The following is a 44,401-nucleotide window of genomic DNA, read 5'->3' as shown; positions in this document are numbered from 1 at the left end:
GTTCCAGTGAGTATCATGGCTTTAAGCGCCGTTGCATTCCAGCTGGTGCCATCACTGAATTCGATGGCATCGAGCACATACGAAGTTGCAGCATCTCGATAAAAGTAGTTGGCTACTGTGATCTTTTCACCGGTGTTTTTTAGCGTGAGAAATAGATTGCCGGTATCGCGTGTGATTGTGATGTCCGTAGGATTGATTCCTGGCATAAACCGCAATACATCAGGAGATGCACTGCTGGCTTCATAGTTGTTGATACTGGTGTTTCCATCACCGACCGAAAAAAGATAAGTATCGCTGCCATCATCGCCCGTTAAATAATTTACCCCCGCGCCTCCTCGCAACGTATCGTTACCGGTGCCACCAAAGAGAGTGTCGTTGCCATTACCCCCCTCTAATATGTCATTTCCACCAGTACCATTTAACGTGTCGTTGCCATCATTGCCGTTTAGCGTATCGTTTCCACCAGCACCGGATATGGTGTCATCACCGCTTAAGCCGTCAATATTGTCATCCGACTCAAAGCCGATAATATTGTCGTTACCTGCAGTAGTTTGCATAACCATTTGTCTGAGCGTTGCCATATCCCAAATGGTGCCATCACTGAACTCAGTGGCATCCAGTGCATAGATAGCGGAGGAGCCACTTTCATAAAAGTTATTGGCAACGGTTATTACCTCACCGGTACTCTGCACAGTAAGATATAAGTTGTGAGAATCCCGCTTTGCAATTACATCGCTTGGATGAATACCATCCATGAAGCGCAGCACATCATAACTTGTGCCCGTATCGCTATTGTTAATGGAAGTAACGCCATCCCCTGCTGCAAAAAGATAGGTGTCGTTGCCGTTGTCGCCTCTTAAATGGTCATTTTCACCTTTGCCGCCTCGTAAAATATCATCACCATCGCCACCCATCAGCAAATCACGGCCATCTCCGCCATACAGCATGTCATTCCCGCTACTACTGTACGACGTATCATTACCCGCACTACCATTGAGAATATCGTTGCCGGTGTAGCCATTCAATGCAGTATTTCCAGATACACTAAAAACAATCTCATCGGCCGTGCCTCGCTCAATAACGCTGACGCCGAGATCTTGCAGAATCGCAGCAGCTTGTGTGTCGGCAACGCCTTCATCTATCCAGTTTCGCAACATATTCAGGCCGGTCCAGCCGTTTTCTTGCAGTAAATGTCCGGCGTATTTGTTTAATTCGATTAAGTCAGCTAGAGCAGTTGCAGGATCGGTAACTTTCAGATCATCCAATAATGAATTCAATGCAGAGAAATTCATGAAAACTTGCGATGCTGCATCTGCATTCAGTGTTATTTCATTCAGATAATGTGCAAGGCGTGTTTGTAAAACCAGGCTGCCATAAACAGACTCTTTTAGCGTTTCATAGCTCTGTTGCATGAATTCTATTTGCTGGGTTGATAGCGAGACGAATACCCTTTTTGAATTGGCAACATTCGGTACGGTACTCACCATATTCTGAAAACCATTGCCCAGCGTTATCCGGTCTGTACCGACTGTTACCAGCGGTGAACCGTTAAAGCGCTCGAGAACACTGATTAGCCCGGTTATTTCCTGTTGTTGCTGTTGCAACATTTCATAGGATGCGCGTTTCTCAGGCGCCAGGGCATTCAGAATACTCATGTCTGAAGTATTCCAATAACCCATGTGCTGGTCATAATGCGACCATGATTCACTGGGCAATAGGTATAATAAAAAATACCCTTTCCCAGTTGCCTGCTCAACACTGGCTCTCATCGTCGAAGCCTGCGTCCAGGCGGCCAGCAGATCGTCTAATTGTGCTCTTTGGTTTGTATAACTGGACTGGTTTACAAAGTTTGTCAAAGCAATGGCTACCGCAGACGATGAACTTGCAGCTTCGCGCAAGTCGCGCACAAATCCGGCGCCTTGGGTATCCGGTAGACTGAGCGCTTGCTCCGTAAGCGGTAGGGTGTCGGTAAATTCGCGGAAGAACGGATTATTGGCCAGATCGAGATTGCCGGTTTGTCCTGTGCCGTCGACCGTCAAATGTGCCGCTGTTGCGGTCTGTACGTTACCATTGCCGAGATTGACGTTCTGGTTGGTGGCATTCAGTTTGATACTGATAATTCCCAACTGTGGCAATGAAAACAATTCGTTGGAAGTAGATATGCCATTCTGATTCAAATCACGCCACACCCGCACATGCGCAAATTCGCTATCATTTTGGTCAAACAGCTGGTCCGCATTGGAATCCAGATCCGATAATGCATCAAAACCATTGCTTGCGCGGCTACCATTAGATTTGATGGTATCAACGCCAAACAGCTCACGGCCCGAGTCGATCGTGCCATTGTTGTTACGATCCAGCACTAAAAAGCCGTCATCGCTTTTCACCCAACCCGTACCTGTTCTAATCCCATCGCTGTCGTGATCAAACAAAATGGCCGGATTGTTGATACCGATGGTTTCAATACCGTCATTATCCAAATCCAGCACTAATGGATCTGTGCGTGGCGGTGTCCAATTTTTGAATTGCAGGAAGAAACTATTGACAATGTTCGATATTTCAGCAAGTTCGCCGATATTTTGCAGCAACAAATCGCCAAGGCGACTGATTGCCCAGGCATAGTCACCCTTTATGTCCTGGAAAAAGAGCGCCATATCGAAACTTGAAATATTCATATACAAATCTTCGAAAAGCTTCTCTCCGGCCAATCCACCGAAATAACCGCCTGCAAGCCCAGCAGCTCCGGTAACTAACATACCGGCTCCGATGCCGACATTCAGGCCGGGTACAAGTAAAAGCCCAGCCGCAAGTGAAGCGCCATACCCAACCGCAATGCCGCCCGCCAAGCCACCAGCATGGGCTGCCAAAATGGCGCCGGCCTCAGTTGGCTTGCCGCTGTTATATGCTTGCTGTGCCTGCGCGATAGCGAGTGCCGTTCCCAGAATGTCTCCGAACCATCCTGCTTTATTCAGTAAACCTTCGTACTTAACATACTGCGTCATATCGCTATAGCTCAAACGCATGCTTTCCAATGATGCCAAGCGAGTTATCTCAGTTCCTGCCGGAATATCCTTGGCCGGCAACCCCAATGTTTTTCCCAAATAACTACTGGTATCAACATGCAATTTGCCGGCTGTATCCTTGCCGATTCGCATATCGGCCAAATCTGCCTTGGATGTCGAACCAATCAATTTGATGAGTTCGGCTTTTGCCGTGCTTTCGCCACTCAATAGCTTGTCCGCGTGGTACCGACTTTGCCAGTCTTTAAGATCGACGCCATTGATTTTCTGTCCGGATAGCGAAGCTTTGTTCAATAACGCTGGAATCTCGGTCTCTGCAGCCACACTACCGATTGGCGCAGAAGGCATAATCAAACGAAAATCTCCGGTATGACCATCGACCAATCGCGCTGATGCAGTGTCCCAGAAGCTGGTGTTGTTGATGCGTGTGCCGTTTGCATCAGTTCCTGAATATAAAGTATCAAAACTCAATCCTTCGCGATTGGCGGCATCATTGAGAGCTGTTCTAAAACTACTACTTCGCAAAAATTCGCCTACCTGCGTATCAGCAATTGTTTTAACGGAAGAACCATTAGCTAGCGATTCTGCGATATCTTTGGCTTTAAATTCCTTTCCGCTATTAGAATTGGCGTCTGTTCCTACACTTCCACTCCATAGCACTAACGTTGAATTTCCTAAGTTAGCATCAACAGAGTTTGTTAATGTTCGCAGCTCATTAACTGACATTGGGTTACCCGCAGTTTCACGGGTAGCAACTTCATTCAGCGCATCAGTTGCATTCATTTGTCAAAATTCCTATATATTGGGGACAAAAGTGACAACCAAGCTTGTGACATTTTTTCGTGAAGCTGCAAAGCCATAAGCATCCAGAGCTTCAGCAATCAGATTGTGCAATCGTAATTTGTCTTGTTTCACACGAGGGGGCGCATAAATTTCTAAAACTTGCCACTTGATGTCGTAACCCTTGTCGCGCCCTAATGAAATTATTTTTTGATGAGCCGAAAAATTGACACTTTCACCCGCGATATCAAGATTAAAGTCATAGGTAGAGTCTTCAGGCCCTCCCCATCCCACTTCCTTAAGAACAATATCTCGCTCCCGATCAATAGTTTGCCACTCATGGTTTTCTAATCTTTCATTCACAAACCCCATTACAAATACTCCTATAAGTAATTATTTATAAATAAAATTTATCCTTTCTCTTTCACTTCACAGCAACAAGGTGGAATTTCCTGTGGTGGCATCGACAGAGTTTGCCAGTGCCCGCTGCTCGCTGACCGACATCGGGTTGGCCGCAGTTTCTCGGACAGCAATTTCATTCAGTGCATCGGATGCATTCATTCCTTAAAACTCCTATACATTGGGGGCAAAAGTAACTGTCAAATTTTTGACATTTTTTCGCGAAGTTGCAAAACCGAATACATCAAGAGCTTCTGTAATCAGGCTGTGTAATCTTAATTTGTCTTGCTTCACATGAGATGGCGCATAAATTGCTAAAACTTGCCATTCGATGTCGCATCCCTGTTCACGTCCTAATGAAATTACTCTTCTATGTGCTGAAAAATTAACATTTTCGCCTGCGATATTTAAATTAAAATCAAATGGTTCTTGTGGCATTCCTCCTGTACCCTTGAGGACAATACCTCGCTCCCGATCAATAGTTTGCCACTCGTGGTTTTCTAATCTTTCGTTCACAAATCCCATCGCAAGTGCTCCTGTAAGTGTGTTTTTATAAATAAAACCTATTTCTGGTAAATCTACCGTGAAATACCGTGCTATCTCAGAATTTGGATTTTTTGCCTGGTATTTAATATGTTCGAGATGTGCTAGGAAGGTGATATTCTAGTTGCTTTAATAGCCGTGACAATTGTACTTTAGTATTAGTACGTTAGTACTAGATGCGCGATAACCGATCACTGCTGTAGCCAAGATTTAAGAGCGCATGGGTGGGGTAATCATGTGAAAACTATAGGCAATTTTTATCGATTTCAGAAAGAAATATAACGAGCACGAATTGCATTCTCAATCAAGTTTTGGCTTGTATCGAGCTACATAACAGACTAAACTTGGTTCTAATATTCAGCGTGTCAATTGAATTTTGGCAATATTATTTCTACTTTAAAATCTCCCGCATGGAAGCGAAATTACACAATAAACGCCCCAAGCATCTGAATTTGTTCAAGATCAGGCAGCCTTTGCCGGCTGTGGTTTCAATTCTGCATCGCATCAGTGGTGTGTTGCTGTTTTTTCCGGGTATTCCTTTATTGTTGTGCAGTTTACAAATGCTGCTGCAATCACAACACAGCTTCGAAGTGCTGCAAGACTATCTGCGCCATCCAATGATTAAACTGATGTTGTTGCTCCCGCTATGGTTCTTCTTGCATCACTTGTGCGCAGGCATCCGCCATCTGTTGCTGGATTTGCATGTCGGCGTTGCGCTGACGCAAGCGCGTGCCAGCAGTAAGCTGGTATTCACTGCTGGGTTCATGTTAACCGCGCTGGTAGGGTTGATACTATGGTAAAGCAACCCGGACGCGTGGTAACGGGCGCGCACTATGGCTTGAGGGATTGGCTAGCGCAGCGGGTGACAGCCGTGCTGATGACGCTGTACCTCACCGTGCTGGTGGGTGTTTTATGTAGTGCTACGCCGCAGGATTACGCGGCATGGAAGGAAATATTCAACCATCAGTGGATGCGCATAGCGACTTTTGTATTTTTCATGTGCATGCTTTGGCATGCATGGATCGGGATGCGTAATGTATTGATGGATTACGTGCATGCCACGGCGTTACGCCTGGCCATGCAAATTGCGGTGATTACTGCCTTGCTGTTTTATTGGGTGTGGGCTGCTGGAATACTGTGGAGTTGATGTGGCATTAACCAAAAGAAAATTCGATGTGGTCATTGTCGGTGCGGGTGGTGCGGGGATGCGCGCAGCGTTGCAATTATCCGAGGCGGGATTGAAAGTGGCGGTACTGTCCAAGGTATTCCCCACGCGTTCCCATACCGTCTCAGCACAAGGAGGAATCGCCGCAGCATTGGGCAATGTGACCGAAGATAATTGGCACTGGCACATGTATGACACGGTAAAAGGTTCAGATTACCTGGGTGACCAGGATGCCATCGAATTCATGTGTCGCCATGCCAACGAAGTGGTGTATGAGTTGGAGCATTTCGGCATGCCGTTTGATCGCCTGGACAACGGCAAAATTTATCAACGCCCGTTTGGCGGACAATCTCAGAATTTTGGTGGCGCGCAGGCAACACGTTCTTGTGCGGCGGCCGACCGTACCGGTCATGCGCTATTGCACACATTGTATCAGCGCAACGTCAGTGCTAATACGCAGTTTTTTGTTGAGTGGATGGCGTTGGATCTGATTCGCGATGAGCAGGGCGATGTTTTGGGTGTCACTGCATTGGAAATGGAGACCGGTGAGGTTTCTATCCTACAGGCACGGGCCACGCTATTTGCTACCGGTGGCGGCGGGCGGATTTTTCAGGCCAGCACCAATGCGCTAATCAATACCGGCGATGGTTTAGGGATTGCTGCGCGTGCGGGGATTCCGCTGGAAGATATGGAATTCTGGCAATTTCATCCGACCGGTGTGTATGGGGTGGGCGTGTTGATCAGTGAAGCCGTGCGTGGCGAGGGCGGTTATTTGCTGAACAAAGACGGCGAGCGTTTCATGGAGCGTTATGCACCCAACGCCAAAGATCTGGCCAGCCGTGACGTGGTTTCACGTGCGATGACGACTGAGATTAAAGACGGGCGTGGTTGCGGCGAGGAGAGTGATCATTTGATGCTGAAATTGGATCATCTGGGCGCTGAAATCATCAAAACCCGCTTGCCGGGCATTCGTGAACTGGCGATTAAATTTGCGCATGTCGATCCTATTAGTGGACCAATTCCAGTAGTACCAACCGCACATTACATGATGGGCGGTATTCCCACCAATTACTTCGGTCAAGTGGTGGCGCCGTATAAAACCGGACCGGAAGAAATTGTGTCCGGTTTTTATGCAGTAGGGGAGTGCGCTTGTGTGTCCGTACATGGTGCCAATCGCTTGGGCACCAACTCATTGCTCGATCTGGTGGTGTTTGGGCGCGCCGCAGCCATTCAGATCATCGAGGATTTGAGAACCCATCCGCATCATAAACCATTGCCGGAAAGCTCGGCTGATAAGACATTGGCGCGTTTGACTCGCCTGGAAAACCAGAAGGATGGTGAAAATGTCGCGCAGGTGAATGCCGCTTTGGCCAAAACCATGCAGACCTACTGTGGCGTTTTTCGTTTTGAAGACATGCTGCAGAAAGGCGTAGAAAAAATTCTTGAAGTGGGCGAACGAGTTGGCCAGACAGAGATTAACGATAAAAGCAAAGTATTCAATACCGCACGGATTGAAGCGCTGGAATTGGATAACTTGAAAGAGGTCGCGACTGCCACCATGATTTCCGCTGAAGCTAGGCGTGAAAGCCGCGGTGCGCATGCGCGCAACGATTATCCCGAACGCGATGATGTCAAATGGTTAAGGCATACCTTATATTTTAGTGAAAACAACCGGTTGGATTACAAGCCGGTACGGTTAAAACCGCTCACAGTGGAATCTTTTCCACCCAAAGCTAGAACCTACTAGGATCAACGGCTTGTTGTCAGTTTGAACCTGGTCGGATTCTATGGATTATTTAATTCTTGAATCTAAAATCTGAAACTATGAAAACGTATAAACATACCACCCTATTGGTCCTGCTTATCTACTGCGCTTTGTATTCGGTGTTGGCTGCTGCGGAAACACGCTATGTATCCGATCAATTGGAAACCACTTTGCGTAGAGGTCCGACCAACAGTCATGCTGTGCTCAGAATGTTGAAAAGCGGCACTGCCTTGGAAGTGTTGGAAAGTGATGCGGAAAGTGGACATACACGGGTCAAGACACAGGGTGGTATCGAAGGCTGGGTGTTGAGCCGCTATCTGAGTACCGAGCCAACCGCAAGGATGCAATTGGAAAAAATGATCAAGGAATTCAACCATGTCGATAATGCCGATAATTCTGTACTAGCACAGTTAAAAACCATAAAAAGTGAATATAACAATGCTCATCGGCGTGTTGCACAACTTGAAAGTGAAAATAAGCAACTCGAAGAACAACTGGCTTCGATCAAGCATACCGCAGCGAATGTATTATCCATCGACAAGGAAAATAAGAAATTTCGCCAGAAACTTGCCGCATCTGAAGAGCATTTGAATTCACTACAAATTGAAAACAGTGAATTGCACAACAGTAAAAATAAAGATTGGTTCTTTGCGGGTGCAATTGTTTTAGGAGTTGGATTATTGTTAGGTTTGATTTTTCCAAGATTGGTGCAGAGAAAAACTTCCCGTTATGGCAGTTTTTAAACTTTAGGTAAATTCATTTTTCCGTTACTTTGAGTGAAAAGCTTGTTGATAGTCATTCGACTGAATAATGCAGTTAATGCCCCCACGGCTTGCGACGAAGTTCTTTTGCACAAATCCAAGCCAGAACATTATTAAGTAGCTACATAGAATTACTAAGTAAACCCTTAGACCATATTAAATAAATCCTTAGGTCATACTAAGTATTTCGCCCATTTATTAGTTAAGTTTATTACCTTACAATGTAAGAATCAGGGTGGGCTACATTCGTGCCAAAGGAGAATCCTTTTGTGGATTTTCGTGAATGCTAATAGCCTATCGGATTTAAAAAGCAATCAATAATACACCACTACAATTAAGCATCCATTTTACTTGGAGTAACAATATGGCTGATCCTGTTTTTAATTATGTTGCTACCAACCCATTTGGTCTAAATGGCGTAGGCTTACGGGCCGCTCCTGATTTAGTTGATATAGATGGCGATGGTGATTTAGATGCTTTCGTGGGTAATTTGAATGGCGATACGTCATTTTTTAAGAATACAGGGACAACCAGTAATCCAATCTTTGTCGCTGCGGTTACCAATCCGTTCGGCTTAAACAACATGGGGGGAGATAATCCTACTTTTGTTGATATTGATGGTGATAGCGATCTGGATGCTTTGGTAGGCAGAGGCGATGGCGTTACATTATTTTATAAAAATACTGGCACAGCGGCGAGTCCGGCTTTTGCTGCCGCTATTATCAGCCCGTTTGGTTTGAGCGGTGTTGGGTTTGGTGCTGATCCCACGTTTGTCGATATCGACGGCGATGGCGATTTGGATGCCTTTGTGGGTGATTATTATGGCAATACCCAATTTTTTAAGAATACCGGAACAGTTAACAATCCAATCTTTGCTGCTGCCGTTACCAACCCGTTTGGATTGAGTGATGCGGGCGGATATGCCAGTCCTACTTTTGCCGATATCGACGGCGATGGCGACTTGGATGTTTTCGTAGGTAATGGTCATTATACCGGCAGTAGCGGAACATGGTTCTTTAGAAATGTTGGAACAATCAATAATCCGACATTTTACCGCGATAACAATAATCCATTCGGTTTGAGTAATGTAGGAGGCAGCTACACGAATCCTACTTTTGCCGATATCGATGACGATAGCGATTTAGACGTATTTGTCGGTAATAATAGTGGCAGCACGCTGTTTTTCCAAAACACCGGCATAGGCACCAATTCGCATTTCTCCTGGGATGATGCGTTCGGTTTGAATAATGCAGTTGAGTATACCGACTTTACGTTTGTCGATATCGACGGTGATGGTGATTTGGATGCTTTTGCAGGTAACAGTTACTATTATTATGATGCGGGCGGTGATACGCTATTTTTTGAAAATACCGGAACAATCAATAACCCGGTGTTTGCCGCTGCTAGTACTAATCCGTTCGGTTTGGATAATGTGGGGAGTTTTTCCAGCCCTACCTTTGTCGATATCGATGGCGATGGCGATATGGACGCCTTTGTGGGCGATGAAGCCGGTAATATGCACTTTTTTGAGAATACTGGAATAACCAGCAATCCGATGTTTGCCGCTGCCGTTACTAACCCGTTTGGCTTAAGTGACGCGGGCAATTTTGCCAGTCCCACGTTTGCAGATATCGACGCTGATGGCGACCAGGATGCTTTTGTAAATAATATGTTTTTTCAGAACACGGGAACAGCGAGTAGTCCGGTGTTTGCCGCACCTCAAGCCAATCCATTTGGCTTAACGGGTTCTGATTTTACCTTTGTAGATTTCGACCGTGATGGCGATTTGGATGCCTTTGCTAATAATACTCAGTTTTTTAGGAACACCGGGAGCGCCAGTAATCCGGCGTTTTCTTACGCAGGCAGCAGTCCGGCCGGTTTACCGGGAGGTATTTATCGTGGCAGTATTACCAGCCAAACCTTCGTGGATATCGATGGCGATGGCGATTTGGATGCCTACGTGAATGGCACTTATTCGTATAGTAGTGTCTCGGCCTGGGGAGGATTCCTCGCTAACAACAATGCACCCAACGTTGCGAATCTTACGGTTCCTGAAACGTATACCAAAAACACGCCACTCAATCTAGCTAACATTGTCATTAGCGACCCGGACAGTGCGAATGTGACTGCGACGTTGAAGTTATCAAATGTGGCGGCAGGCAGTTTAAGCACGGGAACATCAGGTGCGGTGACATCCACTTTTAACGCCAGTACCGGAACATGGACAGCCAGCGGTGCGTTGGCGGACGTGAATGCGTTGTTAGCGGGTGTGATTTTTACACCTGTCACCAACTTCAGTGGTGCTTTCACGATCAATACCAGCATTTCGGATGGTGTGGCGTCACCGCTACTTGGTAGTAAAAATTTCACAGTGGATGCTGCGGGTGTATTGTTAACGAGCACATCAGGAAACGATATTCTGACCGGTACATCATCCATCAATGATACCGTCACGTATGCTTCTGCTACTGGCCCGGTAACTGTTTCATTAAATATCACCACACAACAAAACACGATCGGTGCGGGATTGGATACCATCACCAAGGTTGAAAATTTGATCGGCAGTGCTTTTGGCGATAGTTTGACAGGCGATGCAACCGATAACGTTCTCGATGGCAAAGCAGGTAACGATACCCTGATCGGCTGGTCTGGAGCGGATACCATGATCGGTGGATTGGGTAACGACACTTATTTTGTGGAGAATGCAGGCGACATCGTTACAGAGAAACTCAACCAAGGCACTGATACCGTCAGTAGCCGGCTGGCTTACACGTTGCCCGTCAATGTGGAAAATCTAATATTGACTGGCACAGCGGTGATCGATGGTACAGGCAACAATCTGAACAACGTCATCACCGGCAACAATGCCGCCAATCAACTGAATGGCGATACCGGCAACGATACGCTCAAGGGCGGAGCCGGAAATGACACCCTGATCGGCTGGTCTGGAGCGGATACGATGGTGGGGGGATCGGGTAATGACACTTATTTTGTAGAGAATGTAGGCGACATCGTTACAGAGAAACTCAACCAAGGCACTGATACCGTCAGTAGCCGGTTGACTTACACGTTATCCGTTAACGTGGAAAATCTAATACTGACCGGATCGGCAGCAGCCAATGGAACAGGGAATAGTTTAGCGAATACGATTACTGGAAATTCTGCTGCTAACCGGTTGAGTGGTCTGACGGGTAACGATACGCTCAACGGTGGTGGCGGCAACGATGTGTTGAATGGTGGTGCAGGTACTAATACGCTGACCGGGGGAGCAGGTAAAGACATTTTTCTGTTTGCCACGGCCGCTCACAATGATACGGTTACTGACTATAGTGTAGCCAATGACACCATTCAGCTTGAAAATGCGGTATTTACTGCGTTAACGGCAACCGGCACATTGGCTGCCGGACAGTTCAAGGTTGGCACCAAAGCGTTGGATGCCAATGATCACATCATCTACAACAATGCAGCAGGTACGTTGTTATACGACGCGGATGGTAACGGTGTAGGTGCTTCGGTGCAGATTGCCACCGTTGGTACCGGGTTGGCGATGACCAATGCGGAGTTTGTGGTGATTTAGATGTTTAGCGAGCCAAATAGCATAGCATTAGAGAGTGTTCGGTGAACATGAATTAAAACCTTTTGCAGATATCAGTGCTATGCCTGCGTATTTGTGATTATGGACTCTTGAATGAGTTATTCAGCAAGCTGATAGCCGTTAGCTATGACACACACGAGTGTGGCAATAACTAACGAAATATCGGATGAATCCATTATCTATTTGGAGTAATAATAGCATGCAAAATCCTGAATTTACCTTAATTGCTACCAATCCTTTTGGTTTGAATGATGTGGGTGTTTTAGCTACACCTACTTTTGTGGATATCGATAACGATGGTGATTTAGACGCTTTCGTGGGTGAAGTATATGGCGATACGTCGTTTTATAGAAATACGGGAACAGCCAATAATCCAGTGTTTGGACCTGCCATCACCAATCCGATGGGTTTGAGTAATGCCGGTTTTTATACTGATCCTAATTTTGTGGATATTGATAGCGATGGAGATCTAGACGCTTTTATCGGTAATTCTGATGGCAATACCCTGTTTTATAGGAATACGGGAACAGCCGCCAATCCGGCGTTTGCCGCCGCCGTTACTAATCCGTTTGGTTTGAGTGACGTGGGTTCCCAAGCCAGTCTGACTTTTGCCGATAGCGATGGTGATGATGATTTAGATGCCTTCGTGGGTAATTTGAACGGCAACATCTTATTTTTTAGGAACACAGGAACAGTCAACAGTCCTGCATTTGCTGCTGCCGTTACCAATCCGTTTGGTCTGAGTGATGTAGGTTACCAAGCGAGTCCCAGTTTCATTGATGGCGATGATGATGGTGATGATGATGCTTTCGTGGGTAATTTGGACGGCAATATCTTGTTCTTCAGAAACACGGGAACAGTCAACAATCCGGTGTTCGCTGCAGCCAGCACTAATCCGTTTGGTTTAACGGATGTGGGGGCCAATGCGAACCCGACTTTCGCTGATTTAGATGGTGATGGCGATCTGGATGTTTTCGTCGGCGAGAAGCTTGGCAATACCGTATTCTTTTTAAACGATTCCTCGGCTGCGTTTTTGCCTAGCACAGCAGGAAACGATGTTCTGGCAGGCACAGGATCTCTTCACGATACTGTCAGTTATGCTTCCGCTACTGCCCAAGTCACCGTTTCCCTGACGATCACTACACAGCAAAATACCGGTGGTGCAGGATTGGATACCTTGATTAATATCGAAAATCTGATCGGTAGCAGTTCTAACGATAGCTTCACTGGTAATTTTAAGAGTAATGTCCTGAATGGTGGAAATGGTAACGATAGGCTTAATGGCCAGGGTGGCGCAGATACTATGATTGGTGGATTGGGCAATGATACTTTTGTGGTTAACAGTGTAGGCGATACCGTGATCGAATACAAAAATGAAGGTATCGACAAGGTCAGTAGCAACGTGACCTATACGCTTCCATCGGATGTGGAAGATCTGACATTGACCGGTGCGGCGAATATTAGCGGCATAGGTAATGATTTGAGCAATAAGTTAATCGGTAATAGAGCTGCCAATCAGTTGAGTGGTGGTGATGGTAACGACATACTCAATGGTATCGCAGGTGCGGATACTATGAGCGGCGGACTGGGATTCGATAGCTATGTGGTTGACAACGTAGGTGACACCATTATCGAAAATCCGGGCGAAGGTACCGATAAGGTTAGCAGCAGTGTCACTTACACGCTATCTGCCAATGTAGAGAATCTCACATTGACAGGTGCAGCAGCGAATAATGGCACAGGTAATGCGCAAGCGAATAGCATTACAGGGAATGTCGGCAACAATCAGTTAAATGGCGGAGCAGGTAGCGATATTTTAGATGGTCGCGCGGGTACCAATACATTAACAGGCGGAGCCAATGGAGATATTTTTCGTTTCACCACGCTCAATCACACTGACACGATCACCGATTACAACGTGGCTGAAGATACTATTCAGCTTGAGAATAATGTGTTTGCCGCATTAACGACGCCTGGCACATTGGCTGCTGATCAATTCAGAATCGGTACAAAAGCATTGGATACGAATGATTTCATCATATATAACAATGCGACGGGTGTATTGTTATACGATGCAGATGGAAATAACGCCGGGGCTGCGAAGCAAGTGGCTATCGTTGGTGTTGGGTTGAGTATGACGAATGCGGATATTGTGGTGATCTAGGCGTTGTTGAAAAACTATTTGCGTGCCGTTACGGTGCAAAAAACAAGCTAACATGTTACTCAGCGCCCGCTAATCCGGAGAGCTGGTTGTTTGAAGCGTGTGTGCAGGCAGACTAGAGTCCGATGAATCAGGAAAAAACTCTTCTTTGCGCTTTTGTTCATTAAAATACAACGACTCGCTGGGTTCAAGACGATGTCCCAAGTCTTGAATTTGCACCCAAATATCAGGAAATTTCCCCAACCGTTTAAAGCGGCGGGCATTCTTCTTGAACCCCGATTTGTTATTCAGCGTGTATAGTAGTTCAAATAATAGCAACCAGCCTGAGATATCAAATTGGTTGATTGCCAATTGTTTCTGTAGAAACTGAATGGCGGCTTCAGAATTGCCCTGCTTCATCAACAAACGGGCCTCAGATGCCATTTCACTGGATGTATCAAGCGAGTTTTCCATTGAATCGGCGTTACGGCGGTATTTATCTAGAAATAGCATTTGATATTGATGCTGATTGGAGATTCCCGATGGTAATGATGCATCACGAGGCCGCGTTAGTCTTTCCTGGATCCTGCGGTAGTTGCGCAATATTAGGATGACGGTCAGTACCATCAATAAAATTCCCAAAACAAATACACTATCAAAGCTGAATGGGTTTTCCCACGAAGTATCACTGGATTCTGCTGGCTGTATCGAATCTTCAAAGCGTTCAGGCGGTTGTAGGTTGATTTCTTGGAATCCTCCTGAATTGTCGATTCGCGGTTCGCTTGGTCGCTGAGTTTTTGTTGCATGTAGAGATTGAATTTCAGCGATTCGTGATGCAAGAGATTCGGTGTGTTGAGTCAATGCGGTAAGATCGTGCGTTTCTTTTTGCGCAATTTGCTCTAATTGTGTGATCAGTTGCAAGAATAAGTGATTGCTGGTCAAGTTGGAGATTACTGCGGTGGGCGTTGCCGAGGGAGTGTTTCGCGCTTCGTTGTTTGCGGTATTTGTGTGTCGTTTTTTGACGGCTGGTGCAGCATAAGTATGAATCGTTCTTAAATCCGGAATATGAATGACGGTGCCGGCAGGTAGTGGCTGATAAGTGCCGGCAGGAAAGTGTTCGGGATTGATGCGAATAACCGCACGAACAAATGTGTCGCGAGTGGTGGAATCCTTAGGAAACATCAGGCGCGCGATTTGTAAGATATTCTCGCCGGGCAGAAGCTCCCATTGCATTGTCAGGTTTGCCGCTTGTTTATGGACAGCGTTATCCTGTGCCGAATATGCAACAGGCGTTTCAGCGACAACAGAAACACCTGCCAGGAAAAATATGACAGTCAGTATTAATTTGCTGATCAATGCAACCATCTAGTCTTTAAGTAATTAATTTATTTGCAGAATGCTGCAACCGCCTTGTTGGCTTCAGCAATTTTCTTCTGACGAACATCATCATCCACATAAGCGATGCCGCCACTGCCGTCAGGCACGGTCAAGCGGGGCGAATCAGTATATAATCTAACCTGCCCTTGGGCGTCAATACATTTCTTTTTGTTTTCTTCTGCTTTCGCTAGTTGTTTGGTTTCTTCCTCTTTTCTCTGTTCTTGGCGTTTATTAAATTCAAGCCGTTCATCAGCCGGATTTTTGGATTTGCTGGCCTCATTATTTGCAGGTGCGGGTACCGGTTTTATATTCAATCTTTGCCCATCTCTGGCAGCACCCGGTGGAGGGGGGAGATCGGTGTATTGTGTTTTGCCATGTTCATCAACCCATTTATAAACCTGAGCGCTGGCTGTTACACTGAATAGCAATATGAGTCCTGTAAATACAAAATTTTTCATCGCATACTCCTGAGAATGAATGATTTGAACTACATCGGGCATATATTTATGTAACTTGAAGATTTGTCACATTACATCATAATTACCGCAGATATGTTGTATTCTTAGCTAAATTGGAGCGAAATTTGTGGTCGCTTTGGCTATAATGTCACTTTGTATAGGATTGTTATTATGCAGTTGATTCAAAAAGCACTCACTTTTGATGATGTTCTTTTAATTCCAGCTCATTCGACGGTTTTGCCGCGTGATGTCAGTCTGGCGACAAAGTTAACCCGCACCATTGCACTCAATATTCCGCTGATATCGGCTGCCATGGATACCGTTACCGAAGCACCACTGGCCATTGCCTTGGCACAAGAAGGCGGTATCGGGATTATTCATAAAAATATGTCGATCGAGGCTCAGGCAGCGCATGTGGCGCAAGTTAAGCGCTTTGAAAGCGGGGTAGTGAAGGACCCTATAACCATCCACCAGAATATGACGGTGCGCGAAGTGCTTGAGCTGATCCGCCGCTACAAAATTTCCGGATTGCCGGTGGTGAACGGCAAGAAGGTTGTCGGTATTGTAACCAATCGGGATCTGCGTTTTGAAACGAATCTGGACCAAGCCATTAAACATATCATGACGCCGAAGAGCCGATTGGTGACGGTCAAAGCGGAAACTTCGCGCGATGAAGTATTGGCATTGCTGCATAAACACCGTCTGGAGCGTTTGCTGGTTATCAATGATCAATTCGAATTATGTGGACTCATCACTGTTAAAGATATTATCAAAACTTCAGAATACCCACTGGCCAGCAAGGATGAGCAGGAGCGTTTGCGTGTCGGTGCGGCGATCGGCGTCGGAGAGGGTAGTGAAGAGCGTGCCATTGCACTGGCTGAGGCCGGCGTTGATGTGATTGTGGTCGATACTGCGCATGGTCACTCGCAGAGTGTTCTGGATCGCATCGCCTGGGTCAAAAAGAACCTGCCGTCAGTCCAAGTGATTGGCGGCAATGTCGCCACCGCAGCGGCTGCCAGAGCGATGGTGGACAATGGCGTGGATGCGGTAAAAATCGGCATCGGCCCCGGCTCCATCTGCACCACGCGCATTGTCGCCGGCGTCGGTATTCCGCAGATTACCGCCATTCACAACGTATCGGAAGCATTAAAAGGTAGCGGTGTGCCTACCATTGCTGATGGCGGCATCCGCTATTCGGGTGATATTGCCAAGGCATTAGCAGCCGGCGCGGATACGGTCATGCTGGGGGGATTGTTTGCCGGAACCGCAGAAGCACCTGGGGAGATCGAATTGTTTCAGGGCCGCTCGTATAAAAGCTATCGCGGCATGGGTTCGCTGTCGGCAATGCAACAAGGATCCAGCGATCGTTATTTTCAGGAAAAAGAACAGAAAAATAATGACAAGCTGGTGCCTGAAGGGGTGGAAGGGCGTGTACCTTTCAAAGGCAGTATTTCCGCAGTCATTCATCAACTCATGGGGGGCGTGCGTTCAAGCATGGGTTATCTGGGTTGTAAAACGATTGCGCTGATGCATGAAAAAGCCGAGTTTGTTGAAATTACATCCGCGGGTATTAGTGAATCTCATGTACACGACGTGCAGATTACCAAAGAAGCGCCTAACTATCATGTTAAATAAGCAGTAACGCCAATGCATCAAAAAATTCTTATTCTAGATTTTGGTTCCCAATATACGCAGCTGATTGCCCGGCGTGTTCGTGAGACGAATGTTTACTGCGAATTACATCCGTATGATGTCACCCCGGAGTTTATCAAAGCATTTTCCCCAAAAGGCATCATACTTTCCGGCGGTCCCGCATCGGTTACGGAAGATGAAACACCACGTGCACCGCAAATCGTATTTGAACTCAATGTGCCGGTGCTTGGTATTTGCTATGGTATGCAAACTATGGCAGCGCAATTGGGCGGTACAGTTGAAAATGCACTGGTGCGCGAATTCGGGTATGCAGAAATCCAAACGACGCAAGATGGGGCCTTGTTTCAGGACATTAAAGACAGCACCAATGCAATCGGAAGTAACGTTCTGGACGTATGGATGAGCCATGGCGATGCAGTGGTGGCGCTGCCTACTGGATTTCAGGTGATGGCACAGAATGCCGCGACACCAATTGCTGCCATGGCGGATGATGCGCGCCGGTTCTATGGTATCCAGTTTCACCCTGAGGTTACTCATACGCTGCAAGGCAAAGCGATTATCGACCGATTTGTACATGACATCTGCGACATTGGACATGACTGGAGTATGCCGAATTATGTCGATGAAGCCATCGGCAAGATACGCGCAACCGTCGGCAACGATCAGGTAATCTTGGGTTTATCCGGCGGCGTGGATTCTTCGGTGGCGGCTGCATTGATTCACCGCGCCATTGGTGATCAGCTCACGTGTGTATTTGTGGATAATGGTTTGTTGCGCGCTAATGAAGCGAAGCAGGTGATGGAAACTTTTGCTAATAATCTGGCGGTTAAAGTGATTCATATTGATGCCAGTCGTGATTTTTACCGCAACCTTAAAGGCATTACCGACCCTGAAACTAAACGTCGGGTGATCGGACGTGAGTTCGTTGAGGTATTTCAGCGTGAATCGGTAAAAATTGAAGATGCCAGATGGCTTGCGCAAGGTACTATTTACCCCGATGTGATTGAGTCTGCCGGTGGCAAAACCAAAAAAGCCCATACCATCAAATCCCATCATAATGTCGGCGGGTTGCCGGAAACATTGCACCTTAAATTACTTGAACCGTTACGTGAGCTGTTTAAGGATGAAGTGCGCGAGTTGGGATTGGCGCTTGGCTTGCCGCGCGAAATGATATTCCGTCATCCATTTCCCGGACCGGGTCTGGGCGTGCGCATTCTGGGCGAAGTCAAATATGAATATGCCGAATTACTCAGGCAGGCAGACCAAATCTTTATCGAAGAATTACAACATTCCGGCTGGTACGACAAAACCTCGCAAGCATTTGCGGTTTTTTTGCCGGTCAAATCCGTAGGCGTAATGGGAGACGGGCGCACCTATGAATACGTCGTTGCCCTCCGAGCCGTGCAAACTCAGGATTTCATGACCGCCAACTGGGCGGAATTGCCATACTCATTGTTAAGCAAAGTCTCCAATCGCATCATCAACGAAATTCGCGGTATCAACCGCGTGGTCTACGATATCTCCGGAAAACCACCGGCAACGATTGAGTGGGAGTGAAATATACTAGTCCACGTCGAGTGGGTGAAGTGGCCTCACTTGATTGGACAATTTTTTGCATTTCTTAAGTGGAAATCTTACGTTAATGCTTATCCTGCTTTTTGCATTGCGGGCAGGTTATTGAAGTAGAATTCACTTGGTGTTTTGTCGTCAAACGCGGTGTAAGGTCTATTATGGTTGTAGAACATGAAATATTTCTCTAAGCCTTGTTTTGCATCACAACGCTGTCGTAGGCGTGCAGATATACCTCTTCGTATTTAACGCTCTTCCAAAGCCGTTCGACAAATACATGATCACACCAGCTACCCTTACCGTCCATGCTGATCTGGATACCGTTATCTTTCAGCAGCCCGGTGAATTCCAAGCTGGTGAATCGGCAACCTTGGTCAGTATTGAAGGTATCCGGCTTGCCATGCTTGTTTATGACTTCTTGCACAGGTTCAATGCAGAAGTCGGCAGTCAGGGTGTTAGATAATCGCCATGACAGCACCCGACGGCTTGCCCAGTCGATTACGGCGAACAGATAAACGAAGCCGCGCTTCATTGGAATGTACGTGATATCTGCTGCCCAGACATGGTGAACGGGTGATGGACAAATTGCGCAACCGATACGGATAGACTGGATGCGCCTGATACCGCTTGCTGGTGCTGGGCTTGCGGTAGATTGCGTGGATTCCCATTCGCTTCATCAGCATGGATACACGACGCCGGCCGAATAAACTTCCTTCACGTTTGAGCATTTTGGAGAGCATCCCCTTGCGCTCAACAATCCCGCCTTGACGAGCGCACCTTCTAAAAAATCATTCTCCAACGTGAGCTGCCCAATTCAGGTGAAAGAGAAAGTAATACAATTTTTTGCTAACAATGGGTTATTGTTCAAAAGTTCATTATCGGATGATACTTTGAATGGTACAGGATCGCTGAATGATACAGTCACGTATGTTTCGGCAACGACTGGAGTTACCGTTTCTTTGCTAGATACCTCACTGCAGAACACCATCGGAGCGGGGTTCGACACTGAGATCCTTAATCAGGGTACTGATAGTGTCAGCACCAACCTGTCGTACACTCTGCTTGCTAATGTCGAGAACCTTACTCTAACGGATGCATCTGTAATTAATGGTATGGGCAATGCCCAAGCCAACATCATCATTGGAAATGCAGCCGTCAATCAACTAAGTGGAAACGCTGGCAATGATAAGCTCGACGGCAAAGCAGGCAATAATGTATTAACAGGCGGAACAGGTAACGATATCTTCAAATTCACTACAAAAGGTCACATAGATACGATTACTGACTATAACGTAGCCAATGACACCATTCAGCTTGAGAATGCTATATTCACTGCATTAACCACAACGGGCACCCTAGCTGCCACGCAATTCAGAGTCGGCACAAAAGCATTGGATCCCAATGATTTCATTATCTACAATAAAACTGCAGGAACATTATTCTATGATAGTGATGGTAATGGCGTTGTGGCTGCAACACAGATTGCAACGGTTGGTAGTGGATTGAATTTGACTAATGCAGATATAATAGTAGTTTAATACTTTGAATTATAAGATGAAACTATAATGCAAAATTCTTATGGCTTAAATGTACTGAGAATTGAGATTGAATTTGAACCAGATTCGAGATTGAGCCATATGGTTATTTCTTTCCAGAGTAGAGGTTGCAGACTTATATGTGTAGCCTTAGATTAGAATTCAGAATAATCAGATAGTAGTTTCAAACCTACTTTTGGAAGGGTATAACCGATTTTTTGCAATGAACTATGCAGATTCTCTATGCTTTCAAAATATAAGATTTTATGACGATCTGAGGTTAATAAATAGGCACTTGGTTCATTATCCCTTTTGGTTACGTTAACTTTTACCGAATATTGAATTCCCCAGTTATCCTGTGTTTCAATAAGATCGACGGTGCTGACATTACGATCTTTAATGGATTTCTCAAATTCTGACAGTGTCATTCCCATTAATTCAAAAGAAGCATAGTCGCTTACATATCTCGTAGAATAGTTATCTTCAAAAAAATAGGTCATAGAATTATTCCATAGTTTTAGAATCAACAAGAATCATAATTTTTAGCACACTGACAAGTTTCATTTACATCTTGATTATTATGATTACCTGTTAAAACCATTCTTTACCCATCTTTACGGCAAATCAACATAAATCATGAAAATAAAGGGAATCTCTAGAATACTCGTTGTATAGCAACAACAATAAAATGGTTTCCACATTTTGCCTACTTAAATGGATACCATTTTGCAAAAGAGTTTGACAGTTACAAAAAATAGAAGAGATACGCCCAAAAAAATTTACTTCTAATTGAAGTGTGTGTTTTTGAAGTTTAAGTCAAGGGAGACGATAGCGTATAAATATGAATTCCAATCATATGGATAAATTAATTTTATACAGTTAATGTTTTTTACCTTGGATTATTATTTGTTGTTTGTGTAATTAATAATTTAAAAACATAATGTTAATGATATGATGAAAAAAATACTTAGTGGTTATTTAAATCCAAGTTAATATGGCGATATACGACTATATTTGGAGTTTTTATTATGGAAAATACTGAATCCAGTATCGCTAAAGAAGAGAATTTTATTGAAAAAAATACAACTCCCGTAGCAACTAATCCTGAGAGTTTACAATTCGAAGGAGAACTTCTTGAAATTCCTTCTGATCAAAATAGTCCCCCCAGTGAGAAATATATTGAAGAATAGTAAATACTAATTAAGTGTAGCAGAAGAAAATTGCCTTTTTGAATAATACCTGATGCGTTCCTGTATGTTGTCAAGGCATTAAACTTTTGATTGACTGATTTAAGTTACTCTATGGGTCAAGTCATAAACTTTATTGTAGCCCTTAGTAGTAGAATCTAGCTGTTATGCTATGTTTCTGTTGGGATTAATTCTAATAAATTGTATGTCTTACTAGAGAAGTAATTATTTTTTATTTCAAACGAGATATTCGACACATTAGACACAATCTCATATTCTATCCAAATGTGTCTGCCTACAAAGCCCCATGCTTAATAGATATAGACAGATAAGGCGGATTAGACATATTTTTATTCATTGGGGAGAGAGAAGAAATACATACACGTAACAAGGATGAGAGGGTAATCATCCCAAAGTTAAGCTCTGTGCTTACGCTCTCATCACTCGATGCTTCAAATTTATCAAAATTCTCTGTAAAATCATCAGTCCTTAATCTTAAATCGACTTTCTCATACTTCTCAAATTTTGATATAGTTTCAATCAGAGGCCCAAAAGCATACCCACGTGCACCTCCTTTTAATGATCCAAAACCCAAAATTAATTTGGAAGTAGAAGTATCTTGGTAGTGTTAATCAATGAATTAAACTATTCACTAATTAAGTATTGGATTTCCTCTGCTAAAAAGATTGGTCGAATTTGTATAGAAGAAAAATATTGAGAGACAGGTAATCCTACTTGTTGTCCCTGAACATTATTATGTTCAGTGGCGCTTACAAGTTTAAATGACTGTGTAGTAGATGAATAATCAAAAATTAGATTGTAACTGCTTGGAAAGAAGCTAACATCATTACGTGATATAGGATTTCCCGGCACATACCCTTTATTTTCATATGAGAGTCCATATGAAATAACAAGAACAGTGCCATTAAAGTATGCTACTGCTTCTATATTTGGTAGACCTACGTTGTTTTCCGGATCTGAAGTTTCAATTGATTTTAAGCAAATTTTACCATCGGAAAAAACCAAATATCCGCCTACTAATACTAAATTATAGTAGTCATTTCCTGAATACGATACAACTATAAATTTACTTTGGGCAGGCTCGCCGAGAATAGCTGAATCCTCTGTACATTTAAAACCGTTATAAATGATCGATAATGCATTGGCGTTGCTAATCATTAAACAAAACAATAGTGAAATAAAAATGGCTTTCATCAATGACTCCTTTTTGGATGCACGTAGCGAATTAATCCTATTAAATTGTAAGTATAAAGAATACAAAAAAATAACACAGTTCATTGGGTGAAATGGTTAAGATTCTTATATCTTCCCACTTCGCCCATTGCCAGCCACAGCGCATACGAGGATTGGTTATATTGCAGGCAGGTTTTAGATTGTTCGAAGTGGCAGCCACAAATTAACCCCACGGAATGATAAACTAACACCGTTGCGTGACGGTATTGATGTCTTGAAATTACGAAATTCAGGGTTTTTTCATCGGTTACGCTGTCGGTATCGAATTTCAAAGACCGTAAACATCTCTGTATTTACGAGGTTCTTCAAAGGTACTTGATAATTGAGTAGGGTAGGGCGTCAACCCGGAGTCAGTGAAATAACCGTTGTTTTTACCTTTGATGCATCCAATGGAAGAATTACAACAAGAAATGATTTTGTTGTTTTGGTTGATGGGTGTGAATGGCGCGCCCATTTTGCTGGCGAAGTTTGCCGGTAGGCGGTTCGATTATCCGATTGACTGCAATCAGTTATTTTTTGATGGACGGCCCATCCTGGGGGCATCGAAAACCTTCCGCGGCCTCATAGCTGCGCTTGCGATATCGATTCTGATCGGCAGCGTTCTGATGCTGCCATTGCTTATAAGCTTGCTGTTTGGCACGTTATCGATGGCAGGCGATATGATCTCGAGTTTTATCAAGCGACGTTTGGGGCTAAGATCCAGCGCCATGGCGTTGGGTCTGGATCAAATCCCGGAATCTCTGTTTCCGCTGATGGGATGCCAAGTGTTGCTGGGAATCAATGCTGAGCAGATTTTTTCGATTGTGCTGGCATTCTTTTTTATAGAATTGATTCTTTCACGGATTTTATTCTGGCTGAAAATCCGCAAAACCCCGTACTAAGCTTGTAACAAGTGATGAATGGTGACTTCGGGCGGACAATTGAATCGCGCATTGACAATCGATGTGCCAGCGCCTACTGAGGTGTAACCCTGCATGTGCTGGTAGCGCCATTTTCCGGCGCCCATATAGCGCGGGCATTTGGAATCCAACGTCAGTGGGATGCCGCCGGGAAGACAAATCTGGCCACCATGCGTGTGACCGCACAGCATCACATCAAAATCAGCGTGTGCCGCCAGACGATAAATTTCCGGCGTATGCGAAAGCAATAGCGAGACAGCATCCTGCGGAATATGTTGAGCTGCTTTCTCAAGATTATCCACGCGAAAATAGTGAGGGTCATCAACACCTGCCAGGAAAATCTGCGCACCCTCTCTCTCCAAAACGGTGGCTTCATTCATCAGCATGATGATACCCATAGACTCCAACGCCGGCAGCATGCGCACCGAATCATGATTTCCCAGAATACCGTAGACAGGCTGCTTCAACATCAGTACAAGCCGCTGCATACCGGCCACCGCACCTTCAATCTCGCCAAAAGTACGCGCACGATAATCCCCCGTCAGCACACAAATATCGTAGTGCAGATCGGCAACCGTCTGAATCAGCGCATTGAGATTGCGCTCATCCATATCGACGTGCAGATCGGTGAGATGCAAAATCTTGAAATCATGGAATGCCTTCGGTAAATGCGGCAAATGAAGCGGATTTTTCTTGACTTGCAAGTTACGCGCATTGCGCTGTCCGCGCTCATACATGCCCACCAGCTGAATGGCATATCGAATCAGCGCATGCGCCGAGTACCAGTTTTCCGGATGGAAAAAATTCAACCCTCGACCAAATACATGGTGCCCCCGCTCAGCTTCAATGCCAAGCCGCTGCCGGGCATGCACTCGGCCCAAGCGTGCTGCTAATTGTTGCTCGATGTTATCCATTTTGGCCAGGTTATTCTGTGGTTGAAATTCATAATATTCGCTAAAAAACTTCCTTGTGCAATTAGTTGAGATATTGCTACGATATTTGGGCGGCGTTCAGGTAGCAAAAACATTCTACCAATACTTACATCAACGCACCTTGCCATATTAAGTTCTTAAAATAAAGCCGGTTAAGGTATAATCCCCGATTTCTCAATATTGGATTGTTGGAGGTCTCTATGCCAATTTATGAATATCTTTGCAATTCATGCGGTGCCGAGAAAGAACACTTGCAAAAGATTAGCGATGCACCCATTGCTGCTTGCCCTGTTTGCGGTAGCAGCAACTATACCAAGTTGATATCTGCTGCGGGATTTCAACTGAAAGGCAGTGGTTGGTATGTTACCGACTTCAAGAACAACAAAGCAAAGCAGACGGACACCAAGCCAGATGCTAAAGCAAGTCCGGAAAGCGCAGAGAGTACGCAGCCGGCAACACCTGTTGCTGCGGATACAGCTGTAAGTAAAGAAAGCAAGCCGGCTTCTACCGCAGCGGCTGATTAATTGCTAGCCAGCGATGTAATCGATCCAACAAATTTTTATCGCAACAACATTGCGGTATAACAAAGATAAAATCATCATCTCAAACTATTGAACAGAACTATGCGTACAAATTACTGTGGCGCCATTAATGCCGGATATCTTGATCAAACCGTGACACTTTTTGGCTGGGTTCACCGACGTAGGGATCATGGTGGCGTAATATTCATTGATTTGCGTGATCGTGAAGGCTTGGTACAGATCGTTTGCGATCCCGACAATGTGGAAACATTTCAGACGGCGGAAAAAATACGTAATGAATTTGTACTGAAAATTAGCGGTAAAGTCAGGAGACGTCCTGAAGGAACCATCAATGCGTCTTTATTCAGCGGTGAAATTGAGATCCTGGTGGCAGACATTGACGTGCTGAATGTTTCATTAACGCCACCTTTCCTGATGGATGATGACAATATCAGCGAAGTAGTGCGGCTGGAACATCGCTATCTCGACTTGCGGCGTCCGGCGATGCAGTCCAACCTGCGCTTGCGCCATAAAGTTGCTATGGCGGTGCGCGTGTTTCTTGATCAACATGGATTCCTGGATATTGAAACACCGATGTTGACCAAATCCACGCCGGAAGGCGCGAGGGATTATTTGGTGCCGTCACGGGTCAATGCCGGTCATTTTTTTGCGTTGCCGCAATCACCGCAATTGTTCAAGCAGCTTTTGATGGTGTCCGGGTTTGATCGTTATTATCAAATAACCCGTTGTTTCCGCGATGAAGATCTGCGCGCTGACCGGCAACCGGAATTTACACAAATTGATATTGAAACCTCTTTTCTGTCGGCGAATGAAATTATGTCGCTGATGGAAGAGATGATTCGCGGCTTGTTTAAAACCGTGAGCAATGTGGATTTGCCCAATCCATTCCCGCGTTTGACGTATGCCGAGGCGATGTTCAAATACGGCTCGGATAAGCCGGATTTGCGCGTTTCACTGGAATTTACAGAATTGACCGACATCATGAAAGATGTGACGTTCAAGGTGTTCCGTGAAGCGGCGGAAAAGCCGGATGGCCGCGTTGCTGCGTTATGTGTACCGAAAGGTGGGGAATTGTCGCGCAAGGAGATTGATGATTACACCAATTTTGTCGCAATTTACGGCGCTAAAGGTTTGGCGTATATCAAAGTCAATAATCTGGCCGATGGCGTGGAAGGATTGCAATCGCCGATTCTGAAATTCTTGCCGGAAGAAACGATTAAAACCATTCTTGCCCGTACCAACGCAAAGAATGGTGATTTGATATTCTTCGGTGCGGATAAAGCCAAAATCGTCAACGAATCTCTAGGCGCCTTGCGCATCAAAATCGGCCACCAGCACGGTCACGCCGAATCCGGCTGGAAACCATTATGGGTGGTTGATTTTCCAATGTTTGAGCGCGACGAGGAAGAGAATCGCTGGCAGGCGCTGCATCATCCCTTTACTTCACCCGCCGATGGACATGAGGATAGGTTGGAAACAGATCCGGGTCATGCCATTTCCAAAGCCTATGATATGGTGCTGAATGGCTCGGAAATTGGCGGAGGATCGGTGCGGATTCATCGTCAGGATATTCAATCCAAGGTATTCCGCGCATTAAATATTTCCGAACAGGAAGCGCAGGAAAAATTTGGTTTTCTGTTAGAAGCATTGCAATATGGTGCGCCACCGCATGGCGGCATCGCATTTGGTCTGGATCGTATTTTGACCATGATGACCGGTTCGGAATCGATTCGTGACGTGATTGCCTTTCCTAAAACACAACGTGCGCAATGCTTGCTGACCCATGCACCGAGTACTGTGGATGAGAAACAATTAAGAGAACTCAATATCCGCCTGCGACAAGTTGAAACCAAACCAAGTTGATAGATAGCCGGTTGTTCTGATGTACAAAATACCGATTTCTGTTTTGATTGTTATTCACACTACGGATTTACAGGTGTTATTATTGGAGCGCGCTGATCATCCGGGTTACTGGCAATCGGTGACGGGCAGTCAGAACCCAGGTGAAACGTTGTATCAGACCGCGGTACGCGAAGTTTCTGAAGAGACCGGCCTAAACGCTGCCGATTATCCACTGACTGACTGGCACATTGAGAACCAATACGAAATATACGAAGAATGGCGCTGGCGTTATGCGCCTGATGTGAGATTCAATACCGAACATGTCTTTGGATTATGTTTGCCGGGCATAACGCCGATAAGAGTCGCCGCAAGAGAACATCTAAATCACATTTGGTTGCCCTGGCAACAAGCGGCTGATAAGGTATTTTCAAGCAGCAATACAGAGGCCATTTTTGATTTGCCTGCACGGCAGCAGTCTGGCCCGAAATAACGCTGATCCACCTTATTCTCGCTGGAAAATCGTTCCAGAAATTTTCTTGATTCCAGTATTGTCTATCCGGCGCAAGGCTGAATTTTCAGATCATTGAGAGAACAGATTTGCGTCTTTTATCCAATAAGTTAAATTACCTCCGGCAAAGCCGGAGGCTTACCTCACTGAGTTATTAACCAATAGGAATGATACTCAAGGAACCGTGTCCCAGGACGGATGCGGTTGCTACATTTTGCAACGTAATCGCATTGGCAATGCGCTGTGCATACTCGTCACTACCATTGGAGTTAATATCATTTGCTGCAGTTGCAAATGCCCATGCATCAACCACGAACATGTCATACTGCGGACCGTATTTTGCGCGGATTGCCGAACGATCGACGGTTGTGCCGGGCTTGGTGTTCAAAGCGATTCCCAGTTCATTGTGCGCACCAATCAATTCTTCAAAGATTGCCCCGTTTTCCTGTGCTGCGCGGAGAATAGCTGCTCTATCTTCTGCAAAAAAATCTGATTGACTCAATCGGTTTTTGGCTTGTCGGACGATAGATGATTTTTCCACTTCAGTAAGATCGATACCAAGTTGGCTAGCCAGTGCTGCAATATCGTTGATACGTTCAGCGATATGTTGATAGATGGTTTTTGCTTTTGCGCAGGCACCGCAACCACAACTGCTGTGATCGTCTCCATGCACACCGGTGGAATGACCTTTTTCCTTCAAAGTGTTAATGATACGCTTTGTTAATTGCATTTCATCAATGTCATTGGCTGTCGGAGTGCCGCCAAGATCGCTGCCATAAACGATACTCAGCGTGCCGCCGGCTGCTGATGGGGCTTCTTTACGTTTGCCATCCTTATCGGTGCGACCATCAACACAAATCTCTGGAACAACGCCGGATACTGGTATATTAAATTTTCCGGATGCAACTGCTTGATACATATCACCTAATACTTTCTGATCGATATCTTTGCGATTTGCGGGGCCGATGGTCCCTAAACCTAAATTAAATTCGCCTAACGTGTGATATTGAGTGCTGCTTTTACCAACAGCCTGTGGCGCTGGCGCTGCTGGTGTTGATTGCTGACTGCTTGCAGCAGGTACGGCAGATTCTGCTTCCTGATTGCCTGTAAAATGTTTTAACAGATTTTTTAAACTTTCAAACATTTTATATATCCTTTGTAGTAATTGGTCAGTGGATCATAAATTCTATTTCATACTTGCCATATTCAAAGTAACTCAAAGAAAGGGCAAACTTTGCGAAAATTTTTTAATCGAGTTTATTTCTTAGCTTTTCAATTAACTTAATAAGCTAAGCGTTAGAATTCTAGCATTACTTTTCTTCACTATAGTTGTTATTCTGTATTTTTTACTTCTGGGCATTGTAATTTATTGCATTTTCAAGATTCTTACCTATTAGATCAGAATTCATGATTTTAATAATCTAAGGATTGTGCAAATAATTGTTGGCTTTGGTAAAAATATAGGATTGACAATTGTTTTATTGTGGAAGGAATTTAGACAAAAGACAGACCGATTTATTGATTCAGCGTACGTGTTACTATTTGCAGGATTATCATTTATTGATCTGCTTTCTATGAAACGCTATTTAAATTGTGTGATGATGAAAAAAATCACTCCGCCGTTAGCGGCGAAGTGATTGAATTAGCTTATACGATTAAGAGATTAGTTCACTATTAGGAAATCAGCCGCTGATAAGGGTGGAATTCCGCTTAAGGTGGCAAATTGAATTGCTGCACCGGCACCATTACCATTGGCATCATACGACAAGGCGCCTGTCGTGGTATTGTAAAGCAGGAAATCATTAGCATCGGCAGCAACGACACCAGGGCCTGCACGGAAATTACCTGCTGCAATTGCTCCCGGTAATCCAAAGCTGGTGAAAATATCATTATCCAATCGAATCGTATCGACGGGTGCGAAAAAGCCATTGATGGTATCCACATTAGTGGCACTATTCAGCGTGGTGTCGAATAGATAATGATCAGTGGCACCGAGACCCGCAAAGAGAGTATCGTTACCTAGGCCGCCAGCCAAGATATCATCGCCATTGCCGCCTCGCAGGATATCGTTGCCCGCATCACCTCTGAGGATATCGTTACCATCATCACCGCTCAAAGTATCGTTTCCGGTGCCACCAAACAGCAGATCATTGCCAGCCAAACCGGTAAGGGTATCATTGCCGCCTAAGCCTCTTAACGTGTTGGCGGCTGAATTACCAGTAATATTGTTGTTGTTGCCATTGCCTGTACCATTAATAACTGCAGCGCCTGTAAGATTAAGGTTTTCGATACCGAAACCAAGGGTATGGGTAACAGAAGAATTAACCGTATCAACACCGCCCAAGACATCATTAAAGGATTCTTCAGCAATATCTCCTAAATCATCTACAAAATAGGTGTCATTCTGATCACCACCATTCATGTTGTCAGCACCGGCACCGCCATCCAATGTATCGTTTCCATTGGCGCCAAATAGAATATCAGTTCCATTAAAACCAGAGATGGTATCGTTGCCATTGGTTCCATTTAATTGAGGAAAGAATTGGAGGATAGGGCCATTAAATTGATTTGTGTTGTTGTCATTAAAGTTTGTACCGTTAACAATTGCCATTTTATTTGCCTCGCAGAATATTATAGAAGAAGTTGTGACACGCTCGAGTACACTATACGTTATTACTATAGTGCAATAGCAGCAGGTTTCAGTTGCACGCTATCTTGTGAATGTAGTCTGAATCGGTTGCAGTTTTATTACGCAAGCTCAGAGTTGGATGATACTGCAACTCGAACGAGTTGCCATGAATTGTTGTGTTGAGTTATGAAAAATGTTGCCATTTTGCTTCCTATTTGCGTGCACAATCGGCCATTTAAGCTTTGGTAAATGTTACCAGCGCCTCAACATGCGGTGTGTGTGGAAACAAGTCGACGAGCTGAATGTCGCTGATTGCCCAGCCGTTTTGACTGAAAAACCAGGCATCGCGAGCGAAGGTTTCCGGGTTACAGGAAATGTAATAAATGTTGTTTAAAGCGGTGAAGCTGGTAAAGAACCCCTGGTGTTTTTTTAATCCGGCGCGGGGTGGATCAAGTACTAAAGTTTCAGCATCGCTGACATCTTTTTTTAGTTTTTTCCACACAAAAGGATCAAAAAGATCAACAACCTGAGGCGCGACTTTGGCGAGATTTTTGGCTTTCAGTGCCTGGATTGCGTCGGCATCTGATTCGTAAGCGATAATGGCTGTGCAATTGGACTCGGCGATGATTTGCGTGAAATTGCCGGAGCCGCAGAATAGTTCCACTACTTTGCCCAGTTGCGAATTATTTGCGAGTTTTTCTCTGAGCCATGCCTGCATCCATTCGTTTTGTGCTGTATTACCTTGCTTGAAAGGACGTTTCCAGTTGCTGCGAATCTCATCGGCTTGCATGCCGTCATCCAGTTCAATCAATTGCCAATTGTGTCCGGAATCCGCTTGCCATGCGCTGTTGGGTAGAGATTGGCGGGCGATTTTCAGCAGATTCCGGCATTTCTCATTAAGCACAATGCAATCACTGATGGGGGCGATCTGATATGAATTTTCGGACACAAATCCCAGTTTCACGCCGTCTGTTTTGACCTGGCATCGATTGCGATACCCGTATAACTGCGGGGCAGGGTGAACGGAGTTGATGTTTAATGAGTCCGTATCAAATCCGACTCTTTTCATGGCATAAATAAAGCGATTCCTCTTTTGTTCGAGCTGGCTTGTATAATCGGCAATCATCCAGGGGCAACCGGTGCAGGCATTTTCTTCCAGACTGACGTATGGACACACGGGAATCTGTCTTTGCGCAGAGGGCTGGGTGAGATGAAGTAATTTTGCGTAGGCGAATTTTTTATTGTTGAGTGGTTTGTCGATTACTTCAAATTCGCCGCTATCGCCTGGCCATGTGCCATGCACGAAATAGGAAATATTATTCTGGGTGTTTTTGACAACGCCCAGGCCTTTTTGTGATAAATGTGTAATCGTGCCTTTGAATTTCATGTTGATGGTTATTTTTTGATAATAAGGAAAATCCGCTATGGCGAATACCTACAAGAGTTTTAAAAAAGACCCTGCGTCACTAAAAACAGATTTGACGCCGCTACAGTATCAGGTAACGCAAAAAGCTGGTACCGAACCGCCTTTTCAGAACGAATACTGGAATCATAAAGCAGAAGGGATTTATGTGGACATTGTATCCGGTGAACCGTTGTTTGCGTCGATTCATAAGTTTGATTCGGGTACCGGCTGGCCCAGTTTTTATCAGATAATTGACGAGCAATATATCCAGTTCAAAAAAGATAATGAGTTATGGGTCTCTCGCACGGAAGTCCGCAGTCGCTATGCGGATAGTCACTTAGGTCATGTTTTCAACGACGGTCCATCACCTACCGGCATGCGCTATTGCATCAATTCTGCTGCACTGAAATTTATTAAAAAAGAAGATTTGCACGCGATGGGCTATGGCGATTTGGCCGTGTTGTTTGAAAATAAGCCGGAGAAATAGGGGCGTTAATGGCTGAAAACGATTCACCATTGGAGTCATTATTGACTACGCAGCGCCCGCCGTCGTTATTACAAGCGATTATTTGCTTTGCCGGTGTGTTTTTGCTGATTTCGCTGGGCATGTTTGTGTATGTAGTCAGTATTCACGCGCTTATCTTTTTAGCATTGATCTGGGTGACTTTGCATGCGCGCTGGCTGGGTTATTCGTTTGCCGACGTCCGCGGCATGATGGATGACGGTATCACTAAGGCGCTGCCGGCGATTTATATTTTTTTGTTGATCGGCATGGTGATCGCCAGTTTCATGCAAAGCGGCACCATCGCGAGTTTGCTGTATTACGGACTGGATCTGCTGAGTCCGGGCATATTTCTGGCGGCAGGATTGGTATTGTGCAGCTTTATGTCGGTTGCTACCGGTACTTCCTGGGGCACCGTCGGAACGATCGGCGTGGTGTTGATCGGTATCGGGGATGCCATGGGTATCCCGCTGCCGCTGGTGGCAGGCATGATCGTCTCAGGTGCTACGTTTGGCGATAAATTGTCGCCCATTTCCGATACCACCAATCTCGCGGCCATGAGTGCCGGCACCAATCTGTACCGGCATATCGGCTCCATGTTGTACACCACCTTGCCTACATTACTCATCGTTCTGGTTATCTTTATTGTTTGGGGGCTGCAGTATGGCGACAACGTATTGCCGAGAAATCAACTGGATGAGATTCGTGCTGCATTGGCAAGTACTTACCAATTAAATCTGTGGGTGACATTATTGCCATTGCTGCTGATGTTCGGTTTGAGTATCAAACGCTATGCCGCAGAGGTGAGCATGTCGTGCAGTATTGCACTGGCGATGCTGATTGCTGTTGTGTATCAGGGCAAGGAAAGCACGGATGTGATCAATGCACTATGGTTGAATTCCGCAGGTACCACCGGCGTGGAAAATATCGACGCGCTGCTCGGGCGTGGCGGTATTTACAGCATGGCTTGGACATTATTGCTATCGATCATGGCATTAGCACTCGGCGGGATTCTGCACCATACTGGGTTGCTGCGTGTGCTGCTGATGCATATCATCGCACGCATTCGGCGAATCAGCACATTAATAGCGACTACTATTGCATCCGGACTGATTGGCAATATGGCGATGGGGGAAGCCTATATCTCGATCATTCTCAATTGTCAGCTTTTTAAAGGGGCTTATCAGGAAAAAGGCGTGGACAAGGCGGTGTTGTCGCGCTCGGTAGAGGAAGGTTCCACGCTGACCGCTGCACTTATTCCCTGGACAACTGCGGGTACGTTTTATGTGGCAACACTTGGAGTTTCGACATTGGATTATGCGCCATATGCTTTACTGAACTTGCTGAATCCTTTGGTTTCCATGAGTATGGCGGCACTCGGGATTGGTTTATTACGGGGCAAAGATGGATCTGTATAAAAAAGGGAGCTACTATGAAAGAAGTATCAAATAATCGGAGTAAGGGGCACAAGTTATTGATCGGCCTGCTGGCACTGATTGGCGGTTTCCTATTGTCGTTCGTTGGCTTCGGGGTACTTTGGAGTGGTATATCCTGGCATTATCAGTTAATTATGTTTTTACCGTTTCTGCTACTGTCACTTGCATTAACTCGCTGGGGCAAGGGGGCGCCGGATAGTTTCATCCTCATACTGTGCGGTGCTGCGCCGCTCGGAATTTTAATCACGCAGTTTCGTGACAATAATGATTCACATCTCCTGCCGATTCTCATGGTATCCAGTTGGCTGATCGGAATATTCTCCGGTTATTTTTTGGCGAAAATATCACCGGATTCCCGATCGGAATCACTTGAAGATAACTCTTCATCCTAAAGATAAAGTACTCCTATGCATTATCTTGAACTTAAGATTCCACCAGCAGGATTGGTATTGTTGTTTGCATCGGCAATGTAGCTACTGCAGAAATGAATCCGTGGGCGATTACTTCAATAACTCACGCTATTAATACGATTTGATACAAATAGAGAAATTGTCAAAAGATGCCTCAAGATAGGTATTTTATGATTAAGCTTATATAGAATAGGAGATGAATATTCAACTATTTTTCGGGGTGTGAAACCCCAAAAAACTTATGATATATATCAGCAATTTGATTAATTATAAGGAATTATAATGACATGAACATTAAAAAATATAAAATTTCAATGGCAGTGCTTTTCTTAAGCCTACTAATAGCATGTGTAGAGTCTTCTAAATCATCATTCGAAGCTGGGATCGGACCTAATCCAAAATTGCCGCCACCAGCAACAACATTGATTCCTAACGTTAAAGTTGCCAAAGCAATAGGATGGTCGGACACGGCTATGCCTTTAGCCCCATCAGGTTTTCAAGTCACCGCTTTAGCACGCAATTTGGACCATCCTCGCTGGCTCTACACGTTGCCTAACGGCGATATTCTTGTGGTTGAAAGTAATAGACCTTCAAAATCAACGGATAGCAACAATATTAATAAAGATAAAGACTTTATTGCTTCGATTCGAGAAAAAGCTGCATCGTTTTTGATGGAACGTGCCGGAGCAAATGCACCGAGTGCTAATCGAATTACTCTTTTACGTGATATTGGACCTGATGGAATTGCGAAGCAGCGGACTGTGTTTATGAAAGACTTAATGTCCCCTTTTGGACTGGCATTAGTGGACAATGAACTTTTCATAGCTAATGCAAATGCTATTATCAAGGTTCCTTATATAGACGGTCAGACTGAAATCGACTCAGTACCCATCAAAGTTACAGATCTTCCTGCTGGAATTAATCATCACTGGACAAAAAATTTGATCGCCAGTCTCGACGGTAAAAAGCTCTACGTTACTGTGGGCTCTAATAGTAATATTGGTGAAAACGGTTTAGAGATTGAAGAAGGTAGAGCAGCCATCTGGGAAGTAGATATACAAACCGGAGAAAAGCGCATTTATGCTAGTGGGCTGCGTAATGCTAATGGTCTAGATTGGGAACCTGAGACTAATACACTGTGGACAGTCGTAAACGAGCGAGACGAAATTGGCAATGATCTCGTTCCAGATTATTTAACATCTGTTAAAGACGGAGCATTCTACGGCTGGCCTTGGAGTTACTTCGGTGCCCATGTTGATACTAGAGTTAAGCCTCCTCGACCTGATATGGTAGATAAAGCAATTGCGCCCGATTATGCTTTAGGCAGCCATGTTGCACCTCTGGGCCTTGTATTCTCGAATAAACACTCAATGCCACCAGCTTTTGCAAACGGAGCCTTTATCGGTGAACACGGATCATGGAATCGCAATCCACCATCTGGATACAAGGTAGTATTTGTTCCGTTCAGCGATGGCAAACCGAGCGGTATGCCTATCGATTTTTTGACTGGCTTTCTTAATGCAGACGGTAAAGCACAAGGTCGCCCTGTAGGCGTAGCGCTTGACAAAACAGGCGCATTACTTGTGGCCGATGATGTAGGCAATATAGTTTGGCGAGTATCATTTGTAACTACACATTAAGAAGTATGTACATCCATATAAGAAATAAATCGACAGTAACTCAGATTTGTCGGCGCCGGTCGAAAAGTGACCATGAATCGCCCCGGGAATTGCGGAGACTTTTTGGTTTGAGTCAAGCTGCATCAGCTGACTCCTTTAATTGGCGATAATATGCCATTTCAAATTCCGCTGGTGGAATATTCCAATCGACTCCAATAGCCGGCGATTGTCCATTCGAAGGTGGCAAACGCCACTTTTTCGATACTGCACCAGCTGGTTAGGGGGTGTGCAGGCGTTATTGCAAATGATAGGATGAGGCGTTCTATATCAATGAACTAGAATTCAATATGCGAAGTAAATATCGATCGTCGAGCCACGCCTGAAGCAGGTTTGGGGCTTTGCCTGCAGCGAAGTAGTCGGGCATTGTTTTGACGCCGGATTTGCTTGTCACTCACCTAGCCATGGTGATCCACAAGTTGTAACACAACGGATCAACTTGATTGGCGCCGAAGATCGGTATTTGCCGCATTAAAATATAAAGGAGTATCGAAATGCCTGCAAATACAACTGGCCAGTGGGGCTCCCTACAAGCCTATCCCTACGTTCCAGCGCATGCGGTCGTATTGTCCGATGGTAAACTGCTGACGTTCGGAACCGACCAGAGCTGGGTGCCTGGTAGCCCCGGCCATTGGTATCATTCAATCTTCGATCCAGCGACTGGTCAGAACACGCTCATCGATCACAGCGGCACAACCACGTCAGACATATTTTGCGCAGCAGCCATGATTATTCCCGGTACTGACAAGGTGATGATGTCGGGCGGTGGAGTGCCGAACAACACATGGCAGGGCCAGGGAACGTCGGACATCAACATTTTCGACCCTGCGACCGGACACATCATGCCCGCCGGAGACGGCGAAATGGTCTTTCCGCGCTGGTATCCCACGCTGATCTCGCTGCCGACCGGGCAAATGGTTGTTCTGGGTGGAACACAGTATACGACCACCCACATCGGCATGCCAATCCCGGAAATCTACACGCCGGGCGAGGGTTGGCGACAATTGACCGGCGCTGCCGAGAATGATTTCATCGGAGCTGCCGGCGACGCTGCCTTTTACCCCAAGACGTTCCTAAACAGTGCCGGCGACATCATCTACTTTTCAAACGGTAAAGGCGCCGATGGCGTACAGGAAGTGAACTTCTTCGATCCGTCAGGCAATGGCAAGCTGACCCAGATCGGTACAGTTCCCTTTTCCACCGGTTGGGGTCAACCGGCGATCATGTATGCCGAAGGTAAGATCCTGATCATGGCCAGCAATGGCGACCTGTGGACCATGGACATCAACGACGCGACGCCGACATTTGTTAAGACCGGTGCCAATGTTGCCTCGCAGATTCATTGGTCGAACATGTCTGTACTTGCCGACGGCTCGGTACTCATCACTGGCGGTGGCAATCAGGTCGATAATCCCGCTGGCGCTGATCGTGTACCGACCCTGTGGAACCCCAACACCAATCAGATCACCAAGCTCGCGCCGGAAGTCGAAGATCGCCTCTATCACTCTGCCGGCATTCTGCTTACCGACGGTACGGTGATGTCGATGGGCGGCACGGCCGATCCGAACAAGAACTACCAGATCTTCAAGCCACCCTATCTTTTCGACGCCAACGGCAATGAAGCCATGCGGCCAGTCATCACCTCCGCACCGCAGGAAATCGTACCGGGTCAGACTTTCTCCGTCACCGTAGATAATGCGGCGGCAATCACCAAGCTGACCTTCACCAAGACCGGTGCCGTTACGCATTCGTCCAATATGGACAACGGCTTCTTCGAACTGCAATTCGCCAAGGGCACCTACAATACCCTTACTGTAACGGTTCCAGATGGCGTCGGCGATCTGTCCGCCGGCAATTGGATGTTGTTTGCCTGGAACGACAAGGGTGTTCCTTCAAAAGCGCCCATCCTTTCCGTCGAACCGACCTTCACTTATTTCGAGGCCGATGGTAGTGGCGGTGTGCCGACCGATCCGAATGCGCCACCCACTGCCAGCAATCTGGTCGTCAATGGCGGCTTTGAAGCCTTCACGGGTGATCTCGTTGACAATGCTTATAAGCTGTTTAAGAATGGCGAAGTCGGCCCCTGGCAATCTTCGACCAACCAGATCGAACTGTGGGATAGCGGACATAACGGCGTGAGCGCTCCCGTCGGACGTATCTTCACCGAAATCGACGCACAGAACGGAATCCTGTCGCAACAGATCAAGACAGAAGCGGGTAAGAGCTATGACCTGTCCTTCGATTTTTCGGGGCGCCCCAATTACGTAGTGTCCTCGAAGATGGAGGTGCTGTGGAACGGGCAAGTGATTGCCGCGATCACACCAAACGATGCGACCTTCAAAGCTTACAGCTTCAAAGTGACAGGCACCGGCGGAAATGACGCGCTCGCCTTCCGGTCTATCGCCGACGACAATGACAGCGTCGGCGGTCTCCTGGACAAGGTAATGCTGACCTTGCCCCCGTCCGCTACCGGCAATCTGATCGCCGATGGCGGCTTTGAAGCGAGCCCTGCCGGATTTGGTAAGGTCGGCGTAGCTTGGACGCTGACGGGTGCCGGCGGAGTCGATACGACGGCTTCGCGTACTGCCGAAGGCAGCAAATATTTCGCCTTCGACGGCTGGGCCAATTCCCATGATGCTGTGCTGTCGCAGGGTATCAACACGGTTGTCGGCCAAATCTATACGTTGAAATTCAAGGCGGCGGTATACGGTCTCACGACCGCCGATGCGCAAATCAAGATGGAGGCATTGAACGGCACAACGCTCGTCGATAGCGAGACGGTCGCGATCAAGAACGGCATGACCGAATATTCCATGACGTTCACCGCGACCTCGGCACATACGGCCATTCGCCTGTCGGACGTGAGTCCGAAGGGGCAGTCGAACTTCGATATTGACGTCGACGCCGTATCTTTGACAGCTTCGACAACGCCGCCGCCCGCTACCGTCAATCTGATTATCAATGGCGGCTTCGAAGCCTTCACGGGTGATCTCGGCGACAATGCTTATAAGCTGTTCAAGAATGGCAAAGTCGGGCCCTGGCAATCCTCGACCAATCAGATCGAACTGTGGGATAGCGGCCATAACGGCATGAGTGCTCCGGCGGGTCGAGCTTTCACCGAGGTCGATGCATATAACGGTGTATTGTCGCAATCGGTGAACACCGAGACCGGCAAATATTACGGCATCTCTTTTGATTATGCCGGACGTCCCAGCTTCATCGCATCGTCCAAGATGGAAGTGTTGTGGAATGGCGCTGTCATTGGAACGGTGATGCCTGCCAATTCCACCATGACGGGTTACCATTTCCACGCAACCGGCACCGGCGGAAATGACGTGCTCGCCTTCCGTTCCGTCGCAGGCGACAACGATAGCGTCGGCGGCCTGCTCGATAAGGTCGAACTCATCGTCTCGTCCCATTTGCCGGCTGACAGTTTCAACATGATCCAAGCGACCACCGCCGACGGTTACATGACCGGCACCGATGGTACGGATCATTTGATGGGCGCTGACCACCTTGTCGGCAACGCAGGCAATGACATTTATGTAATGATTTAACTGCGATTCCCCGTGGTCTTGCCACGGGGTTGTTTAATAACTGATTTGATTTTTCATCCCTCCCTCTTATCCAATTATTTTATTTCCTGAAAAACCGGGGAGATTCACAATTTTAAACCGGTACCACGTCTCCGATTTTCAGATGTCTCTACTTTGAAAGTTAACGGGACAGTAGTGATCGCAATACTATCTCAGAAATTGTCTTTACAGTTTTTATGCCAGCTTTAATGCCATTTTATCTATAAAGCTGGTCATCAAGAACATTGAACATAATCTCTACGTTTCGGCTTGCGCCGCGCTAACAGTCGTACTTGTCATGGTCGATGTTGTGGCCGCAATACTGGTGTGCAGCGCCGCTGCAATGATTCATTCATGACAACAATACTAATTAATAGAGGTGCAAAGGTACTAATAAATAAGGACTAATTGTCTATTGAGCCAAGTTGTTGGAGCAGTTAAAGTGAGCGCCGTAGTAAACAATCTTTATTACGTTGTAATTGCAAAATATTTTGATACATGGAAGTCAATGGATCAATGCAACGATTTTTTAGGAGTAATAAAAATGATTTTAAGAAAATTAACAATATCGATAATGATTGCTGGACTTATTATCTTTGGAAGTAGTGCTCAAGCCGCAAGTTATCAGTTTGGTCAACTATTGGCTGGGAATGGGCCTGCAAATCCGTATTTTGCTGATTTGGAGATTACAGATAACGGTGGTGGTGATTGGACATTTACGCTATCGGCTTTAGACTTAAACACAATCTTTGGTGCAAGTTCATTCATAGGCGCATTGGCTGTGGATGGTATTAAACCAACATCAGTTTCAACTAATGCAGGTGGCGGTGTGGCTGCAGTTAGTTTGCAAAATGGTGGGGGACCAACCGGCATATTTGATTTTAGATACGACTTGATCAATCCACACAATGATAAGCTCACAGGATTTGAATCAGTTACCTGGCATGTCGGTGGATTGGGATCTGCTTTGCTTCCAAGCAATGGGGATTTAGCACTGCATGTACAAGGTATTGGTACTAATGGCGACTCTGCTTGGTATGTTTCACCTGTTCCAGAACCAGAAACCTATGCTATGTTGTTGGTTGGATTGGGTTTGGTGGGATTTTCATTACGTAGACAAAAACAAAACTAAAATCTTAGCTTCAATTTTTAAAAGCCTCTGAAAGTATTATTCTTTCAGGGGCTTTTTTTCTTGTGATGGCCGCAGGAGAAATTCACTCAAGGAATCATAGTGTCGGTTGGAGCGCTTGCCGCTAGTTTTTTCATTTTTTTGGAATCGGATAGGCAAACGATTTTTTTGTTAAAGCTATCTGACTTACCTCTTGACGAAGATGATATGTCTGACTACCATAAAAAAGAAGGCAGTATATGCTATTGCTTTTTCGTTACGTTTCTTTAATCATTTTAAGGGCTTATTATGTTACAGTTTAAAAAGACGCTATTAGGTAGTATCGCCCCGGTATTGTTATCTCTTGCGCTGGCAAGTCCGGTAAGTGCTTCTGATGCGCATGGACACCATAAAGATCAGAAGTTTGGTAATTTTACTAAAGAAAATGCATTGCTTACGCCAAGAGACTATCGTGAATGGATTTTTGTGGGTGCACCAGTTACTCCCAATGATATGAATGATGGAAAACCTGCATTTCCTGAATTTCATAACGTATACATCGATCCAGCCAGTTGGAATCATTGGAAAAAAACAGGTGAGTTCCGTGATGGCACAATCATCGTTAAGGAACTCGTTAGTGTAGGTGCAAAAGAATCGGCAAGCGGAAATGGTTATTTTCAAGGTGAATTCAATGGAATCGCCGCCATGGTAAAAGATTCCAAGCGCTATCCGGACAGACCCGGCAACTGGGCGTTCTTTGGTTTTGAATCCTATGAAGCCAAGCAAGGTGCAATACAGGCGGATGATGCCTGTGCAGCTTGCCATAAAGACCATGCCGCGCAGGATATGGTTTTCATACAGCATTACCCGGTATTACGTGCAGCCAAACCCAAGAAATAGCGGATAGCTGATTTATCTGCCAATAAGTTTTTTGTAATCAGGCAATTTGACAAATGCTTTGTTGCAGTCAAATTGCCTTTTTAGTTTAATAAGATCAAGTTGTTATTTTTGCCATTCATGAGAATACTTAGTAATTCTGTAAAAATATTCTGAATTTCTTCAAAAATTGTTTTTCCATTCACGTAACACCGTGAAAACACTTACAGGGTCCAAAAGGGATTTGGCAGAATAATTCTGCGCGCCACGAACAATGTCTTGCTGATCGCAGCGTAAAAAAGGATTGACTGTCTTTTCAAGTGCAAGCGTAGTAGGAATTGTTGGGATATGTTTATTACGTAATGCTTGTGCTGTGCGTTCCAATTCGATCAGCTGCAGATTTCCTGGATCGACGGTTCTGGCAAAACGAATGTTACTTAGTGTGTATTCGTGCGTACAATAAACAAAGGCATCATCAGGCAATCGACAAATTTTTTGCAGCGATTCATACATTTGCTGTGGAGTTCCTTCAAAAATCCGTCCGCATCCACAAGAAAAAAGGGTATCTCCGCAGAATACCAAATTGATTGGATCCGACCCATAATAAGTGATATGTCCTTGTGTATGTCCGGGGGTATCCAAGATGGCGAGATGAAGCGATATTTCTGGCAAATTGAGCTGATCCCCTTCTTTCACCGAATGAGTGACTGTTGAGATAAATTCATGTTGCGGCCCATAGACTGGAACATCGAACAATTTAAGTAATTCGGCATTGCCGTCTGTATGATCATGATGGTGATGCGTAATGAGGATTGCACTTAATCGCAATTTATTTAACGTAAGATATTCAATAATGGGAGAGGCTATGCCCGGATCGACAACAACAGCATAATCCTGATTATGGATAACCCATATATAATTGTCTTTAAAAGCATGTACAGGATAAATGGTCAACATGACATTCCCCCATGTAAAAATTACTGAGAGCTGATACGCTCAAATAACAAAAAACGATACCAATTTAAGTAGATAAGCTAATTAATAATGATTGTAAATAATCATCAGCAATGGTTTGAATCTTCACTTGGCCGATATTTTGTCGACCAAGAGTATCGCTATTTTGATCAAGCTGTGGCAAATATCTTTGGCTATAATGCAGTTCAGATAGGCTTGTCGCAATTTAATTTCCTTCGTCTGAACAGGATGCCTTTGCATTTCTCGATGGGACTTGAAAATCGGGTATCCGTGCGTGCCGCAGCTGATTTTCTTCCTATTGAAAGTAATAGCATGGATCTCGTAATTTTGCCACACGTGCTTGAGTTTAATCATAATCCACATCAAATTCTACGGGAAGTCTACCGAATTCTGATTCCTGAGGGGCATGTCGTCATATCAGGATTTAATCCAATGAGCTTATGGGGTGTTTGCCGCTATTTAAAATCTACGCCGAAAGAGTATCCATGGAATGGAAATTTTATCGCGCTATCAAGACTTAAAGATTGGTTGAAATTACTGGATTTTGAAATGGCCGGCGGCCGATTGAGTTGCTATGCGCCACCCTTTAAACAGGAAAAATGGATTCGGCGGTTTAGTTTTATGGAAGCCGCAGGTGATCGTTGGTGGCCGATTTCAGGCGGAGTTTACTTTTTGCATGCGATTAAGCACATGCATGGCATGCGTATTATTAAGCCCGGTTGGAAAAATTGCTTTAACCCGAAAGCGCGTATGGCGTCGGCTGCACAGAGACTGAATAATAAAATTTCCACAGAGGAACAATCTTCGGATCGCTCAAAGCTGATTGATGAATCGAATAAACCATGAATACCGGAGATTCTAAAGTCGTGGAAATATATACGGATGGCGCATGTAAAGGAAATCCAGGCATCGGTGGGTGGGGGGCTCTGTTACGTTATGCGGGTCATGAGCGTGAGATTTTTGGTGGCGAAATATTAACAACGAATAACCGCATGGAGCTGCTGGCGGCAATACGTGCATTAGAATCGTTAAAGCGCCCGTGCAAGGTACAGTTGCATACTGATTCGCAATATGTACAGAAAGGCATCAGTGAGTGGATCGATGCATGGAAAGCCCATAACTGGCGAACATCCGCAAAAAAGCCGGTTAAAAATGAGGATCTGTGGAAATTGCTTGATCAACTGACGCAACAACATGACATTGAATGGTGTTGGGTGCGCGGTCACTCGGGCAATGATGATAACGAGCGGGCCGATGAACTGGCAAATCGTGGCGTTGAAATGATTTCCGCCGACGACATGCAAAGTACTTAGAAATTTTAATATGCGCCAAATAATACTGGATACCGAAACAACTGGCCTGGATCATAAACAAGGGCATCGCATTGTAGAAATAGCGGCGGTGGAGTTAAATAACAGGCAGTTTACCGGCAATCACTTCCACTATTACCTCAATCCCGGACGCGACAGCGATGAGGGTGCGTTGCAGGTACATGGTTTAACCACGGAATTTCTGCAAGACAAGCCGAAGTTCCATGAAATATCGAAGGAATTCCTGAGCTTTATCAGTGATGCCGAGCTTATTATCCATAATGCGCCATTCGATGTCGGGTTTCTCAACCATGAGTTGAATTTAATGAATTTGCAGATATTAGGTAGTTATTGCCTATCCATAACGGACACATTGAAGCTGGCCAAGGAATTGCATCCCGGTAAACGTAATAATCTTGACGCCTTATGCGAACGTTACGCCATCGATAATTCCAAACGAACGCTGCATGGCGCGTTGCTGGATGCGGAGCTGCTGGCGGAAGTTTATTTGGCCATGACACGCGGCCAAGAAAGTCTGCATATTGAGCTGGGGCATAGTGAGCTTACACAATACG

At 45.5% G+C, this 44,401-nt stretch carries 38 protein-coding genes and 1 pseudogene (1 of these 39 running past the window's edge); 24 read left to right on the top strand and 15 right to left on the bottom strand.

Annotated elements, in window-relative coordinates; translation table 11 throughout:
* The 4 genes from C8R34_RS16385 to C8R34_RS02795 form a co-directional block, all read right to left on the bottom strand.
* Positions 1 to 3,803 (bottom strand): calcium-binding protein (locus C8R34_RS16385; RefSeq protein ID WP_181415470.1); only part of this gene is annotated, 3,803 nt, incomplete at its 3' end.
* A 12-nt stretch (positions 3,804 to 3,815) separates the two neighbouring features.
* Positions 3,816 to 4,172: a hypothetical protein gene (locus C8R34_RS02800; RefSeq protein WP_110337633.1), complete on the bottom strand. Its 357-nt coding sequence runs from the start codon at positions 4,170 to 4,172 to the stop codon at positions 3,816 to 3,818.
* A gap of 57 nt (positions 4,173 to 4,229) precedes the next feature.
* On the bottom strand, positions 4,230 to 4,361 hold the full coding sequence (locus C8R34_RS16815; RefSeq protein WP_258364326.1) for a hypothetical protein: 132 nt from the start codon (positions 4,359 to 4,361) through the stop codon (positions 4,230 to 4,232).
* Positions 4,362 to 4,373: 12 nt separating this feature from the next.
* Entirely contained in the window at positions 4,374 to 4,724 is a 351-nt protein-coding gene (locus C8R34_RS02795) for a hypothetical protein (RefSeq protein ID WP_110337631.1), read from the bottom strand.
* Between the two features lie 428 nt (positions 4,725 to 5,152).
* Here C8R34_RS02795 and sdhC point away from each other — a divergent pair, with 428 nt between their 5' ends.
* The 6 genes from sdhC to C8R34_RS16380 all read left to right on the top strand — a co-directional run bounded on the left by sdhC (position 5,153) and on the right by C8R34_RS16380 (position 14,192).
* Complete coding sequence (sdhC, locus tag C8R34_RS02790) at positions 5,153 to 5,542, top strand: succinate dehydrogenase, cytochrome b556 subunit (protein ID WP_110337629.1); 390 nt, start codon at positions 5,153 to 5,155, stop codon at positions 5,540 to 5,542.
* On the top strand, positions 5,536 to 5,889 hold the full coding sequence (gene sdhD / locus C8R34_RS02785) for a succinate dehydrogenase, hydrophobic membrane anchor protein (protein ID WP_110337627.1): 354 nt from the start codon (positions 5,536 to 5,538) through the stop codon (positions 5,887 to 5,889). Before sdhC ends, sdhD begins: the two co-directional genes overlap by 7 nt.
* A gap of 1 nt (position 5,890) precedes the next feature.
* On the top strand, positions 5,891 to 7,654 hold the full coding sequence (sdhA, locus tag C8R34_RS02780) for a succinate dehydrogenase flavoprotein subunit (RefSeq protein ID WP_110337625.1): 1,764 nt from the start codon (positions 5,891 to 5,893) through the stop codon (positions 7,652 to 7,654).
* 77 nt (positions 7,655 to 7,731) lie between these two features.
* Complete coding sequence (locus C8R34_RS02775; protein ID WP_110337623.1) at positions 7,732 to 8,415, top strand: TIGR04211 family SH3 domain-containing protein; 684 nt, start codon at positions 7,732 to 7,734, stop codon at positions 8,413 to 8,415.
* 382 nt (positions 8,416 to 8,797) lie between these two features.
* The gene (locus C8R34_RS02770) at positions 8,798 to 12,010 is read left to right on the top strand and encodes an FG-GAP-like repeat-containing protein (RefSeq protein ID WP_110337621.1); all 3,213 of its coding nucleotides are present in this window, start codon (positions 8,798 to 8,800) and stop codon (positions 12,008 to 12,010) included.
* Between the two features lie 217 nt (positions 12,011 to 12,227).
* Positions 12,228 to 14,192 (top strand): FG-GAP-like repeat-containing protein, encoded by a 1,965-nt coding sequence (locus C8R34_RS16380; protein ID WP_207896430.1) that lies wholly within the window; start codon positions 12,228 to 12,230, stop codon positions 14,190 to 14,192.
* 69 nt (positions 14,193 to 14,261) lie between these two features.
* Here C8R34_RS16380 and C8R34_RS02755 read toward each other — a convergent pair whose 3' ends face one another.
* A complete protein-coding gene (locus tag C8R34_RS02755; protein WP_110337619.1) occupies positions 14,262 to 15,533 on the bottom strand; it encodes a FimV family protein in 1,272 nt (423 codons plus the stop codon).
* Positions 15,534 to 15,553: 20 nt separating this feature from the next.
* Entirely contained in the window at positions 15,554 to 16,003 is a 450-nt protein-coding gene (locus tag C8R34_RS02750) for a DUF4124 domain-containing protein (RefSeq protein WP_110337617.1), read from the bottom strand.
* A gap of 171 nt (positions 16,004 to 16,174) precedes the next feature.
* On the opposite strand from C8R34_RS02750, the gene guaB reads away from it, so the two are divergent.
* Positions 16,175 to 17,638 (top strand): IMP dehydrogenase, encoded by a 1,464-nt coding sequence (guaB, locus tag C8R34_RS02745; protein ID WP_110337615.1) that lies wholly within the window; start codon positions 16,175 to 16,177, stop codon positions 17,636 to 17,638.
* Positions 17,639 to 17,650: 12 nt separating this feature from the next.
* Positions 17,651 to 19,213, top strand: a complete 1,563-nt coding sequence (gene guaA, locus C8R34_RS02740; protein ID WP_110337613.1) for a glutamine-hydrolyzing GMP synthase — start codon at positions 17,651 to 17,653, stop codon at positions 19,211 to 19,213.
* Between the two features lie 89 nt (positions 19,214 to 19,302).
* Here the strand turns inward: guaA and C8R34_RS16810 are convergent.
* A pseudogene (locus C8R34_RS16810) lies at positions 19,303 to 19,965 on the bottom strand (IS3 family transposase); the annotation flags it as partial.
* 150 nt (positions 19,966 to 20,115) lie between these two features.
* Here C8R34_RS16810 and C8R34_RS02730 point away from each other — a divergent pair.
* Entirely contained in the window at positions 20,116 to 20,763 is a 648-nt protein-coding gene (locus tag C8R34_RS02730; protein WP_165872508.1) for a calcium-binding protein, read from the top strand.
* A gap of 152 nt (positions 20,764 to 20,915) precedes the next feature.
* On the opposite strand, the gene C8R34_RS02725 is transcribed toward C8R34_RS02730, so the two are convergent.
* Entirely contained in the window at positions 20,916 to 21,260 is a 345-nt protein-coding gene (locus tag C8R34_RS02725) for a hypothetical protein (RefSeq protein ID WP_110337607.1), read from the bottom strand.
* Between the two features lie 528 nt (positions 21,261 to 21,788).
* On the opposite strand from C8R34_RS02725, the gene C8R34_RS16375 reads away from it, so the two are divergent.
* On the top strand, positions 21,789 to 21,950 hold the full coding sequence (locus tag C8R34_RS16375) for a hypothetical protein (protein WP_165872509.1): 162 nt from the start codon (positions 21,789 to 21,791) through the stop codon (positions 21,948 to 21,950).
* 292 nt (positions 21,951 to 22,242) lie between these two features.
* Here C8R34_RS16375 and C8R34_RS16225 read toward each other — a convergent pair whose 3' ends face one another.
* Both C8R34_RS16225 and C8R34_RS02720 read right to left on the bottom strand, forming a co-directional pair.
* Positions 22,243 to 22,542, bottom strand: coding sequence for a hypothetical protein (locus tag C8R34_RS16225; protein ID WP_132467050.1), 300 nt, complete (start codon positions 22,540 to 22,542; stop codon positions 22,243 to 22,245).
* Positions 22,543 to 22,592: 50 nt separating this feature from the next.
* Positions 22,593 to 23,162 carry a hypothetical protein gene (locus tag C8R34_RS02720; RefSeq protein WP_110337605.1) on the bottom strand — a complete coding sequence of 190 codons (570 nt, stop codon included), beginning with the start codon at positions 23,160 to 23,162 and terminating at the stop codon, positions 22,593 to 22,595.
* 428 nt (positions 23,163 to 23,590) lie between these two features.
* Between C8R34_RS02720 and C8R34_RS02715 the strand changes: the two genes are divergently transcribed.
* Positions 23,591 to 24,082 carry a CDP-archaeol synthase gene (locus C8R34_RS02715; RefSeq protein ID WP_165872510.1) on the top strand — a complete coding sequence of 164 codons (492 nt, stop codon included), beginning with the start codon at positions 23,591 to 23,593 and terminating at the stop codon, positions 24,080 to 24,082.
* Here C8R34_RS02715 and C8R34_RS02710 read toward each other — a convergent pair.
* Positions 24,079 to 25,014 (bottom strand): metallophosphoesterase, encoded by a 936-nt coding sequence (locus tag C8R34_RS02710; RefSeq protein ID WP_110337601.1) that lies wholly within the window; start codon positions 25,012 to 25,014, stop codon positions 24,079 to 24,081. The genes C8R34_RS02715 and C8R34_RS02710 overlap by 4 nt on opposite strands.
* Before the next feature lie 218 nt (positions 25,015 to 25,232).
* On the opposite strand from C8R34_RS02710, the gene C8R34_RS02705 reads away from it, so the two are divergent.
* The 3 genes from C8R34_RS02705 to nudB all read left to right on the top strand — a co-directional run bounded on the left by C8R34_RS02705 (position 25,233) and on the right by nudB (position 27,906).
* A complete protein-coding gene (locus C8R34_RS02705) occupies positions 25,233 to 25,556 on the top strand; it encodes an FmdB family zinc ribbon protein (protein ID WP_110337599.1) in 324 nt (107 codons plus the stop codon).
* A gap of 99 nt (positions 25,557 to 25,655) precedes the next feature.
* Positions 25,656 to 27,437 (top strand): aspartate--tRNA ligase, encoded by a 1,782-nt coding sequence (aspS, locus tag C8R34_RS02700; RefSeq protein WP_110337597.1) that lies wholly within the window; start codon positions 25,656 to 25,658, stop codon positions 27,435 to 27,437.
* A gap of 19 nt (positions 27,438 to 27,456) precedes the next feature.
* On the top strand, positions 27,457 to 27,906 hold the full coding sequence (gene nudB / locus C8R34_RS02695) for a dihydroneopterin triphosphate diphosphatase (protein WP_110337595.1): 450 nt from the start codon (positions 27,457 to 27,459) through the stop codon (positions 27,904 to 27,906).
* Between the two features lie 172 nt (positions 27,907 to 28,078).
* Here the strand turns inward: nudB and C8R34_RS02690 are convergent, their stop codons facing one another.
* The 3 genes from C8R34_RS02690 to C8R34_RS02675 all read right to left on the bottom strand — a co-directional run bounded on the left by C8R34_RS02690 (position 28,079) and on the right by C8R34_RS02675 (position 31,940).
* Positions 28,079 to 29,068, bottom strand: coding sequence for a cadmium-containing carbonic anhydrase (locus C8R34_RS02690; protein ID WP_110337593.1), 990 nt, complete (start codon positions 29,066 to 29,068; stop codon positions 28,079 to 28,081).
* A 519-nt stretch (positions 29,069 to 29,587) separates the two neighbouring features.
* Positions 29,588 to 30,535, bottom strand: coding sequence for a calcium-binding protein (locus tag C8R34_RS02680; RefSeq protein WP_110337589.1), 948 nt, complete (start codon positions 30,533 to 30,535; stop codon positions 29,588 to 29,590).
* A gap of 253 nt (positions 30,536 to 30,788) precedes the next feature.
* Entirely contained in the window at positions 30,789 to 31,940 is a 1,152-nt protein-coding gene (locus tag C8R34_RS02675) for a class I SAM-dependent RNA methyltransferase (RefSeq protein WP_110337587.1), read from the bottom strand.
* 37 nt (positions 31,941 to 31,977) lie between these two features.
* Between C8R34_RS02675 and msrB the strand changes: the two genes are divergently transcribed.
* The 7 genes from msrB to C8R34_RS02640 all read left to right on the top strand — a co-directional run bounded on the left by msrB (position 31,978) and on the right by C8R34_RS02640 (position 41,565).
* A complete protein-coding gene (msrB, locus tag C8R34_RS02670) occupies positions 31,978 to 32,445 on the top strand; it encodes a peptide-methionine (R)-S-oxide reductase MsrB (RefSeq protein ID WP_110337585.1) in 468 nt (155 codons plus the stop codon).
* A gap of 8 nt (positions 32,446 to 32,453) precedes the next feature.
* Positions 32,454 to 33,878, top strand: coding sequence for a Na+/H+ antiporter NhaC (gene nhaC, locus C8R34_RS02665; protein WP_110337583.1), 1,425 nt, complete (start codon positions 32,454 to 32,456; stop codon positions 33,876 to 33,878).
* A 14-nt stretch (positions 33,879 to 33,892) separates the two neighbouring features.
* The gene (locus tag C8R34_RS02660; RefSeq protein WP_110337581.1) at positions 33,893 to 34,288 is read left to right on the top strand and encodes a lysophosphatidic acid receptor; all 396 of its coding nucleotides are present in this window, start codon (positions 33,893 to 33,895) and stop codon (positions 34,286 to 34,288) included.
* A gap of 305 nt (positions 34,289 to 34,593) precedes the next feature.
* A complete protein-coding gene (locus C8R34_RS02655) occupies positions 34,594 to 35,946 on the top strand; it encodes a sorbosone dehydrogenase family protein (RefSeq protein ID WP_110337579.1) in 1,353 nt (450 codons plus the stop codon).
* A 530-nt stretch (positions 35,947 to 36,476) separates the two neighbouring features.
* A complete protein-coding gene (locus tag C8R34_RS02650; protein ID WP_110337577.1) occupies positions 36,477 to 39,539 on the top strand; it encodes a DUF642 domain-containing protein in 3,063 nt (1,020 codons plus the stop codon).
* Positions 39,540 to 39,972: 433 nt separating this feature from the next.
* Positions 39,973 to 40,689 (top strand): FxDxF family PEP-CTERM protein, encoded by a 717-nt coding sequence (locus C8R34_RS02645; protein ID WP_258364325.1) that lies wholly within the window; start codon positions 39,973 to 39,975, stop codon positions 40,687 to 40,689.
* Between the two features lie 285 nt (positions 40,690 to 40,974).
* Positions 40,975 to 41,565: a cytochrome P460 family protein gene (locus C8R34_RS02640; protein ID WP_110337573.1), complete on the top strand. Its 591-nt coding sequence runs from the start codon at positions 40,975 to 40,977 to the stop codon at positions 41,563 to 41,565.
* A 159-nt stretch (positions 41,566 to 41,724) separates the two neighbouring features.
* Here C8R34_RS02640 and gloB read toward each other — a convergent pair whose 3' ends face one another.
* The gene (gloB, locus tag C8R34_RS02635; protein WP_110337571.1) at positions 41,725 to 42,498 is read right to left on the bottom strand and encodes a hydroxyacylglutathione hydrolase; all 774 of its coding nucleotides are present in this window, start codon (positions 42,496 to 42,498) and stop codon (positions 41,725 to 41,727) included.
* An 87-nt stretch (positions 42,499 to 42,585) separates the two neighbouring features.
* Between gloB and C8R34_RS02630 the strand changes: the two genes are divergently transcribed.
* The 3 genes in view from C8R34_RS02630 to dnaQ are tightly spaced (at most 10 nt apart) and all read left to right on the top strand, a layout consistent with a single transcriptional unit that may run on beyond the window.
* On the top strand, positions 42,586 to 43,362 hold the full coding sequence (locus tag C8R34_RS02630; protein WP_165872511.1) for a class I SAM-dependent methyltransferase: 777 nt from the start codon (positions 42,586 to 42,588) through the stop codon (positions 43,360 to 43,362).
* The gene (gene rnhA / locus C8R34_RS02625; protein WP_110337567.1) at positions 43,359 to 43,829 is read left to right on the top strand and encodes a ribonuclease HI; all 471 of its coding nucleotides are present in this window, start codon (positions 43,359 to 43,361) and stop codon (positions 43,827 to 43,829) included. The genes C8R34_RS02630 and rnhA overlap by 4 nt, the downstream gene beginning before the upstream one ends.
* Positions 43,830 to 43,839: 10 nt before the next feature.
* Positions 43,840 to 44,401, top strand: partial view of a DNA polymerase III subunit epsilon gene (dnaQ, locus tag C8R34_RS02620; RefSeq protein ID WP_110337565.1) — the 5' portion only. 158 nt of this gene lie beyond the right edge of the window; 562 of the gene's 720 nt are visible here — the first part of the coding sequence; it begins with the start codon at positions 43,840 to 43,842; the stop codon falls past the right edge of the window.

The organism is Nitrosomonas sp. Nm84, assembly GCF_003201565.1.
In the GTDB taxonomy this organism is placed as follows: domain Bacteria; phylum Pseudomonadota; class Gammaproteobacteria; order Burkholderiales; family Nitrosomonadaceae; genus Nitrosomonas.
This window is presented reverse-complemented; position numbering and strand designations above follow the sequence as displayed.

Bases quoted from the DNA above. Each gene is read 5' to 3' on its own strand.
- C8R34_RS02800 (WP_110337633.1), bottom strand. From the start codon at position 4,172: ATGGGGTTTGTGAATGAAAGATTAGAAAACCATGAGTGGCAAACTATT.
- C8R34_RS16815 (WP_258364326.1), bottom strand. From the start codon at position 4,361: ATGAATGCATCCGATGCACTGAATGAAATTGCTGTCCGAGAAACTGCG.
- C8R34_RS02795 (WP_110337631.1), bottom strand. From the start codon at position 4,724: ATGGGATTTGTGAACGAAAGATTAGAAAACCACGAGTGGCAAACTATT.
- sdhC (WP_110337629.1), top strand. From the start codon at position 5,153: ATGGAAGCGAAATTACACAATAAACGCCCCAAGCATCTGAATTTGTTC.
- sdhD (WP_110337627.1), top strand. From the start codon at position 5,536: ATGGTAAAGCAACCCGGACGCGTGGTAACGGGCGCGCACTATGGCTTG.
- C8R34_RS02775 (WP_110337623.1), top strand. From the start codon at position 7,732: ATGAAAACGTATAAACATACCACCCTATTGGTCCTGCTTATCTACTGC.
- C8R34_RS02770 (WP_110337621.1), top strand. From the start codon at position 8,798: ATGGCTGATCCTGTTTTTAATTATGTTGCTACCAACCCATTTGGTCTA.
- C8R34_RS16380 (WP_207896430.1), top strand. From the start codon at position 12,228: ATGCAAAATCCTGAATTTACCTTAATTGCTACCAATCCTTTTGGTTTG.
- C8R34_RS02755 (WP_110337619.1), bottom strand. From the start codon at position 15,533: ATGGTTGCATTGATCAGCAAATTAATACTGACTGTCATATTTTTCCTG.
- C8R34_RS02750 (WP_110337617.1), bottom strand. From the start codon at position 16,003: ATGAAAAATTTTGTATTTACAGGACTCATATTGCTATTCAGTGTAACA.
- guaB (WP_110337615.1), top strand. From the start codon at position 16,175: ATGCAGTTGATTCAAAAAGCACTCACTTTTGATGATGTTCTTTTAATT.
- guaA (WP_110337613.1), top strand. From the start codon at position 17,651: ATGCATCAAAAAATTCTTATTCTAGATTTTGGTTCCCAATATACGCAG.
- C8R34_RS02725 (WP_110337607.1), bottom strand. From the start codon at position 21,260: ATGACCTATTTTTTTGAAGATAACTATTCTACGAGATATGTAAGCGAC.
- C8R34_RS16375 (WP_165872509.1), top strand. From the start codon at position 21,789: ATGGAAAATACTGAATCCAGTATCGCTAAAGAAGAGAATTTTATTGAA.
- C8R34_RS02720 (WP_110337605.1), bottom strand. From the start codon at position 23,162: ATGAAAGCCATTTTTATTTCACTATTGTTTTGTTTAATGATTAGCAAC.
- C8R34_RS02715 (WP_165872510.1), top strand. From the start codon at position 23,591: ATGGAAGAATTACAACAAGAAATGATTTTGTTGTTTTGGTTGATGGGT.
- C8R34_RS02710 (WP_110337601.1), bottom strand. From the start codon at position 25,014: ATGGATAACATCGAGCAACAATTAGCAGCACGCTTGGGCCGAGTGCAT.
- C8R34_RS02705 (WP_110337599.1), top strand. From the start codon at position 25,233: ATGCCAATTTATGAATATCTTTGCAATTCATGCGGTGCCGAGAAAGAA.
- aspS (WP_110337597.1), top strand. From the start codon at position 25,656: ATGCGTACAAATTACTGTGGCGCCATTAATGCCGGATATCTTGATCAA.
- nudB (WP_110337595.1), top strand. From the start codon at position 27,457: ATGTACAAAATACCGATTTCTGTTTTGATTGTTATTCACACTACGGAT.
- C8R34_RS02690 (WP_110337593.1), bottom strand. From the start codon at position 29,068: ATGTTTGAAAGTTTAAAAAATCTGTTAAAACATTTTACAGGCAATCAG.
- C8R34_RS02680 (WP_110337589.1), bottom strand. From the start codon at position 30,535: ATGGCAATTGTTAACGGTACAAACTTTAATGACAACAACACAAATCAA.
- C8R34_RS02675 (WP_110337587.1), bottom strand. From the start codon at position 31,940: ATGAAATTCAAAGGCACGATTACACATTTATCACAAAAAGGCCTGGGC.
- msrB (WP_110337585.1), top strand. From the start codon at position 31,978: ATGGCGAATACCTACAAGAGTTTTAAAAAAGACCCTGCGTCACTAAAA.
- nhaC (WP_110337583.1), top strand. From the start codon at position 32,454: ATGGCTGAAAACGATTCACCATTGGAGTCATTATTGACTACGCAGCGC.
- C8R34_RS02660 (WP_110337581.1), top strand. From the start codon at position 33,893: ATGAAAGAAGTATCAAATAATCGGAGTAAGGGGCACAAGTTATTGATC.
- C8R34_RS02655 (WP_110337579.1), top strand. From the start codon at position 34,594: ATGAACATTAAAAAATATAAAATTTCAATGGCAGTGCTTTTCTTAAGC.
- C8R34_RS02650 (WP_110337577.1), top strand. From the start codon at position 36,477: ATGCCTGCAAATACAACTGGCCAGTGGGGCTCCCTACAAGCCTATCCC.
- C8R34_RS02640 (WP_110337573.1), top strand. From the start codon at position 40,975: ATGTTACAGTTTAAAAAGACGCTATTAGGTAGTATCGCCCCGGTATTG.
- gloB (WP_110337571.1), bottom strand. From the start codon at position 42,498: ATGTTGACCATTTATCCTGTACATGCTTTTAAAGACAATTATATATGG.
- C8R34_RS02630 (WP_165872511.1), top strand. From the start codon at position 42,586: ATGATTGTAAATAATCATCAGCAATGGTTTGAATCTTCACTTGGCCGA.
- rnhA (WP_110337567.1), top strand. From the start codon at position 43,359: ATGAATACCGGAGATTCTAAAGTCGTGGAAATATATACGGATGGCGCA.